54 protein-coding genes (1 of these 54 running past the window's edge) are annotated in these 57,671 nt (G+C 32.7%); 32 read left to right on the top strand and 22 right to left on the bottom strand.

Translation table 11 applies throughout. The features are described 5' to 3' along the window. The 3 genes from NYQ10_RS20020 to NYQ10_RS20030 form a co-directional block, all read right to left on the bottom strand. Positions 1 to 230: the 5' end (the start) of a SulP family inorganic anion transporter gene (locus NYQ10_RS20020; protein ID WP_289877999.1), read on the bottom strand. The gene continues 1,417 nt to the left of window position 1, outside the view; the window shows 230 of its 1,647 coding nt (coding positions 1-230); the start codon lies at positions 228 to 230; its stop codon lies off the left edge, out of view. An 84-nt stretch (positions 231 to 314) separates the two neighbouring features. Continuing rightward, the gene (locus NYQ10_RS20025) at positions 315 to 596 is read right to left on the bottom strand and encodes a hypothetical protein (protein WP_276172795.1); all 282 of its coding nucleotides are present in this window, start codon (positions 594 to 596) and stop codon (positions 315 to 317) included. A 122-nt stretch (positions 597 to 718) separates the two neighbouring features. Next, positions 719 to 1,198 carry a Dps family protein gene (locus tag NYQ10_RS20030; RefSeq protein ID WP_111288607.1) on the bottom strand — a complete coding sequence of 160 codons (480 nt, stop codon included), beginning with the start codon at positions 1,196 to 1,198 and terminating at the stop codon, positions 719 to 721. A gap of 106 nt (positions 1,199 to 1,304) precedes the next feature. On the opposite strand from NYQ10_RS20030, the gene NYQ10_RS20035 reads away from it, so the two are divergent. Beyond that, positions 1,305 to 2,249, top strand: coding sequence for a LysR substrate-binding domain-containing protein (locus NYQ10_RS20035; RefSeq protein WP_289878000.1), 945 nt, complete (start codon positions 1,305 to 1,307; stop codon positions 2,247 to 2,249). Positions 2,250 to 2,278: 29 nt separating this feature from the next. Here the strand turns inward: NYQ10_RS20035 and NYQ10_RS20040 are convergent, their stop codons facing one another. Together NYQ10_RS20040 and mnmD are read right to left on the bottom strand one after the other, a co-directional pair. Continuing rightward, a complete protein-coding gene (locus NYQ10_RS20040; RefSeq protein WP_276172792.1) occupies positions 2,279 to 2,476 on the bottom strand; it encodes a hypothetical protein in 198 nt (65 codons plus the stop codon). A 167-nt stretch (positions 2,477 to 2,643) separates the two neighbouring features. Beyond that, positions 2,644 to 3,306, bottom strand: coding sequence for a tRNA (5-methylaminomethyl-2-thiouridine)(34)-methyltransferase MnmD (gene mnmD, locus NYQ10_RS20045; protein WP_289878001.1), 663 nt, complete (start codon positions 3,304 to 3,306; stop codon positions 2,644 to 2,646). 307 nt (positions 3,307 to 3,613) lie between these two features. Between mnmD and NYQ10_RS20050 the strand changes: the two genes are divergently transcribed. After that, on the top strand, positions 3,614 to 4,684 hold the full coding sequence (locus tag NYQ10_RS20050; protein WP_289878002.1) for a branched-chain amino acid aminotransferase: 1,071 nt from the start codon (positions 3,614 to 3,616) through the stop codon (positions 4,682 to 4,684). A 288-nt stretch (positions 4,685 to 4,972) separates the two neighbouring features. Here NYQ10_RS20050 and NYQ10_RS20055 read toward each other — a convergent pair whose 3' ends face one another. Further along, entirely contained in the window at positions 4,973 to 5,353 is a 381-nt protein-coding gene (locus NYQ10_RS20055) for a nucleoside triphosphate pyrophosphohydrolase family protein (protein ID WP_289878003.1), read from the bottom strand. Positions 5,354 to 5,799: 446 nt separating this feature from the next. On the opposite strand from NYQ10_RS20055, the gene NYQ10_RS20065 reads away from it, so the two are divergent. The 4 genes from NYQ10_RS20065 to NYQ10_RS20080 all read left to right on the top strand — a co-directional run bounded on the left by NYQ10_RS20065 (position 5,800) and on the right by NYQ10_RS20080 (position 8,552). After that, positions 5,800 to 6,990: an SRPBCC family protein gene (locus NYQ10_RS20065; protein WP_289878004.1), complete on the top strand. Its 1,191-nt coding sequence runs from the start codon at positions 5,800 to 5,802 to the stop codon at positions 6,988 to 6,990. 75 nt (positions 6,991 to 7,065) lie between these two features. Continuing rightward, on the top strand, positions 7,066 to 7,608 hold the full coding sequence (locus NYQ10_RS20070; RefSeq protein WP_289878005.1) for an RNA polymerase sigma factor: 543 nt from the start codon (positions 7,066 to 7,068) through the stop codon (positions 7,606 to 7,608). Positions 7,609 to 7,641: 33 nt separating this feature from the next. After that, positions 7,642 to 8,061 (top strand): hypothetical protein, encoded by a 420-nt coding sequence (locus NYQ10_RS20075; RefSeq protein ID WP_289878006.1) that lies wholly within the window; start codon positions 7,642 to 7,644, stop codon positions 8,059 to 8,061. Between the two features lie 32 nt (positions 8,062 to 8,093). Continuing rightward, the gene (locus tag NYQ10_RS20080) at positions 8,094 to 8,552 is read left to right on the top strand and encodes a sensor of ECF-type sigma factor (RefSeq protein ID WP_276172784.1); all 459 of its coding nucleotides are present in this window, start codon (positions 8,094 to 8,096) and stop codon (positions 8,550 to 8,552) included. 75 nt (positions 8,553 to 8,627) lie between these two features. On the opposite strand, the gene NYQ10_RS20085 is transcribed toward NYQ10_RS20080, so the two are convergent. Next, entirely contained in the window at positions 8,628 to 9,689 is a 1,062-nt protein-coding gene (locus NYQ10_RS20085) for an oxidoreductase (RefSeq protein WP_289878007.1), read from the bottom strand. Positions 9,690 to 9,913: 224 nt separating this feature from the next. Here NYQ10_RS20085 and NYQ10_RS20090 point away from each other — a divergent pair, with 224 nt between their 5' ends. The 4 genes from NYQ10_RS20090 to NYQ10_RS20105 all read left to right on the top strand — a co-directional run bounded on the left by NYQ10_RS20090 (position 9,914) and on the right by NYQ10_RS20105 (position 15,178). Next, positions 9,914 to 10,255 (top strand): hypothetical protein, encoded by a 342-nt coding sequence (locus tag NYQ10_RS20090; RefSeq protein ID WP_289878008.1) that lies wholly within the window; start codon positions 9,914 to 9,916, stop codon positions 10,253 to 10,255. Positions 10,256 to 10,367: 112 nt separating this feature from the next. Next, complete coding sequence (locus NYQ10_RS20095) at positions 10,368 to 11,720, top strand: hypothetical protein (RefSeq protein WP_289878009.1); 1,353 nt, start codon at positions 10,368 to 10,370, stop codon at positions 11,718 to 11,720. Positions 11,721 to 11,848: 128 nt separating this feature from the next. Then, the gene (locus NYQ10_RS20100; RefSeq protein WP_289878010.1) at positions 11,849 to 13,828 is read left to right on the top strand and encodes a KUP/HAK/KT family potassium transporter; all 1,980 of its coding nucleotides are present in this window, start codon (positions 11,849 to 11,851) and stop codon (positions 13,826 to 13,828) included. A 135-nt stretch (positions 13,829 to 13,963) separates the two neighbouring features. Continuing rightward, a complete protein-coding gene (locus NYQ10_RS20105; protein ID WP_289878011.1) occupies positions 13,964 to 15,178 on the top strand; it encodes an RsmB/NOP family class I SAM-dependent RNA methyltransferase in 1,215 nt (404 codons plus the stop codon). A gap of 163 nt (positions 15,179 to 15,341) precedes the next feature. On the opposite strand, the gene NYQ10_RS20110 is transcribed toward NYQ10_RS20105, so the two are convergent. Beyond that, positions 15,342 to 16,385 carry an AMP-binding protein gene (locus NYQ10_RS20110; RefSeq protein ID WP_289878012.1) on the bottom strand — a complete coding sequence of 348 codons (1,044 nt, stop codon included), beginning with the start codon at positions 16,383 to 16,385 and terminating at the stop codon, positions 15,342 to 15,344. 4 nt (positions 16,386 to 16,389) lie between these two features. Further along, positions 16,390 to 17,319, bottom strand: a complete 930-nt coding sequence (locus NYQ10_RS20115; protein ID WP_289878013.1) for a CPBP family intramembrane glutamic endopeptidase — start codon at positions 17,317 to 17,319, stop codon at positions 16,390 to 16,392. 115 nt (positions 17,320 to 17,434) lie between these two features. Here NYQ10_RS20115 and arsC point away from each other — a divergent pair, with 115 nt between their 5' ends. Continuing rightward, on the top strand, positions 17,435 to 17,779 hold the full coding sequence (arsC, locus tag NYQ10_RS20120) for an arsenate reductase (glutaredoxin) (protein WP_289878014.1): 345 nt from the start codon (positions 17,435 to 17,437) through the stop codon (positions 17,777 to 17,779). A gap of 91 nt (positions 17,780 to 17,870) precedes the next feature. Continuing rightward, positions 17,871 to 20,372 (top strand): TonB-dependent receptor domain-containing protein, encoded by a 2,502-nt coding sequence (locus tag NYQ10_RS20125; RefSeq protein WP_289878015.1) that lies wholly within the window; start codon positions 17,871 to 17,873, stop codon positions 20,370 to 20,372. Positions 20,373 to 20,541: 169 nt separating this feature from the next. Here NYQ10_RS20125 and NYQ10_RS20130 read toward each other — a convergent pair whose 3' ends face one another. From NYQ10_RS20130 to NYQ10_RS20140, 3 genes are all read right to left on the bottom strand, one after another. Next, positions 20,542 to 22,017, bottom strand: a complete 1,476-nt coding sequence (locus tag NYQ10_RS20130; protein ID WP_289878016.1) for a PepSY-associated TM helix domain-containing protein — start codon at positions 22,015 to 22,017, stop codon at positions 20,542 to 20,544. Positions 22,018 to 22,095: 78 nt separating this feature from the next. Then, positions 22,096 to 23,331, bottom strand: coding sequence for a DUF4374 domain-containing protein (locus tag NYQ10_RS20135; RefSeq protein ID WP_289878017.1), 1,236 nt, complete (start codon positions 23,329 to 23,331; stop codon positions 22,096 to 22,098). Positions 23,332 to 23,353: 22 nt separating this feature from the next. Next, positions 23,354 to 25,744, bottom strand: coding sequence for a TonB-dependent receptor (locus NYQ10_RS20140; protein ID WP_289878018.1), 2,391 nt, complete (start codon positions 25,742 to 25,744; stop codon positions 23,354 to 23,356). Between the two features lie 107 nt (positions 25,745 to 25,851). On the opposite strand from NYQ10_RS20140, the gene NYQ10_RS20145 reads away from it, so the two are divergent. The 6 genes from NYQ10_RS20145 to NYQ10_RS20170 all read left to right on the top strand — a co-directional run bounded on the left by NYQ10_RS20145 (position 25,852) and on the right by NYQ10_RS20170 (position 31,177). Beyond that, complete coding sequence (locus tag NYQ10_RS20145; RefSeq protein WP_289878019.1) at positions 25,852 to 26,883, top strand: helix-turn-helix domain-containing protein; 1,032 nt, start codon at positions 25,852 to 25,854, stop codon at positions 26,881 to 26,883. Positions 26,884 to 27,380: 497 nt separating this feature from the next. Then, positions 27,381 to 27,695 carry a hypothetical protein gene (locus tag NYQ10_RS20150; RefSeq protein ID WP_289878020.1) on the top strand — a complete coding sequence of 105 codons (315 nt, stop codon included), beginning with the start codon at positions 27,381 to 27,383 and terminating at the stop codon, positions 27,693 to 27,695. Between the two features lie 23 nt (positions 27,696 to 27,718). Further along, positions 27,719 to 28,276: a 2'-5' RNA ligase family protein gene (locus NYQ10_RS20155; RefSeq protein WP_289878021.1), complete on the top strand. Its 558-nt coding sequence runs from the start codon at positions 27,719 to 27,721 to the stop codon at positions 28,274 to 28,276. 166 nt (positions 28,277 to 28,442) lie between these two features. Then, on the top strand, positions 28,443 to 29,366 hold the full coding sequence (locus NYQ10_RS20160) for a helix-turn-helix domain-containing protein (protein ID WP_289878022.1): 924 nt from the start codon (positions 28,443 to 28,445) through the stop codon (positions 29,364 to 29,366). Positions 29,367 to 29,561: 195 nt separating this feature from the next. Beyond that, positions 29,562 to 30,287, top strand: coding sequence for an SDR family oxidoreductase (locus NYQ10_RS20165; RefSeq protein WP_289878023.1), 726 nt, complete (start codon positions 29,562 to 29,564; stop codon positions 30,285 to 30,287). A 125-nt stretch (positions 30,288 to 30,412) separates the two neighbouring features. Beyond that, complete coding sequence (locus NYQ10_RS20170) at positions 30,413 to 31,177, top strand: SDR family oxidoreductase (RefSeq protein WP_289878024.1); 765 nt, start codon at positions 30,413 to 30,415, stop codon at positions 31,175 to 31,177. Between the two features lie 267 nt (positions 31,178 to 31,444). On the opposite strand, the gene NYQ10_RS20175 is transcribed toward NYQ10_RS20170, so the two are convergent. The 4 genes from NYQ10_RS20175 to NYQ10_RS20190 form a co-directional block, all read right to left on the bottom strand. Beyond that, complete coding sequence (locus NYQ10_RS20175; protein WP_289878025.1) at positions 31,445 to 31,900, bottom strand: hypothetical protein; 456 nt, start codon at positions 31,898 to 31,900, stop codon at positions 31,445 to 31,447. Between the two features lie 59 nt (positions 31,901 to 31,959). Continuing rightward, a complete protein-coding gene (locus tag NYQ10_RS20180; RefSeq protein ID WP_289878026.1) occupies positions 31,960 to 32,433 on the bottom strand; it encodes a hypothetical protein in 474 nt (157 codons plus the stop codon). A 114-nt stretch (positions 32,434 to 32,547) separates the two neighbouring features. After that, on the bottom strand, positions 32,548 to 33,252 hold the full coding sequence (locus tag NYQ10_RS20185) for a LytR/AlgR family response regulator transcription factor (protein ID WP_289878027.1): 705 nt from the start codon (positions 33,250 to 33,252) through the stop codon (positions 32,548 to 32,550). Continuing rightward, on the bottom strand, positions 33,249 to 34,286 hold the full coding sequence (locus NYQ10_RS20190) for a sensor histidine kinase (protein ID WP_289878028.1): 1,038 nt from the start codon (positions 34,284 to 34,286) through the stop codon (positions 33,249 to 33,251). Before NYQ10_RS20190 ends, NYQ10_RS20185 begins: the two co-directional genes overlap by 4 nt. Positions 34,287 to 34,458: 172 nt before the next feature. Between NYQ10_RS20190 and NYQ10_RS20195 the strand changes: the two genes are divergently transcribed. The 3 genes from NYQ10_RS20195 to NYQ10_RS20205 all read left to right on the top strand — a co-directional run bounded on the left by NYQ10_RS20195 (position 34,459) and on the right by NYQ10_RS20205 (position 40,450). After that, entirely contained in the window at positions 34,459 to 35,844 is a 1,386-nt protein-coding gene (locus tag NYQ10_RS20195; protein ID WP_289878029.1) for a TolC family protein, read from the top strand. A 12-nt stretch (positions 35,845 to 35,856) separates the two neighbouring features. Next, a complete protein-coding gene (locus NYQ10_RS20200) occupies positions 35,857 to 39,144 on the top strand; it encodes an efflux RND transporter permease subunit (protein ID WP_289878030.1) in 3,288 nt (1,095 codons plus the stop codon). Between the two features lie 217 nt (positions 39,145 to 39,361). After that, positions 39,362 to 40,450, top strand: coding sequence for an efflux RND transporter periplasmic adaptor subunit (locus NYQ10_RS20205; protein ID WP_289878031.1), 1,089 nt, complete (start codon positions 39,362 to 39,364; stop codon positions 40,448 to 40,450). A gap of 258 nt (positions 40,451 to 40,708) precedes the next feature. Here NYQ10_RS20205 and NYQ10_RS20210 read toward each other — a convergent pair whose 3' ends face one another. Beyond that, positions 40,709 to 41,857, bottom strand: coding sequence for a hypothetical protein (locus tag NYQ10_RS20210; RefSeq protein ID WP_289878032.1), 1,149 nt, complete (start codon positions 41,855 to 41,857; stop codon positions 40,709 to 40,711). 234 nt (positions 41,858 to 42,091) lie between these two features. Between NYQ10_RS20210 and NYQ10_RS20215 the strand changes: the two genes are divergently transcribed. Next, positions 42,092 to 42,559 carry a hypothetical protein gene (locus NYQ10_RS20215; protein WP_289878033.1) on the top strand — a complete coding sequence of 156 codons (468 nt, stop codon included), beginning with the start codon at positions 42,092 to 42,094 and terminating at the stop codon, positions 42,557 to 42,559. Between the two features lie 48 nt (positions 42,560 to 42,607). Here NYQ10_RS20215 and NYQ10_RS20220 read toward each other — a convergent pair whose 3' ends face one another. The 4 genes from NYQ10_RS20220 to NYQ10_RS20235 all read right to left on the bottom strand — a co-directional run bounded on the left by NYQ10_RS20220 (position 42,608) and on the right by NYQ10_RS20235 (position 45,938). Continuing rightward, positions 42,608 to 42,844, bottom strand: a complete 237-nt coding sequence (locus NYQ10_RS20220) for a hypothetical protein (RefSeq protein WP_111367063.1) — start codon at positions 42,842 to 42,844, stop codon at positions 42,608 to 42,610. Positions 42,845 to 43,736: 892 nt separating this feature from the next. Beyond that, a complete protein-coding gene (locus NYQ10_RS20225) occupies positions 43,737 to 44,285 on the bottom strand; it encodes a type 1 glutamine amidotransferase domain-containing protein (protein ID WP_289878034.1) in 549 nt (182 codons plus the stop codon). Positions 44,286 to 44,586: 301 nt separating this feature from the next. Then, positions 44,587 to 45,399: a mechanosensitive ion channel family protein gene (locus NYQ10_RS20230; protein ID WP_289878035.1), complete on the bottom strand. Its 813-nt coding sequence runs from the start codon at positions 45,397 to 45,399 to the stop codon at positions 44,587 to 44,589. 104 nt (positions 45,400 to 45,503) lie between these two features. Next, positions 45,504 to 45,938 (bottom strand): cupin domain-containing protein, encoded by a 435-nt coding sequence (locus NYQ10_RS20235; protein ID WP_289878036.1) that lies wholly within the window; start codon positions 45,936 to 45,938, stop codon positions 45,504 to 45,506. A gap of 446 nt (positions 45,939 to 46,384) precedes the next feature. Here NYQ10_RS20235 and NYQ10_RS20240 point away from each other — a divergent pair, with 446 nt between their 5' ends. From NYQ10_RS20240 to NYQ10_RS20285, 10 genes are all read left to right on the top strand, one after another. After that, the gene (locus tag NYQ10_RS20240) at positions 46,385 to 46,978 is read left to right on the top strand and encodes a TetR/AcrR family transcriptional regulator (RefSeq protein ID WP_111377152.1); all 594 of its coding nucleotides are present in this window, start codon (positions 46,385 to 46,387) and stop codon (positions 46,976 to 46,978) included. 248 nt (positions 46,979 to 47,226) lie between these two features. Then, positions 47,227 to 48,444, top strand: coding sequence for an efflux RND transporter periplasmic adaptor subunit (locus NYQ10_RS20245; RefSeq protein ID WP_289881055.1), 1,218 nt, complete (start codon positions 47,227 to 47,229; stop codon positions 48,442 to 48,444). 12 nt (positions 48,445 to 48,456) lie between these two features. Further along, entirely contained in the window at positions 48,457 to 51,621 is a 3,165-nt protein-coding gene (locus NYQ10_RS20250; RefSeq protein ID WP_289878037.1) for an efflux RND transporter permease subunit, read from the top strand. 326 nt (positions 51,622 to 51,947) lie between these two features. Continuing rightward, positions 51,948 to 53,366 (top strand): TolC family protein, encoded by a 1,419-nt coding sequence (locus NYQ10_RS20255; protein WP_289878038.1) that lies wholly within the window; start codon positions 51,948 to 51,950, stop codon positions 53,364 to 53,366. Positions 53,367 to 53,747: 381 nt separating this feature from the next. After that, positions 53,748 to 54,353, top strand: a complete 606-nt coding sequence (locus tag NYQ10_RS20260) for a Crp/Fnr family transcriptional regulator (protein ID WP_289878039.1) — start codon at positions 53,748 to 53,750, stop codon at positions 54,351 to 54,353. A gap of 71 nt (positions 54,354 to 54,424) precedes the next feature. Beyond that, on the top strand, positions 54,425 to 55,156 hold the full coding sequence (locus tag NYQ10_RS20265; RefSeq protein ID WP_289878040.1) for a GNAT family N-acetyltransferase: 732 nt from the start codon (positions 54,425 to 54,427) through the stop codon (positions 55,154 to 55,156). 334 nt (positions 55,157 to 55,490) lie between these two features. Continuing rightward, entirely contained in the window at positions 55,491 to 55,871 is a 381-nt protein-coding gene (locus tag NYQ10_RS20270; protein WP_289878041.1) for a DoxX family protein, read from the top strand. A gap of 13 nt (positions 55,872 to 55,884) precedes the next feature. After that, positions 55,885 to 56,094: a hypothetical protein gene (locus NYQ10_RS20275; RefSeq protein WP_289878042.1), complete on the top strand. Its 210-nt coding sequence runs from the start codon at positions 55,885 to 55,887 to the stop codon at positions 56,092 to 56,094. Between the two features lie 177 nt (positions 56,095 to 56,271). Next, the gene (locus NYQ10_RS20280) at positions 56,272 to 56,787 is read left to right on the top strand and encodes a DinB family protein (RefSeq protein ID WP_289878043.1); all 516 of its coding nucleotides are present in this window, start codon (positions 56,272 to 56,274) and stop codon (positions 56,785 to 56,787) included. Between the two features lie 22 nt (positions 56,788 to 56,809). Continuing rightward, positions 56,810 to 57,277 carry a DUF1440 domain-containing protein gene (locus NYQ10_RS20285; protein WP_289878044.1) on the top strand — a complete coding sequence of 156 codons (468 nt, stop codon included), beginning with the start codon at positions 56,810 to 56,812 and terminating at the stop codon, positions 57,275 to 57,277. Between the two features lie 90 nt (positions 57,278 to 57,367). On the opposite strand, the gene NYQ10_RS20290 is transcribed toward NYQ10_RS20285, so the two are convergent. After that, a complete protein-coding gene (locus NYQ10_RS20290; RefSeq protein WP_276172737.1) occupies positions 57,368 to 57,529 on the bottom strand; it encodes a DUF1328 family protein in 162 nt (53 codons plus the stop codon). Positions 57,530 to 57,671 lie beyond the last annotated feature (142 nt).

The following is a 57,671-nucleotide window of genomic DNA, read 5'->3' on the forward strand; positions in this document are numbered from 1 at the left end:
GTTAAAACAATAGCAGTTAACCCTGCAGCTGGACCTGATACACTAATATGTGATTGGCTTAGATATCCTACTACGATACCACCAATAACACCAGCGATAATTCCAGAAAATAATGGCGCTCCAGAAGCCATTGCAATACCTAAACACAACGGAAGAGCCACCAAAAAAACCACTAAACCTGAAGCAAAATCAGATTTAAGGTTGGCAAAAAGATTGATTTTTTTTGTCATAATACAATACTAAAAAAATTATTCATTAAAGATTTCCCTCATCTCAGAATGAAATGCGGTTAAAGATCAAAATAATCGGAAGTATTATACTAAATTGGGAGGTGGAGCAAATATGCTCGGAGAAATATTGTCAAGTTTTACAATATTTTCAGAAATGATTGTTTTCTTCTCGATGCAAACCGGAATTAAAACTTCATGCTCTAAAACTGTTGGATGAACTACATTTTTAAGTTCTTTATGAACTTCTTCTTCAGCAATACTAAAAGACACAACCGCACCATTTCCTTTCTTTAACGCCTGAACAATTGTCGGGGTAGATAAGAAAGCAATGAATATGAATAATAATATGCGGGCTACGAATTTCATCAAAACAAAAATAGCGTTAAACAAATAAAATCAAAGAGATTTTTATAGAAATTTAACATAAACAGAAAAGCAGAATGCAATTTTTACCGCATTCTGCTTTTATTTCATTAAAAAACAATTAGTTAAAGTGTTTCTTCTAACCAAGCATTCATCATCCAGATTGTTTTTTCTTGCTCAGAAATGAAGTCGCTCATCATTGAATTGGTTCCTTCATCGTTAATTTCGTCCGATTTGTTTAATATTTCTCTTTCAATTTTTAATAAATCTGATAAAGAATGAACAATTAACTGAACCGCTTTTTCATCATTAGAAATATTCTTCCCAACAGTTAATTTGTTATTTTTGATGTAGTCTTCAAAAGTGTGCAAAGGCGTTCCACCAATTGTCAAAACTCTTTCGGCTATCATATCTATTTTTAATTGAGCATCTGTATATAATTCTTCAAATTTTACATGTAAATCAAAAAAACGCTTTCCGCGAATGTTCCAATGAATTCCTCTCAAATTTTGATAATATACTTGAAAGTTGGATAAAAGCACATTTAATTCTTTTACTAATAATTCTGATTCTTTTACAGGTAATCCTAAAATATTTGTCTTCATAATCTCTTTTTTACACTAATTTACTACAAAATTAAAGTAACTTTCATAAAATAAATATAAATAAAAATTATATTTTCTTATTTTTGCATCACAAATTACTATCAACATGACTATAACTCAATTACAATATGTGTTAGCAGTTGCCGAACACAAAAACTTCACACTTGCCGCCGAAAAATGCTTTGTAACACAGCCAACGTTAAGCATGCAAATACAAAAGATTGAAGAAGAACTTAATATCTTAATATTTGACAGAAGCAAAAAACCTATTCAACTTACTGATATTGGTCAGAAAATAGTAAATCAAGCTAAGAATATCGTAAACGAAGCTGATCGTATTAAAGATATTGTAGAACAACAGAAAGGTTTTATTGGTGGAGAATTTCGTTTAGGTATAATTCCGACGATTATGCCGACACTTTTGCCTATGTTTTTAAATAATTTCATTAAAAAATATCCAAAAGTTAAGCTCTTAATTGAAGAATTAAATACTGAAGAAATTATTGTTAAGCTTAAAAACGGACATTTAGACGCCGCTATCGCTGCAACTCCATTGGAAGATGAAAAGATTAAAGAAATCGTTTTGTATTTTGAACCGTTTGTAGCATACATTCCAGAACAACATGCCATTTTTGGAAAACAAGAAATAGAGGTTTCTGATTTAAATCTAAACGAAATTCTGCTTCTTCAAGACGGACATTGCTTTAGAGACGGAATTTTAAATCTTTGCAAAAGCGTTTCTGATGCTGATCAAAATAACTTCCAGATCCAAAGCGGTAGTTTTGAAACCTTAATTAAATTGGCAGACGAAGGTTTGGGCACAACGTTACTTCCGTACTTGCACACCTTAGACTTAAAAGAATCCGATAAACTGAAACTTCGAAACTTTAAGGAACCGAAACCTGCTCGAGAGGTAAGTTTGATTTACCCAAAGAGCGAATTAAAAATGCAAATCATTGACGCAATTCGATCTACAATTGCTGGCGTTGTAAAAGGCGCAATTGTTTTTCAGAATGTTCAAATCATTAGTCCGCTGCAAAAGAAAGCGTAATAAAAAAGGAGCCAATTTGGCTCCTTTTTTTATGCTTTAATAAGTAGTAGACTTTGTTTTAATTCTGGCTTTTCGATTACAAAACTTAATAACCATTCTTGTAATTGTTCCATTTCATAAGGTAACAGTGTCTTGATAGCTTTTTCTAGCTCTTTGCAGAAAAGTATCGGATCGAAACTAACTCTCTCAAGTATTGATTTCGTGTAATCAAACATCATTTTTGACATAATAAAATAAGATTTTCGGGGGTTATCTATTTTTTAAACTCGAGCCAAATTTAAACAATTAACAAACATAAAATTCATTTTTAACTAAATATTTTAAAAACTTTAGCAACGAATACGTTTTCTTAAAACATATAAATCAATATAGAATCATTCTAAACAACTCATTTTTAAAGGTTTTTAAAGGCTCTAAACATTTCTCGTTTTCCAGGAGGCCCCGCTAATTTTTCGACAGTAAATCCTACAGAAATCATACTTCTTTTAACAACGCCGCGCGCTGCGTAAGTAACCAAAACTCCATTAGGCTTTAAACTATTGTACATTTTTTTAAAAATTTCTGTACTCCAAAGCTCCGGTTGCACTCTATATCCGAAGGCATCAAAGTAAATCAAATCAAAAGTTTCAAAATCGTCTATTTCATCAAAAAATTGTTTCCTTTTGGTTAACGAGAACTGGTCGCAAATTTCTACTTTTTCGTTCCAATTCGATTTATGCATTTTTTCAAAAATGTTACTAAATTCCAATGCTTCCAATTCTTCTGCATAATTCATTTCTAAAATTTCATCCGCATCAACAGGATAAGCTTCTACTCCAACATAATCTATTTTTTGATTTTTTCGAATGGCTTCCAAAAAAGTAATAAATGCATTTAATCCAGTTCCAAAACCAATTTCTAATATACTTATTGGTTTTTCAAATAATGAAAGTCCATTTTGTATAAATACGTGTTTTGCTTCCTGAATTGCACCGTGTTTAGAATGATAACATTCGTCCCATTCTGGCAAACGAATTGTAGTTGAGCCATCTAACGTTTTAATTATTTCTCTTTTCACTTTTTTAGAAATTTACAATAGCTTTTTATTGATTTTCAAGCCGTTTTAATATTCAAATTTAGTCAAAACTAATGCGTAAAGCCTTAAAAATCGATAGTTTTTTCATAAATTCTTTATAAAAATCAATTAAATATTTGAGTTTATTATAGGATAAATAAATCTCAATTAAAACCATTAAATAATGAATTTTCACTAAGCTTTTTACATATTTTTACTTAATTTTGCATTCAATAAATTCTATTTTCCATGATATCATTACTTTAGATTTTCTATAGTGAAAGATATCTCACAAAAAACTTACAGAACTATGAGTACAACTCAAACAAGCAAAATTGAAATCATAAAAGCTACTTCTACGAAAATAAACGAAGTAGATTTTGAAAACTTAAGTTTTGGCGCTGTATTTACAGACCATTTATTCGAATGCGATTTTAAAGACGGACAATGGCAAAATCCTGTCATTAAGCCTTATGCTCCTATTCTAATGGATCCATCTTCAAAAGTCTTCCACTACGGACAAGCAATTTTTGAAGGAATGAAAGCTTATAAAGATGACAATAATGATGTTTGGTTGTTTAGACCAGATGAAAACTTCATCCGTTTTAATAAATCTGCTGTAAGAATGGCGATGCCAGAAGTTCCTGAGGCTATTTTTATGGATGGTTTGAATGAATTATTAAAATTAGACAAAGACTGGATTCAAAGAGGAAACGGGGCAAGTATGTACATCCGTCCTTTTATGATTGCAACTGGACCTGGAGTAATTGCAAATCCATCTGACGAATATAAATTTATGATTTTACTTTCTCCTGCAAAAGCATATTACGGAGGCGAAGTAAAAGTAATTATCGCTGAGCATTTCAGTAGAGCTGCAAATGGTGGAATTGGTGCTGCAAAAGCTGCCGGAAACTATGCTGCACAATTTTACCCAACTAACCTGGCAAACAAAGATGGTTTCCAACAAGTTATTTGGACTGATGACGCAACGCACACAAAACTAGAAGAAGCGGGAACAATGAACGTTTTCTTCAGAATTAATGATACTTTATTAACAGCTCCAACAAGCGAAAGAATTTTAGATGGTGTTACTAGAAAAAGTTTAATTGCAATGGCTGAAAAAGAAGGATTAAAAGTTGAAGTTCGCCCAGTTATTGTTTCTGAATTGGTTGAAGCAGCTAAAAACGGATCTTTGAAAGAAATCTTCGGCGCGGGAACTGCCGCTGTAATTAGTGTTATTAAAGGATTCTCATATAAAGACGAATATTATGAAATGACTCCAATTGAGAATTCATACGCTTCTTTATTAAAAGAAAAACTAACAAATCTTCAAAATAAACTTTCTGAAGATACTTTTGGATGGACAGTTAAGGTTCAATAATCCAAAATATAAAAAGAGAAACCCGATAAATTTAGTTTTATCGGGTTTTTTATTTGGCTTTATTATAAAATTTTATCGTGAAGATAAGATATTAAACTCAATCTTGTCATTTCGACGAAGGAGAAATCTTCGTAAGTAGCTCGACAAAGATTATCGATTTGCTATGTGGAGTTTCTTGCGAAGATTTCTCCTTCGTCGAAATGACAAAAATAACGTAAAGCTTTGCGGACTTTGTTTTTTTATAAGAACTACAGAAAAAAACTTAGCGTTCTTTGCGTTTAATCTTCTTTACAACAATTTCGAAAAATCAGGTTTAAAATAATTTGGTCCTTTCATTACTTTTCCGTCTTCTCTATAAATTGGCTTTCCGTCTTCACCAAGTTTACTCATATTACTACGCTGAATTTCATCAAAAACAGCTTCAATTTTATCCTGAAGTCCGTGTTCGATAATTGTTCCGCACAAAATATACATCATATCGCCAAGCGCATCAGCAATTTCAACTAAATCATTATTCTGAACCGCTTCGTAATATTCCTCATTTTCTTCCTTCATTAAATTATAACGAAGTAATTTTTTTTCTGCTCCTACATCGGCAACTGGAGTTGTACTATGACCAATTTTAAAAGCGGTGTGAAATTCTGTTACGGCGTCGAGTTGTTTTTTCATATTATAGTTTTCCTTTTTTTTGCTAATATAAGTCACTTTAAAATAAATTCGAAAATTTATTGCACGAAATGAAAAGCCAATTTAGCAGCAAATCGTATACAATTCTCTAAATTTGTCAAAAATAATTTTAAAACTATGTTTAGTCAAGGACAAATACTATTTGGAGTGTGTTTTTTTATTGCATTTGTAATCATAATGATTTTTGCTTATCGAAAAGATTTAGCGTTGCATAAAATCTTTTACAAAGGAAATTACAAAGTACTTCTTGTTTTTTTACTCTTTATTGCTATTTTGTTTTTGATTAAAATATTCTTTAAAAGATAAAATATTTTTCAGAGTCCGTTTTTAAATAAAAATCAAAAGCCATAAAATAAAACCTAATAATTATCGGTTATTAGTAAGACTGAAGATAAAATTTATAACTTTACGAACCAAACAATCTACCAATGAAAATTCTTAAGTATTTATTTCTTTTTGCTTTATTAAGCTTTGTTGCTCTTACTGTTTTCGTTGCTACCCAAAAAGGAAATTTCTCTGTAGAAAGAAGTAAAGTTATCAATTCGCCTCGCGCAACAGTTTATAATTATCTTAATGATTTTAGAAATTACGAAGATTTTGAATCTTGGTCGGTTGAAGATCCTTCTATAAAAATGACTTTTGCTAATAAAACAAGCGGAAATGGCGCTTCTTTTTATTGGGATGGTGCAGATGGAAAAGGAAATGCAATAACACTTAAAACAAAAGAAGGCGAAAGCATTGCTCAAAAAATGCAATATGACGGCACAGAAGCCGACGTAAGCTGGACTTTGAAAGATACTTTAAACGGAAAAACAAAAGTTACTTGGAGAGCAAAAGGTACGATGAGTTTTTTATTTAAAATCTATACTTCTTTGCATGGAGGTTCTGATAAAGTTATCGGAACTATTTATGAAAAAAGCTTGGTAAATATTGACAAAAATCTAGACTACGAAACTAAAACTTATGCGGTTAAAGTGGATGGAATTGTGAAAAAAGAAGACACTCCATACATACGTCAGACTTTTACAAGTGAAATTTCAAAAGTGAATAAGAACGCTAGAATTGTTATTCCAAAACTAATTCATTTTAGTGAAACAAATGGATTATCTGCCAACGGAAAACCATTTATAATCTATCATACTTACGATACAAATACTGGTTTAGCCAAAATTTCGATCTGTTTACCAATTAATAAAGAAATTTCTATCAGTTCTGGAAGCGATATTCTATCTGGGAAATTAAATGGTTTTGATGCTGTAAAAACTACTCTTAACGGAGATTATTCGCATCGAAATGAAGCTATTACAAAAACAACGGCTTACATCAATAATCAAAAAATAATTCCAGATTTAAGCTGGTCACATTTAGAAATTTGGACACTTAGCAAATTAGATGTAAAAGCATCATCTAAATTGGTTACAGAGATTTATTTTCCTATAAAACCAAAAGTAGTTCCTGTTGTAACAGAACCTGTTTACACACCGCAAACATCAAGCGAAACTCAAGGAGAAACTCCAACAAGCGAACCTCGTACAGAACCACGAAAAGAGCCTGTTAAAAAGAAACCAGCTCCTGCACCAACTCCTGCTCCTACGCAAGAAGAAGACTCTGAATTCTAAATTTCAAAAGTTTTTTTAAACCTTTTGTTTCAAATTCAGTCTAATGTATATTAAGAAGGTTTACAACAAAAAAGTTTGATAGACGAGAAGGAATTTATAAAACAATTATTAAACCCTCAAACGCAAAATACAGCGTTTCAAAAACTCTTGTCTGATTATCAGCGTCCGTTGTATTCTCATATTCGAAATATTGTTTTGAATCATGATGATGCAGATGATGTCTTGCAGAATACTTTTATAAAAGTCTTTCAATATCTTAAAAACTTTAAAGGAGAAAGTAAACTCTTTTCCTGGATGTATCGTATTGCCACAAATGAAGCTTTGACTTTTCTGTCTCAAAAAGCAAAACTGAGCGGTATCTCGTCTGAAGATCTTCAAAATAAAACAATTGACAATCTAAAAGCTGATCTTTATTTTGATGGAGATGAAATTCAAATCAAACTTCAAAAAGCAATTGTAACGCTTCCGGAAAAACAACAATTGGTTTTCAAAATGAAATATTTTGAAGAATTAAAATACGAAGAAATAGCCGAAATCTTAGGAACTTCGGTAGGTGCTTTAAAAGCATCTTATCATCATGCAGTAAAAAAAATTGAATTATATGTTACTTCAAATTAAACCTTTGGTAACTAAAACTATCTTATAGATATTATGAAAGCATTTAAATTAGAAAACGAACCAAAAATAAAATCTGGATTTAAAACTCCAGAAAATTATTTTGATGATTTTTCAGAAAAGGTTTTACAGCAATTAGATAAAAAAGAAGTTAAAGTAATTCCTTTTTACAAACGCAAAAAAAATCTTTCGCTGGCGGCAGCGGCATTAATTGGTTTTGCTTTAATGATTCCGATTGTAAACAATTACAGAGCAACATCAAATGAGCTTGATGAAGCCACATTAGAAACGTATTTATCTTATCAATCTAATTTAAGTCAGTATGATTTAATTCAAAAGTTAGATGATAGCGACATTGAAAAACTAAACAATGATATAACTCTGGAAGATGAAACTTTAGAAGACATTTTATCCACAAGTCCGAATATAGAACATCTGATTTCAGAACAAAATTAAAACTCAACTTAACTCAACAACTTAACTTAGCAATGAAAATAAAAAACATTTTACCGCTACTGCTCTTTCTGACAAGTATTTCCTTTTTTGCACAAAATGGAAAAATTGATGAAAAACGTGAAAAGATCAAAGCTTTTAAAGTTTCATTTTTAACGACAGAATTGGAATTAACTTCTACTGAAGCTGAAAAATTTTGGCCAATTTATAATGCTTATGATGACAAACAATTTGAATTAAGGCATTTTAAAATGAAAACTTATCTGAAAAAATTAAACGACGATAATCTTAAAAATCTTTCAGAAAAAGAAGCTGCAACTTTATTATCTCAAATTGAAACCACAGATAAAGAATTGTATCAGCTAAGAGAAAAATTTATGAGTAATGTTAAAAAAGTACTTTCTGCGAAGAAAATATTATTGCTTAAAAAATCTGAAGATGATTTTAGCCGAAAATTATTGCAGCAATATCGTGATAAAGCCAATAAAGACTAAGCGATAAATAAAGAAACAACAGCGATAAGAACCCTATATAATAATACTTACTTTATTATTTAGGGTTCTTATTTTTTATTTAAAATTAAGCTTAACCACTTTATTATGACCAGCTGCGATTGCAGTATTTCTATTTACAAAACGAATCGTAAAAAGTGTTGAATCTGTAGAAAGTTGCATCCAGTTTTCGCCTCCATTTTGAGAATATTGTATTCCTTCAGAACCAACACAAACAATTTCTCTTCCATTTCCTCCAGGAACATATTGCACGCAAGATGCGTAACCAAAGCCCATATTCTGACCGATTAATTCCCAAGTTTTTCCGCCATCTTTTGTAAAGGCTTTATTATCTACTTTTTTATTTGGATAATCATAATCGCCGCCTGCAATAAAGCCTTGTTTAGAATCATAAAAATCGGCTGTAAAAATTCCAGTCATTTGTTTTCCTTGAACAATTGGAGTTTCTACCACCTTCCATGTTTTTGCTTTATCCGGAGAATAAAAAACGCGCGCTTTTTTTCCGCCTGAAACCAACCAAGTATCATTTCCTTTAATTACAATATTGGTATTACTTGCTGCAAAAGCCGCTTCACCAGTTGTATTTGTTGGCAATTTATCTGATAGTAATTTTGTCCAAGTTTCTCCTCCATCTCGTGTAACAATTATAGAGAAAGTATCTTCTGTTGGATCGCCGATCGCAATTCCTTCTTTGTCATTCCAGAATTGCATGCTATCGTAAAAAACTTTTGGATTAATTTCTTTGTAAACCAATTTTACTTTATTGTCTTTTTTAGAAACTGCATAAAGCAACGCAGGATTTGCTACACTAAGTAAAAAAACATCTTTTGATGTCTGAGCGATGCTTCTAAACTCTAAATTTAAAGTATCACGATAAATGTGTTCTTCAAATTTTTCTTTTTTAATTAAGTCATAGTAACCAAAACGAGAATTATCGGCACCATACCAAACTTTATTTTTATCAATCAAAATTGCTCTGATGCTAATTCTATCTTTAAACAAAGTATCTACAGTCATTGATGTAAAACCACTACTATAAAGAAGTTCGGTTTTATGAGTAAATGTTCTAAAAGACATCAATAAAATAAAAATACCACAAAATAAAGCTAGTTTTTTCATAGGAAATCAAAATTTGGTTAACGCTAAAATACGATTATTTATAAAATATCAAAATCATTATCACCAGTCTTTTTTTGGCATAGTAATTGAAACTTATTTAAGTAAATTTTAACAAGTAAAATATGAAAAATCTATTTTTTTCGTTGGTTTTTATACTATTAGTAAACTTAATGAATGCGCAAAGAGTAAATGTATACCCAAAAAATTCATATGTAATAGAAAATTTGGACTTGAATGCCGTTTCAATTATTTATGACGAGTCTTATGATTTATTAGATTTTGAAAGAAGATTAAACGATCCTTATGATCGAATTTCAAATCTCGATTTAAATAACGATGGCAAGGTTGATTATTTACGTGTAATAGAAAAAATTGAAAATAATATCAAATTCATAATTATTCAATCAGAAGTAGACACAAATATTTATGAAGATGTTGCAACAATAAATATCGTGATGAAATCTAGGGAAGCTAATTATAGTACAAATCCTGGAATTCGTCCAAAAGATATTATAATTTCATTTGTAGCTACGATATTAGATGTATTTCTATCTAAGACTCGATAAAAATTAAAATATTAAAAATCAACTAATTACAAAAACAAAAACACTGCATAAATTTTATGGCACAGTAATTGGATATTCACTTATAGAAAAAATAATTTAATATAATTTAGTCATGAAAACGAAATTACTTTTAATAGCGATGATAGCCTTAGTTTTTGGTTCTTGTGCAGCACAAAGTCAAACTACTGTATACGCAAAAAACTCAGATATAAGCGATAATTTAGATTTAAGAGCAGTCGCTTCGATGTTTGGAGAATCTGCCAATCTTCAAGATTTTGAAAGAAGATTAAATGACCCGAAATATCAAATTTCAAACCTTGACCTTAATGGCGATGATGAAGTAGATTATCTTCGTGTAATCGAGAGTGTTGAAGACAGAACTCACGTAGTAATTATACAAGCCGTTTTAGACCGTGATGTTTATCAAGACGTTGCTACTATTGATGTCGAAAGAGATAATTACAACAAAGTTAGTGTTCAAATTGTAGGTAACTCTTATTTATATGGAGCAAATTACATTTACGAGCCTGTTTATAGCGTTGCACCGGTAATTTATACTTCATTTTGGGTAAACAATTACAGACCTTACTATTCAACATGGTATTGGGGTTATTATCCAACATATTATACAGCATGGAGACCTTACCCTGTTTACAGATACAGAAACAATGTAAATGTGTGTATAAATGTTCACAACAGTTACAATTATGTAAATGTGAGAAGAAGTTACAGAGCTCCAGTAATCTACGAAACAAGACGTACTTATGGTTACGAAAGAATGCGTCCAAACTATAGTTTTGCTCAAAGACATTCTAATGCAACAAACAGATACGAGTTGGATCAAAGACGTGTAGCCAGCAGAGAATCTAATAGAAATAGTTATAATACTAATAGAGGAAATACTGTAAGACCAATATCTTCTGACAACAGAACAACGAATAGAAATTATGCTGAAAACAGAAATTCAACTAGTAGAACTTCTGTAGAAAGAAATACGGATAGAAATTACAATTCTAGCAACAGAACTGCAAATAGAAATACAGAAACAAACATAAACAGGGACTATTCAAACAGAGGAAACAATTCAGCAAGAGTTGAAAATGCTCCAAGAACAGAATCTAGAAACAACAATACAGGAGTAACTTCAAGAGGAAACTCAGAAAATAGATCTAGTTCTAATCGTGAAATGTCTACCCAAAGATCAGAGAACAGAAGCTATTCTCAAAATAGAGTGAATACAACACAATCTGCTCCAGTTCAAAGAACTGAAATGCCAAGAGGCAATTCTGAAAACAGATCTAGTTCTAACAGAGAATATTCTGCTAGACCAGCACAAACTCAACAACGTTCTGAAGCTCCAAGAGCAAGTCAGGAAACTTCTAGAGTAAGCCAAGAATCTAGAGGAGGACAACCACAAAGAGAGAGTGGCTCTAACAATAGAGGCGGCGGCGGAAGAAGAGGTTAATTTTATTAAAAACCATAATTAAGAAAAGCACAATTTTACGATTGTGCTTTTTTTTATCTTTTTAATTTTAATTGCTGCTAATTTGTTTTAAAACAGTAAATTTGCAACCGTCTTTTATAAAAATATACATGAGCGCATCGCATAAAAACTTACATAGTAAGTTGTCTATTGGGGGTTTATTGATTACTTTAGGGATTATTTATGGAGATATTGGAACCTCTCCTTTATATGTAATGAAAGCCATTTTGGGCGATCACACCATTAATGCCGATATTGTTTTAGGAGGTATTTCTTGTGTTTTTTGGACTTTAACATTACAAACTACAATTAAATATGTACTTATTACTTTAAGTGCGGACAATCACGGTGAGGGAGGAATTTTTGCTCTTTACGCATTAGTTAAGAAAACAAAAATTCAGTGGCTTATTGTTCCCGCCATTATTGGAGGTAGTGCCTTGCTTGCCGACGGAATTATTACGCCACCTATCTCGATTTCATCTGCTGTAGAAGGAATTAGGGCATTTTATCCAACAATGCAAACACAAACTATTGTTTACATTGTAATCAGCATTCTATTTGTTTTATTTACAATTCAGCAATTCGGAACTAAATTGGTTGGGAAATTCTTTGCTCCAATGATGTTAATCTGGTTTGCCATGCTTGGAACTTTAGGTACTATTCAAGTACTTAATTATCCAGAAGTTATCAAAGCGATTAATCCGTATTACGCTTACCATTTATTGTCTATACACCCTGATGGCTTCTTTGTTTTAGGTTTTGTATTCTTATGTACAACTGGAGCTGAAGCCTTATATTCTGACATGGGACACTGCGGTAGAAAAAATATCCGAATTAGCTGGATGTTTGTAAAGACTACTTTAGTTTTAAATTATTTTGGCCAAGCTGCCTATTTAATTCATCATGAAGGAAGCACTTTACAGCAATTAGGCGGAGAAAATGGAAATCCATTCTACTTAATTATGCCACATTGGTTTTTACCATTCGGAATTGTAGTAGCTACTTTAGCAGCCGTTATCGCTTCTCAAGCGCTTATTAGTGGTTCATTTACTTTGATAAATGAGGCAATGCGCCTTAATTTCTGGCCTAAAGTAAAAATTAAATATCCTACTGAAGTTAAAGGGCAATTATACATTCCATCAATTAACTGGTTGTTGTTTTTTGGTTGTGTTGGAATCGTTTTACATTTCGAGAAATCAGGAAATATGGAACATGCTTATGGTCTTGCAATTATTCTCTGCATGATCATGACAACGATTTTGTTAAACTATTACTTAATTATGAAGCGTGTAAAACTATACTTTATGGTACCGCTTATCACCATTTATTTATTAATTGAGTTTAGTTTCCTTTTCGCTAACATTACAAAATTTGCAGAAGGCGGTTATGTGACATTAATCATTGCAAGTATGTTGATTTCTGTAATGACAATCTGGTATTTAGCTAAGAAAATCAACAAAAACTACACGAAAGTGGTTAAAGTTGATGACTACAAACAAGTTTTAGTAGAATTGAGTCAAGATTTATCTATCCCGAAATATGCAACGCATTTAGTTTATATGACGAATGCCAATCGTGTGGATGAATTGGAGGAAAAAATCATTTATTCTATTCTTCAAAAACGCCCAAAAAGAGCTGATATTTACTGGTTTGTTCACGTTAATATTTTGACTGAACCTTATAAAACACAATACAAAGTAACTGAAATCGCTAAAGACGATATTTATAGAATTGATTTCAATTTAGGATTTAGAGAACCAACCAAAATCAATTTGATGTTTAGAGAAGTTATCAAAGACATGGTAAAACGCGGAGAAGTAGATATTACCAGCCGTTACGAATCTTTAAACAAAAACAATATTATTGGAGACTTTAAATTTGTATTGTCTGAGAAATTCTTATCAAATGACAATGATTTAAGATGGCACGAAAACATTATTATGAATTCTTATTTCTTCATCAAAAAACTGAGTTTGTCTGAAGAAAGAGCTTTCGGTCTAGACAGCAGCTCTGTTAAAGTAGAGAAATTCCCAATGGTGCTTCATGCTCCAGAAAATATTGGATTAACGCGTATTGTTTCTAAAGAATAAAAAGCTTAACAATAAGTTCAAAAAACACTCTAAATTGGAGTGTTTTTTTCATTTAATGAAAGTCTAAATAAGATTCAGTATTAAAAATTTAACTTTCAATCAATTAATAGTACCTTTGCAACTCAAAATATAGAAATGAGATTACACAGAAATTTAGTTTATACTACCATTGACTCTTTGAATGCTATTTTCAACGAAGGAGAATATGCCGATAAAGTGGTAGCTAGAGCATTAAAAAAAGACAAACGTTGGGGAAGTTCTGACAGGAAGTTTGTTGCTGAAACGATATACGAAATTGTTCGTTGGAAACGATTGTACGCTGAAATTGCCGAAGTAAAAGAACCTTACGATAGAGATAACCTTTGGAGAATGTTTGCCGTTTGGGCAGTTCTACGCGGTTACCCAATTCCAGATTGGAGACAATTGGAAGGAACACCAGAAAGAAAAATAAAAGGCCGTTTTGACGAATTATCTAAAAACAGAGCTTTAAAAGAATCTATTCCGGATTGGATGGATGAATTGGGAGTAAAAGAACTAGGAGAAAAAGTTTGGTCGAAAGAAATTGCAGCACAAAATCAGCCCGCAAAAGTTATTCTTAGAACAAATACTTTGAAAGGAACTAAAGAAAGCCTTAGAAATACTTTGATGGATTTAAATATTGAAACAGAATATTTAAAAGATCAACCTGAAGCTTTAGTTTTAAAAGAAAGAGCAAATGTATTTTTGACAGATGCATTTAAACAAGGACTTTTTGAAGTTCAGGATGCTAACTCGCAATTAGTTGCAGGATTTCTTGACGTAAAACCAGGAATGCGCGTAGTTGATACTTGTGCAGGAGCTGGAGGAAAAACATTGCACATGGCTTCTTTAATGGAAAATAAAGGACAGCTAATTGCAATGGATTTGTACGAAAGCAAATTGAAACAATTGAAATTAAGAGCAAAAAGAAATGGCGCTTTTAATATTGAATATAGAATTATTGACAGCACGAAAGTGATCAAAAAATTGCACGAAAAAGCTGATCGTGTTTTAATTGACGCCCCTTGTAGCGGATTAGGGGTTTTAAAAAGAAATCCAGATTCTAAATGGAAATTACAACCTGAATTTATCGATAATATTCGTAAAGTTCAAAGTGAGGTTTTAGAAAGTTATTCTAAAATTGTAAAACCAGGCGGAAAATTAGTTTATGCAACTTGTTCTGTTTTACCATCAGAAAATCAGGAGCAAGTGGAAAAATTCTTAAAAACAGAAATCGGGCAACAATTTACTTTTGTTGAAGATCGTAAAATGCTTGCGTCTGAATCTGGGTTTGACGGATTCTACATGGCACTTTTGGAAAGAAAAAAATAAATTCCAAATTATATTTCGGATTACTTAAATTGAAAAATCCAAATTCCAATCTTAAAACTTGGAATTTGGATTTTTTTATTTTCTATGCTTTTATATTTAGCCAACTTTGTCAAAGTTTTAAACTTTGACAAAGTTCTAAACTCAAAGTCTAGAATCTAGAATTTTACTCTTGTAAAGTTGGTTTTCTTAACAACTTTCCGTTTTCGTTTTCTTTAAATTTAGAAACAAAAACTATTTCTTTTGGTTTTTCATATTTACCGAGAACATCAAAAAAATCTGCTGGAAATTCTTGTTTTTCTCCTTCAATAACCAAAACTAATTTTTCTCCTAAAGTAGTGTCTGGAAGTCCAGTTACAAAAAACCTGCTATTTATTTTCCCTGTTAATTTAGCTTCAATCTGCTCAGGAATCAACTTCACTCCTCCACTATTAATTACATTGTCAATTCTTCCTAAAAAAATAAATTGTTGATCATTTAATAATTCTACCAAATCATTCGTTACAATCGCTTCATCAGAAATTGTTGCAACATTGATAACCAAACATCCGCGGTCGTCTTGCGATATTTTTACATTTGGTAGAATTGAAAAAACAGAATCTCCTAAACGTTTTGCCGCAATATGCGTAATCGTTTCTGTCATTCCGTAGGTTTCATAAATCTCTGTTTTAAGCGGTAAAAGTTTTTCTTCTAAAGAAGAATCCATTTTAGCTCCACCAATAATCAATTTACGAACTTTTGAAAGTCCATTAATTGAATTTTGAACTTGAAGCGGAACCATCGCAACAAAATCGTATGTTGTTGTATTTAGCTCAAGCGGATGAAGACTCGGAGAAACAACATCTAGTTCTAATCCTAAAATTAAACTTCGAACCAACATCATTTTGCCTGCAATAAATTGTGTCGGAAGGCATAATAAAGCTTTATCTCCAGGTTTCAAATCGAAAAAATCGCCCGTTGCAAGTGCCGACTGAATCATCGCCTGCTTTTCTAATTTCACTAATTTAGGAAGACCAGTCGTTCCTGAAGTTGTCATTTCTATATAATCCTTTTTATCAAACCAATCTAAAAAGAATTCACCAATTGATCTTTCGTATGCGTCACCTTCTTTAACATAACTATATGCAACGCGACATAAATCATTGGCATTTAAATGATAGCCATTTAATTTAAAATAATTGTGTACATTTCTATGAGTCAAATTTGGCATAACTTTACTTTATTACTTCAACATTAATATTTCCTGTCAATTTTTCTTTCCAATTTGTCCATCTGTATTTTTTACTAAAAATAAAAAGCAAAATTGGATATATAATTACAACTGGTAAAATGACATCAATTCCAGCTGAAGGATCTGAAAGATCTCTAAATATCGAATATGTTTGAAAAACAGTCCAATCTGAGGTAACCAAAAGCGCTCCAACAAGATTATTTGCGGCATGAAAACCAAGCGCCAGTTCCATTCCTTCATCCATTAAAGTGATAACGCCTAAAAACAATCCTGTTCCTATATAATAAATCATTACGATATTCCCCATTTTACCTACTTCTGGATTAAACCAATGCATCGATCCAAAAATTACCGAAGTCATAACGAGCGGAAACCATCTATTGCGCGCTAAATTGGCAAATCCTTGCATTAAATATCCTCTAAAAACATATTCTTCTGTACTGGTTTGTATCGGAATTAATATAAAACCTAAAACAACTAAAATTAGAAAAGGAACCAATTTAAAACTTAAAACAAACTTTTCTGGAGAACTTAAATAAACAATTGAGAAACTTACAAGTGAAATAAAAGTCCACAAAAAGAAAGAAAACCAAATTCGTTTCCAATCTGTTTTTGGTCGCGATGTTGTTATTGATAATAATGTTTGATGATGAATATATTTAACCACAAAGTAAATTCCTGCAAAAGCAAAAACAAACGAAATCATTACAAGAAAGAGCGTTGTATTAGATTCGAACATTTTCATAACACCATCGTTCGTTGTTGGAAAAGCTTTTCCTTCGCTAAAAGCTTTATAAAACACCGCCGCAGTAAGTGGAATTTGCCCTACAAAAGATGCTGCTATAATAAAAAGAGATCCTACGAGATATTTCCAAAATTTATTTTCAGGCTTAATTCCTTGTTCTAAAAACATAAATTTAAAATTTAAAAAAATGAGAATTCAAATTCCATAAGTAAATCTTACTTTTAGCTTTGCAAAACTACCTCTTTTTTGCCTTACAAATATTTGAACCCTTAAATATAACAAAATGATACAAATTTATCATAATCCGAGATGCGGAAAATCAAGAAACTGTCTTGCTTTCATAGAACAATCTAAACAAGAATTTGAAATTATTCCTTACTTGACAGAAACGCCAAGTGTCGACGAACTAAAAAAACTTTTGAAACAACTTAATTTAGAGCCTATTCAGTTGGTTAGAACGAAAGAAAAAATCTGGATTGAAAACTTTAAAGGAAAAGTTTTAAATGAGGAACAAATTATTAATGCAATGGTCGAAAACCCAATTTTAATAGAAAGACCAATAGTTGTAAAAGACGGAAAAGCTATAATTGGCAGAGATCCAGATCTTGTAGCTTCTTTTTTAGATTGATTCTAAAATACCCTATTAACATTATTTTGTGATTTCTTTCTTTAAACCAAAAACTACATTTGCCGTCTAAAGAGAAAAGAAAAACCAGAAAATGAAAAAAATCAAATTTGCTGTACTGCTAGTATTCTTGTTTACAAGCATGTACAATTACTCACAACAAGGTCCTGGCGGCAACAAAGTAAAAGTCAGCGGAAAAGTATTAGAAAAAGTAAGTAAACAACCTTTAGAATATGCTACTATTTCTATTACTGCTCCAAATGATACTAAAGTTATCGCTGGCGGGATTACAAATCCAAAAGGAGAATTTGAGGTTGCTGTTGCACCAGGAACTTATGACATAAAAGTTGAATTTATCTCTTTTAAATCAACTGAAATTAAACAAAGAAGCATTCAAGGCGACACTAATTTAGGTGTTGTTAATTTATCTGAAGATGCTGCACAGCTTAATGAAGTTGTGGTTCGAGCTGAAAAATCTACTGTCGAAATAAAATTAGACAAAAAAGTTTACAACGTTGGTCAAGATATGATTGTAAAAGGAGGAAGCGTTAGCGACGTTTTAGACAATGTACCTTCTGTTTCTGTTGATACTGAAGGAAATGTTAGTTTAAGAGGAAGCGATAACATTCGCATTTTAATTGACGGAAGACCTTCGCAAGCTATTAATATGGCTGAAGCTTTGAGACAACTTCCTGCTGATGCTATTGATAAAGTAGAAGTTATTACTAATCCATCTGCGCGTTATGATGCTGAAGGAGGTTCTGGAATTATCAACATTATTCTTAAAAAAGGTAAAAATCAAGGTTTTAACGGAACTTTGATTGCCTCAACAGGTTTGCCTGAAACTTATGGTTTAAGTGCCAATGTGAATTATAAAACCGAAAAATTAAACTACTTCACAACTGCTGGATACAATTATAGAACAAATGAAGGAGCTGGTAAAACAAACTCTGAGTATTTAAATGCAGATGGAACTACAAAAAATTTCTTAGATGAAACACGTGATACAAAACGTGTTAGAAATGGATTTAATGGAAGAGCTGGAGTTGAATGGACACTTACACCAACAACTTTCTGGACAAATGCAATTAATTACCAAAATAATACTGGTGACGATCGTGATTTGATCAATTATTACAATTACGATGCAAATCGAGCTTTTACAGGTACATCTTACCGTTTAAATAACGCTGATACAGGAAGTGAAAATGTTGAATTTACTTCTAATTTAATTAAAAATTTCAACGACAAAGGACACAAACTTACTGCTGATTTTTCTATCTCAAGAAATACAGATGACAGCAATAGTACAATTACTGCTTCTCCAAATTTTAATACAACTTTAAACGACCAAGTACAGAAGCAAGTTTTAGCTCAAGTTGATTATGTGTTGCCTCTTGGTAAAGGCGGGCAGTTTGAAGCAGGTTACAAAGGAAGTTTTGGAGATCTGAATAACATCTATAATGTTAGCACTCTTGATTCGAATGGTCAGAATGTGACCGATCCTAATTTATCTAATACTTTAGAATATAAAGAAAACATCAATGCGCTTTATACGCAATATGGTTTCAAAGTAAATAAATTTTCTTATTTGTTTGGTTTAAGATGGGAAGATACCAACATCCAAGTTAACTTATTAGATAATAGTGATTTCAACACTAAAAAATACAACAATTTATTCCCAAGTGCTTTTGTTAGTTACGAAATTTCAGATCAAAGTAATTTCTCTGCAAGTTATAGCAAGCGTTTATCTAGACCAAGAGGACGTTTTATGAATCCTGCGGTAAACTATGCAAGTAACATCAATATCTTTCAAGGTAACCCTGATTTAGATCCTTCTTTAACAGATAAATATGATATTGGTTATATCAAAAGATGGAGTAAAGTAACTTTTAATACATCAGCTTATTTTGAGAACACAAAAGACGTTTTCAGCTTTGTAAGATCTCCTACTGGTGATGTTGTAACTCCTGACGGTGAAGTGGTAACTCCTGCACCAGGTGAAGTAGTTGATGGTACGCCAGTAATTAAAAGTTCTCCTATCAACTTAGGAAGAGAACAAAAATTTGGTTTCGAGTTTACATTCAATTACACGCCTTACAAATGGTGGAAATTGAACAGTAACTTTAACTTCTTTAACGTAAAAACTACTGGAGAAAACAGTTATACAGACACGCAAGGAAATGTGGTTGTTCAGAATTTAGATAATCAGGCTAATTCTTGGTTTGCGAGGATAAACTCTAAAGTTACATTGCCATACAAAATTGACTGGCAATTAACTGGGATGTACAATGGAGAACAAAAAACAGCTCAAGGTAAAAACTTAGGTCAATTCGGAATGAACACTGCTTTCAGTAAAGATGTAATGAAAGACAAAGCAACTATTGCATTTAATATTAGTGATGTTTTCAATTCTAGAAAAATGAGATCTTACACATACTTAGATAATGTAAATTCTTATAGTGAATTCCAATTCCGTAAACGTCAATTCAATTTATCGTTCACTTACCGTTTCAATAAACCAAAAGGTGAAAGAGATAAAAATATGCCTAAAAACAATGACGGCGGCGGAGAAGGCGGAGAATTTCCTGGATAATCTCATTTAAACTTCAATATTAAAATTCCAAATTCCAATTTTTAAGATTGGGATTTGGAATTTTTTTTTAATTCATATTCTTAAAACAAAAAGGCAAAGCTTGCTCAGCTTTGCCTTTGATCAAAAAAAAAAAAAAACAAAAAAGAATTAAAAACCAGTTTTACTATTTTTAAGCAGTAACTTCTTGTTCTGCTGTATTTTTCAATTTAGGAACAGGAATTGCTTTTGCTGCCACTTTTGGTTTTGCGGCGGGCTTCTTTTTACCCCATTTCTGTTTACCCCACCAAATTATAAATCCAGTAATAGGAAGAGTTGCAGAAATTAAGCTGGCAAAAAATGCAATAATTTTTCCTGTTAGTCCAAGAACACTTCCAACGTGAATATCATAATTCATACGACGGATTTTGTCTGGAATATTTGCTTCAACATATTTTCCTGAGAAAGGAGTTTTAATCGAAATCTCTTTCAAAGACTGCTGATCATAACTGTAACGATCCATATTATAATAGGTGTTTTTCTGCTTGTAAACAAAAGCACCAATTGGATCCGAAGGTTTTCCTGGAATGTTAACTAAAATTCCAGAAGCTTGCGGATTTTCTTTTCTTAATTTTAATAATACCTTGTCGGCAGTTGTAATATTAAATGCTACAACATTTGTAGTATCTGATTTTGGAGATTCACGGTTTTCTGTTAATGGTTTTCCGCCAGAAGTTACCCAATACAATGATTTACTCCACCATCCAAAACTCCAAACTAAACCAGTTACGGCAATAAAAAACAGGAAAATACAGCTGTAAAAACCGAACACATTATGCATATCATAATTGACACGTTTAAAGCTTGCATCCCATTTAATTTTAAAACTTTTATCAATAATTGATTTTATCCACTTTGTTGGCCACCATAAAACGATACCAGAAATTAATAAAACCACAAAAATTAGAACAGCAACACCTACAATTGGTCTTCCAATATCATACGGAAGCCACAAAGCACGATGTCCGTTTAATATCCATCTGAAAAAATCTGGCGAATCTCCTCTAGAAAAAGTTTTTACGTTTAATATTTCTCCCGTGTACGGATTCATATAAACGCTAATAAAAGTACCAGATCTTCTGCCGCCTTTACGTTTTTCATCTTTTCCCTTTCCTTTGCCTTTTTCTCCAGTTTTCCCTTGAGTTTTTAAATCAGATTTTGCTTTTTCGCCTTCATTTTTAGCGAAATCTTTTTTTCTTTCTCCTCTTTTATGTTCCGCTTTTTTGTTTTCGCCCTTTTCTACTCGACCGCCTCTTTCGCCATCTTCTTTTTTCTCTACAAAATAGCCTACAATTGCCGCTTCGTCTTTTTCTCCGAAAGTAACACTTGTAGCTTTTTTATCTTTCATTTTTTTATCTGCAATTGAAACCAATTGAGAAGGCAACAAAAATGCTTTTTCCTGAGGTTTTACAAAACGCCAGTCTTCGATAAAATCTTTTATTTCGTGCTCAAAAACATAAATACAGCCCGTAAGGCTGACAATAACTACAATGATTCCAGACGCTAAACCAAGCCACAAATGCAGCCAAGCCATAACGCGCTTAAAAAGTGATTTTTTACTTTTTTTCTTATTGTTTGGGGTTGGTTTTGATTTTAAAAAAGAAAACATATTTTGTGATAGATAAATAGGATAAATAAAAAAAACCGCAAGTCCTAATTCAAAATAAGGACTCGCGGCAAAAAAATATTAGTATTTTAATTTCTGAATTGCAGTAATTTGTCCGCCTTCAACTTTCATACCTTGTGTAGCAACAGCTGTTGTACCGTTGATAGCGTAAATCCAGTTTCCGTCTGGTGTATTTACACCAAGAATAGCTGAATTTCCATCTTCTGTTGTAATATTGTAACGAGTAGTCGCATTTGACAATGTAGAAGGCATACCAGTAACCCATTTAAAAGTTTGGTTGTATACGTCAGCAACAGCTAACTTAACAGCTCCAGAATTAGTTCCAGCGTTTCCGTACATTAACAATAAAAACTTACCATTTGAGATATAACTTGTCGAAGAAATTTTGTATCCTCCTGATTTTTCTTGAACATTAAAGAAGTAAGATTTGTCAAATTCTGTTGTACCTTTATTAATTTTAACAACAGCCGAAGGTTTTGTAGAGGTAACTACACCATTAGCTGTACCAATAGCTCCAGAAAATCCGTAAGCATCTCCTTTTTCATCTTGAAACAATCCATTAGTAAAGTAAGCTCCTAAGTAACTTGTACGGTTATCTTTAATTACTTTTTCTAATTTTAGATCTGGATAAGTATAAACAGCTACCCAAGTACTATCAGCATGTCTTGTTCCAAAAGTATCCCCAGCACCGTTAATTTTCATATAAGGCATAAATACTTTATCTCCTACTTGAGTTGCCCAAGTAAAATGCGCTCTTTCTGCTAAATCTGGATTTTTATTTCCAATTAAAAGTCTTGTATCTTGTGATACTGTTCCTGTAAGTACAGATTGTTCTGCATCAACTTTATACATATAAGAAATTGATGCGCCACTTCTAGGTACTTTTACCATTAAAATATCTTTGTTAACTGGCGCAAAAACTTGGACTGTCTCAGCCTGGAAATTTGAAGTCTTAGTTAAAACTCCATTCGTAGTCAAACCATATGTAGTAACAGCTCCTGGGTTTCCTTGACCGTAAAGGAAACTAAAAAATTTATTTTGCGTTGACAAATAATAACGATAAGTACCGTCTTGTTCTAATCCGTTTCCTGCTGTGGTAATTGATCCTTTTGAAACGTCGTCGGCAGTTAATAAATAATCCGCGACTCCTGTTGCTCCTGTAGAAACGGTAACTATATATTTTGATTTTCCTGTTTCTCCACTAGCTCCTTCATTTTGCTCATCGTTACTCTCACATGAAGCAAAAGTGAAAGCAAATGCTGCTAACAATAAAGGCAATTTGGTAATTGTTTTCATAAGTATTAAAGTTTATATTAAATTATTTATTCGATTTGTTAAAGAAGTATCTAAATTTTAGATAAAAAGCACGACTAGGTTTTTGAAGTGAAAAATTATCCACAAGTTCATTATCCAATAAGTTTTGACACTCTAAAGCAATGTTATACTTTCCATTAGCCATCGTGTAAACCAAGTTTAAATCATGCTTAAATTGCGTTGGAATATCGTGTTTACCACTTGAACCTCCCCTACTTGGCCAATACAAATAATATGCATGTACATAAAGAAGATTATAGCCCGCAGATAAATTATTTCCTTTTTTAAACACGTCGTTAAAAAAAACTGTTGCATCTAGATTACCAAACAAATAAGGAATGTTGGGCACTCTGTCTTTATAATAATAGGAAACATAATTTTGTTCTGGTTCATATTTGGTCATGTTGCGTATATCCTGATACGTCATATTAATACCAGAAGTAAATCGCTTTTTGTAAGAGTATCGAATCTCCCCGTCAATACCTTTTGTTTTTACACTACCTTGATTAACGGTTACCGTTTTGTTCTGATTATTATTAAATTCCGTACGGATAAAATCGGTACTATTACGATATATACCATTTACATCAAATGTCAAGGCATTAAAGTCATTAAAGCTTGTTTGATAACTTAAACCTAAATTGACATTGTTACTCGATTCTGGTTTTAAATTATTGTTACCCTGTAAATTATCATTAGGATCACCAAAAATTTCATTCGATGTCGGCAATCTATAGGTTTTTTCGTAAGAAGCTTTTAGTTGTACATTTCGCATTAAATAATAACTACTTGCTCCTCCATAACCTAAATTAGATGATTTATCATTTAACTCCATATAGGCAACGTCTCCCCAGTTTCCAGAAGGATTATAACTTCTGGTAAGAGTAGTACTCAAATCATAATTTTTCACAAATAATGACGTGCTCCATTTTTCATTGTAGTCAAATTTATAACCAGCTGCCAAAATATTCTTTTGTAGCTTTTCAGGCTGCTGATACGTTATAGACTCAGGATAAAGCTCATCACTTCCTTTACGATTAAAAGTGTTAAATGTATTGTTTATCAATAAAGAATGATGTTCTCCGATAGCATAACTTGCATTGAAAGTAGCTATACCATTGTTGTTTTTAAATTTATAAAGCGATCTACCAGCTTCACCGCCTGGGCCATCGTTTTGTCTATATTGCCCAAACCAATTGTATCTTCTATTTACAGTATCTACAGTTTGTTCATAACCAAAATTAAAATTCCCCGTTATATTCACATTCAACCCTTTTGTAAACAAATCTTTTACTTGGTATTTCAAAGTAGGCATCAAAGTATTTCCACGTCTATACCTTTCTCCAAATACCGCTACCATTCTAGCTCCAGTTTGAATATCGGCCTTATTTTGTCCGGCCGTAAAACCAATCATTAATTTATCGGCATATTTTTTACCCGTAATTCCAACATTAAAGATTACAGTTTCATTATGGTAATTATCATGAAATCTTCTTACTCTTGTTTCAGGATAATATTTTCCAGTTTCCAAATCATTAGTTTCAACATTTACCCAATAATTATTATCCGAATAATTTTGAAATGCATTAATCTCTGTCGTAAAACCACTTTTTGAAGTATATCCAGCATTTATGGCAGTTTTAAATGTGTTGAATGATCCAAAGGAATAAGAAGCATCCACATATGTTCGTGGTTTGCTATTCGTTACAATATTAACAGCTCCACCTAAAGCATCTCCGCCCAGCCAAATAGGCACAACACCTTTGTAAACTTCTACACGATCAGCTAGATTAATTGGAATATTATTGATTTGAAAAGACGATCCGAAATTATCCATTGGCACACCATCAATAAAAATTTTAATTTGGTTACCAGAAAATCCATTAATTGATAATTCTGATCGAGATCCTACACCTCCAGCTTCACGAAAACGTACACCTGACACCCTATCTAAGGCATGTGCCAAATCTAAAGTCGAATTATGAAGTTTTTTTGCATCAACGGCTGTTACGTTATAAGCTTGTTTATTTACTTTATCAACTGATGAACGCCCTAAAACAGTAACACTTTCTAATTCTTGTGATTCCGTTTCCATTTTGACAGAAACATTCAAATTGCCTGAAACTTCTATTTGTTTTTTATAAACTGCAAAACCGATCGCAGAAATTTTTAAAGTGTGTTTTCCGGTTGGTACATTTTTAAAAATATAGTTTCCGTTTTCATCTGTAATTACACTTAAACCCGTTTTTTCGATAATAATTGTTGCGTAAGGAATTGTTTGACCAGAATTTTCAACAACTTTTCCAGACACTGTAAAACCTTGATTTTGCTGGGAAAACGAGAAGAACGTGATAAGAAGAAATAAACTGGAAAATAATTTTTTTTGAGTTGACATATCTTTAATTAGACTAATTATAAATAACTTTGCTGCAAAAGTACCATCAACGTCTTGAAAAAAGATAGGGAAAAACGGATTATTATTTTGTAAAAACGGATTAAATTTTGAAAATCGAAGCCACACTTTTAACACCAGAAACCCCAATAATAAAAATTAAAATTGGAGATAAATATTATCCCAAAAGCATATTAACCGAAGAAAATATTGTTATAAATAACAACGAAGAAGAGAAAATCACAAGCCGTCATTTAATAACTGAAGGTCTTGTTTTATTGGATACACAGATGTATTTTTCTACTTCTAAAACCTTTATTTTCGAAATTGACGAAGAATCTGTAGTCATGAATTTTACCTACCATGACAATGCAGAAACTAAGATCCAAGATTTGGAAGGAGAGAAATATTCTAAAGAAAATACGCATAATATTTTTTATACGAACAACTATAAAGCTTCTTTTTATTTTCCAGCTTTTACAAAAATCAATTATTTATCAATAATTCTTTCTAAAGAGTTTTATTATAATATAATCAATGAAGATTGGCAACTGCATGAAAAGTTCTCAAAAAACATTTTAAACAAAAAATCCAGTTATCTAACTTCAAAATATCTTCCTTTTACACCTGCAATACAATGGGTTACACACGAAATAAAAAGCTGTACAAGGCAAGGCGCTCTCAAACGAATTTATATAGAAAGCAAGATTAAGGAGCTTCTAATTTATCAGCTTGAAACTCTAAATACAAAACCTTCTATACAAGAAAATATTGACGAGGAAGATTACACCAAATTATTAGAAGCAAAAAAAATACTAGACAACGATTATCGAAACACACCTACTCTACCAGAACTTTCGAGACTTATCTCGTTAAATGAATTCAAATTAAAAAAAGGTTTTAAAGCCTGTTTTGGCACAACTGTCAAAAGATATATCATAAAACTTAGAATGGAACACGCAAAAGAATTGTTTCAAAGCAAAACGGCAACTGTAAGCGAAGCTGCGTATAAGTGCGGTTACAAAGATGTTTCTCATTTTTCGGCTGCTTTTAAAAGCTACTATGGATTTTCCCCTCAAAAATTCAAACTTAATACCGACTTTCTGCAATTCTGGTTAATCGGACTTTCATTTTTATTCTAAAAAAAAAGGGTTTTAAAATTTTGTCCGTCGACTTAATCTTAAAACCCTTAAAAATTCGACATTAATGTATATTGCAAACTTATACAATTACCCACGATCAAATGAATATGTCAGAATCAATTCTAAAAAAATGTTTCTCCAAAAACAGTATAAAAATTTAAAGTGCCATTCAAAAAGGCAAAGAATGCCACCGCTTTTAAATTTTTACAGGACAAAATTATAAGCCGAAAAAGATATAACCTTACGGTTTTCCTCATCTTTATGTTAAAAAACAGTATCACAAAAGTTAATTAATTGCTATACAAAACATTAACTCAATAACTTTAACAAAACTTTAAAAAAAGTGTAATCGGTGAATTCTGATAAAACACAACAGCATCAAAAAATTAAACGCTTTTCTTGTCCTAGATTAAGTTCGATTTGATTGATCCTTTCTATTTTTGTTCTGATGATTTCAACTTAGAAATGTTGTATCTTTTTCACTTAAACTAGATATCATGAAAACTCTCGAATTTTTATTGCTCGGAAAAAACGAAGCTATTTTGACCATTTTACTGCGTCTTGTAAATGCAGATGAAAACTGGAATGCAGTTGCTTTTAATAATGAAAGAGAAGCTCAAGAATACTTTCAAAACAATAAAATAGATATTGTTCTTTTGAGTTCTGGAATCGAAGATCATGTTGAAAAAGAGTTTACTTCTTTTTGCATAAAAAATCAGCCAAATGTTGAAGTAATTGAGCATTTTGGAGGCGGAAGTGGTTTGCTGAAATCTGAAATTCTGCATCGATTGCATTTAAAAGGAAAGCTTTAAATTTGTCTTTTAAAGCCCTAAAAATGGAAAAAACGTATTCAGTTGTATTTTATTCTAAAACAGTTGTTGAACCAGTCAAAAAACTAAAAGACTTTTTAAAAAGTAAAATAGAATGGTACAATAGCTGTAATTCTGAAGCGCATATTACGATTTGCGAATTTACGATTGATGAAACTCAAATTGATCCAGTTAAACAAAAGCTTTCTAAAATTTCGAATACTTTTACGCCTTTCGAAGTTTCTTTAGATCATTTTAATTCTTTCCCAAATGCTGGCGCTTTTTTTATTGGAGTAAACGAAGATTCTAAAAATAATCTTGTTCCGATTATGAAAAAGATTCATAAAACTTTAAAATCTCTAAAACTTAAAAAGAGCGATAATCCGCATATGTCAATTGGACGACGATTAACTCCAGAAAATCTCAAAATTGCTTCTGAACTTTTTACAACAATCGATCTTAAATTTGAATGTAATGAAATTGTTTTAAGAGAATTAGAACCTCATAAACAGTTTTTTGTAATTGATACTTTTCCTTTTGGAAGCAATCCAGAACAAGAATTTGTTCAAGGAAGTTTGTTTTAACCGCAAAGAGCGCAAAGATATACGCAAAGTTCGCAAAGATTTTACACAAAGCTTTGCGAACTTTGCGTTTTTCTACAAATTATCTAAATCAAAAAACTTGCGTTCTTTGCGTTTAACCTGACAAAGCTAATTTTTTCGTATATTTGAATTTTACAATTCGAAACATATGAAATCTCTAGATTCATTTTACAAAGACATAACCGAAGGCTCAACAGTTGAACCAAATTCTTTACTTCCGAACGATATTCAGAAAGAAATCGGACATTTTAATGTTTTCGATATCAAAGAACTTCTAGAACGCATGAAAGGAAAACCTGGAATGCCTTATGATAGAAGAGCTTATTACAAAATAAGTTTAATTCGAGGTCACAACAAAGCCGAATATGCCGATAAAATAATTGAAATTGAAAAGCAAGGTTTATTATTTGCAACACCAAAAATTCCGTACAATTATTTGCCGCAAGACACCAATCAATCTGGGCAATTTTGTGTTTTTACAAGTGAGTTTTTATCTAAAAACAAAAGCGGAATTGATTTGGATGATCTTCCGATTTTTGCTTCAGATGGTTATCCTATTTTTCAATTATCGGATCAAGAAGTTGAAGAAGTCGCATTGATTTTCAATAAAATACAAAGAGAAATTAATTCTGATTATATTTACAAGTATGATTTAATTCGAAATTATGTTGCCGAATTAATTCACTTCGGGCAAAAATTGCAACCAATTACAGCATTATATTCTAAACACAATTCAGCAGCAAGAGTTTCTTCTTTATTTGCTGAATTATTAGAAAGACAATTTCCTATAGAATCTCCGAATCAGCGATTAGAATTGCGAACTGCCAAAGATTTTGCAGAAAGATTATCCGTTCACGTGAATCATTTAAATAAGGTTTTAAAGGAAAATACTGGAAAAACCACAACCGAATTAATTAGTTCAAGATTAACCAACGAAGCTAAAATCCTTTTAAAACAAACCGATTGGAATATTTCTGAAATCGCCTATTCTCTTGGTTTTGAAGAATTAGCGCATTTTTCTAATTTCTTTAAAAAGCAAACTTCTTTTACGCCAATTGCTTTTAGGAGTTAGATTTTGTTTCAGGTTTCAGGTTTCAGGTTTCAGGTTCGAGAACTTTGTCAAAGTTTGAAACTTTGACAAAGTTGTATTGTATCGTATTTGAATTTTGCAATTGATTTGAATTTCGCAAACATCGATTTGATATTTACAACTTCCCATTTCTACTTCCATCCTACCTTTGTCTTATCAATTTAAAAGATCGAAAAGATGAATTTATCAAACAATAAAATTTTAATAACCGGAGGTGCAAGTGGTATCGGACTTGGACTTACCGAACGATTTATTCAGGACAACAATACCGTAATTATCTGCGGAAGAAGAGAAAGTGTTTTGAATGAAGTAAAAATTAAATTTCCTTCCGTTATTACAAAAGTATGCGATTTATCAATCGAAAAAGAACGTATTGCACTTTACGGATGGATCGCAGAAAATCATCCTGATTTAAATGTTTTAGTTAACAATGCTGGAATTCAAAATTGGGTTTCAATAACCGATGACACTTTTTACGAAAGTATGAAAGCTGAATTGAGCACAAACATTGAAGCTCCATTACATTTAACTTCATTATTTATTCAATTAAAATCGCTTAAAACAGTAATGAATGTTACATCTGGACTGGCATTTTCTCCTTTTGCAAAAGTTCCTGTTTATTCGGCTACAAAAGCATTTTTCCGTTCGTTTACACTTTCGCTTCGTCATTTATTAAAAGCAAAAAATATTGAAGTTGTGGAAATTATTCCGCCAGCATTAAACACCGATTTAGGCGGAATCGGTTTGCATGATGCACATCCAAGTGTAAGCAGTTTTATCGAATCAATTTTTGAACAATTAAAAGAAGGCAGACAAGAATTAACTTTCGGCACCAGCGAAACAAGATTAAATGCAAGCGCTGAAGAATTAAGAAATCATTTTAACATAATGCATTCTAATTAAGTAAAATGTGAGATGTGAAATGCAAAAAGACATTTATCTTTTTAAAAACACGAAAACATGACAAATATTTCACATCCACATTTTTGCAATTATCAATTAACAATTAATAATTATCAATTATAAAAATGGCAGTAAATACAAAAATAGCTCTAGTTACAGGCGGTAGCAGAGGTTTAGGAAAAAATATGGCAATCGCAATTGCAAAAAAAGGAATCGACGTAATTATTACTTACAACAGCAAAAAAGAAGAAGCTGATTTGGTTGTAAAAGAAATCGAAAATTTAGGTCAAAAAGCCGCTTCATTGCAATTAAACGTTGCAGAATCTGGAACATTTGGTGCTTTTTTTGAAGAAGTAAAGTCAGTTCTAAAAAGCGTTTTTAATACCGATAAATTCGACTTCTTAGTAAATAATGCAGGAATCGGAATTCACAATTCTTTCATCGGAACAACTGAAGCTGAATTTGATCAATTAACTAATATTCAATTTAAAGGTCCGTTTTTCTTAACTCAAAAAGCATTAAATGTAATGAATGACGGCGGCGGAATTGTAAATATTTCTACTGGTTTGGCAAGATTCTCTTTCCCAGGTTATGCAGCATACGCTTCTATGAAAGGTGCAATTGAAACTTTAACTAAATATCAGGCAAAAGAATTAGGAGCTAGAAAAATCCGAGTAAATGTTGTTGCTCCAGGTGCGATCGAAACAGATTTTGGCGGAGGTTTTGTTCGTGATAATGAACAAATGAATCAACAAATTGCTTCTGTTACAGCTTTAGGAAGAGTTGGTCTTCCTGATGATATTGGCGGCGTAGTAGCCTTTTTATGTACAGAAGATGCGCGCTGGATAAACGCTCAAAGAATAGAAGCTTCTGGCGGAATGATGTTGTAAGAATTTCAGGTTTCAAGTTTTAAGTTTAACCGCAAAGTGCGCTAAGGTTTACGCAAGGTTCGCAAAGTTTTTAGACAAAGCTTTGCGAACTTTGCGTTTTTATGCATAAAGCTTAGAAAAAAAACCTTGCGCCCTTTGCGGTTAAAACACAAAAAGAGAATCAACCTGAAATCTGAAACAAAAAAAATAAAAAAAAACAAAACCCGATAAGCTTTAAAAACTTATCGGGTTTGTCGTTTCAAATAATATCTGAATTAGTAAGCTGTTTTACCTTATTTGGGTTCGTTTATAAAACTCTCCTTCTTGGTCGAAAATTACATTATAATATTTCCCATCTTTTGTAACTCCTGCTTCAAAGGTTTTCTCTTTTAAATCATCTACAACAGAAAAAAACTGCTTAAAAGACTTAACAGAATAATTTGCTTTTAAATAGTTTTGTGCTTTTTTGGGCAATTTTGCTAATAGAATCTGAACTTTATAAGATTTAAAATTTGCATTTTGATCATATCTTGCAAGTCCAATTGTTTTGGGCGCTGCGCTAAATTTTGCTTCAAAAATAACATCATCACCTTTTCCTGTATATTCTATATCCCAAGTTGCTTTTTTCTTAGGATATTGATTTTCAAAAGCTTTTACAACATTTTCTGGAGGTATAATACTTGCACCTTGACCAATTAGAAAATTACTGTAAATAAAAACCGTAAATAGAATAATTTTTTTCATGTTTAGATTTAAATTAAAATGTAAATCTAAATAAAAAAGTATTTTCCTACAATTTTGATTTAATTTTTTTCAATACTAACATTAAAATCTCCATCTTTATCAAAAACAACATCGTAAAATTTGGTGTCTTTCGTCACTCCAACTTCATAAGTCGTTTTATTTTTATCGTCGACAACCATTGCAATTTCTCGAATTGATTTCGGCGCATAATTCTTTTTCAAATAAGTTTGAGATTTCGGCGGTAACTGATTAAAAGGAATCTGTAATTCATAGGCTTTCATGTTTCCTAAATTGTCATAAATTGCAACCGCTTTAGTTGTGTTAGTGACATTATATTTCGCTTCAAAACGAATTTCGTCTTCATCATCTCCCACATATTCTTCAGACCAAACGGGCACTTTTCCAGGATATTGTTTTTCAAAAGCAAATTTTACCTTTTCTGGCGGTGTAACTACTTTTTTCATATTTGTTCCTTCTTGCGCAATTATAAAACTACTGCATAAAAAAGTAAGAATCAAAAACGCGTTTCTCATGGTTTTATTTTTTTTAAATTAAACTCTAAACAACGTATTAAATTTACTACTTTTTAATGAAGAACAAATGAAGCCTTCAATATTTTTAAGAACTTTTTTTAATCAATTTAGAGTTTACAATTCGAGTTTTTTTAATCGATCTGTAAGTTCTCTTTTATATGTAATTCCAATTGGAATTCTTTCGCTTTTTATAACAACAAAATCTTTTTCTGTCGTATCAATTTTGTCCAACGCTACGATGTACGATTTATGAATTCGCATAAAATTCTTTTCTGGAAGACATTTCTCTAATTCTGTGGTCGTTATCGAAGCCAAATACGTTCTTTTAATCGTATGCAGTTTTACGTAATTTCCGTAACTCTGTGCAAACAATAATTGATCTAATTCAATTTCCATCAAATAACCGTCGACTTTTACACTCACAGAATTGACTGTTTCTTCTGCTTTTTGTTTCACACTTTCTGTAGCAAAAAAACGATCGATTGCTTTTAGAAATCTTGGAAAATAAATTGGTTTTAAAAGATAATCTATAACACCGTAATCGTAACTTTCTAAAGCAAATTCTGAATAAGCCGTTGTCAAAATCGTTTTTGGATGAGTTGGAAGAATTTTAAGCAATTCCATTCCAGAAATTTCCGGCATATTAATATCCAAAAACATCAAATCGACTGTGTTTTCACGGAGATAATTCATCGCTTCAATTCCATTATAACCTTGAAAAACCAATTCCAATTGCGGATTTTGCTTGATATAATTCGCTAAAACATAATGCGCTGCGGGTTCATCGTCTACGATTATACATTTCTTTGTTTCTTTCATCCTACAAACTTTTTAAGTTGTATTTCTAAATCAACAACATAGGTTTGTTTATCGTCTTGAATATCTAATTTATAGTCTTTTCCGTAAATTAATTTCAAACGTTCAATTGTGTTTTTCAAACCAATTTTGGTAGAAATAACATCTGTTTTCTTCGGAATTGAATTGACAACATGAAGCTTAAGCAATCCGTTTTCTACCGTAATATTAATTTTTACAAAACATTTTTCGATGGCACAAGTTCCGTGTTTAAAGGCATTCTCAATAAATGCGATTAATAACATCGGAGAAATTTTATAGGTGTATTCTTTGTCTACTTTATGATCAATCGTAATATCACAACGGTAACCAACACGTTCTTTTTCGAGCTGAACATAACTATTTATAAACTCCAATTCTTCTTCTACAGAAACAAATTGTTTACCGTTACTTTCTAATTGATAACGCATTAACTGCGAAACTTTCATAATCAAATCTGGCGTTCTGTCTGGAAATTCAAGACTAATTCCGTACAAAGTATTAAATGTATTAAACAAAAAATGCGGATTCAATTGTCCTTTCAAAGAATTTAATTGCATTTGATTGAACAATAAAGCCGCATCGGTTTGTTTTCTATGAATTCGATAAAACTTAAATACAATAATTGGACTCAAAATGCAGACCAGAGTTCCTAAAACACTTGCCAATTGATACGCGTAACTTCTCTGATGTGAGTTTTGATACAAATGACATTTTGCAAACATATCTAACATTGTAATTTCATATAAAACAACAGAAAATACAAAAACCCCAAAGAGCGTTAAAATAATATAAGTGAAAGGTTTATTGGCTTTGAATAATATCGGAAGCAGAAAAAAGCGGTTAAACTGCGCATGCATGTACAAAATGCAATAGAAAAATATACCCATTAAAATAGAAATGAACGAACTAAATAACATCCAATCATTTTTTAAGGTATAAATTGTAAATGAAAAAAGGACAACGGCAACCTCCTGCCACCATTTGTTATCCAATATGTTATCAATCTTTTTGTTCATTCTTAATTTTGAAATAGTTTACAAAGTACGAACAAATATTTAATTATTTTTTTCAAAAAATGACCAATTCAATTCGTCATTTACTAGTGCAGTACATCACTAAACATGACTTTTATCAAGGTAAGAGAAATAAATTTGTTTCATCAAAAACATTATTTCACACCTTGAGTTTATGTATTTCAAAAAAATTACCATTTTATTTTTATTGATTTTTGCCTCAATCGGTTACGCTCAAACCCTGTCTTTAAAAGAAGCCATAAAAACAGGTCTTGAAAACTACGGTTCTATCCGAGCAAAAAACAATTACACCAATGCATCAAAAGAGACGCTGAAACAATCTCGTCGTGATTATCTGCCAAACCTGAATTTATCGGCACAGCAGGATTACGGAACGGTAAACGGGCAAAACGGACCTCTTTACGGTTTTGGAGGTTTAGGAGTTGCTTCATCAGGTTTACCTCTTCCTGAACAAAACTGGAATTCGGCGTTTGGTGCGCTTTATCTAGTCAACATGAACTGGGATTTTTTCACCTTCGGAAAAACACAGGAAAAAATCAATTTATCTAAAATTGATGTTCAGGCTAAAGAAAAAGATTTACAGCAGGAAAAATTTCAACAGGAAATTAAAATTTCTGCTGCATACTTAAATCTTTTAGCGAGCCAGAGATTATTGATTTCTCAGCAAAAAAACTTAAACCGCGCAGAAGTTTTTAAGAAAACTGCCGCTGCGAGAGTCAAAAACGGATTATTAGCCGGAGTCGATTCTACATTGGCGACAGCTGAAGTTTCGAAAGCTAAAATTGCTTTAAACTTAGCAAGGAATTTCGTTAAAGAACAAAACAACAAATTAGTAGATTTAATGGGTGTTGCGCCACAAGATTTTGTTGCCGATACGCTTTTTGTAACTCAGATTCCGAAAGAGTTAATTCAAGGAAATGCTGCAAACGACAGCCTTCATCCGTTATTGCAACTTTATAAAACGAAAATCGATTATAGCAATCAGCAGGTTAAATTATACAAACGTTTTTATTACCCAACCATGAGTGCTTTTGGAGTTTTACAAACCAGAGCTTCGGGATTTGACAATACTTATGCGTCAGATCAAACCGCTTTTAGCAGAAATTATTGGGATGGCGTAAATCCAGATCGCACCAATTATTTAATTGGAGTTGGAATTACGTGGAATTTAACCACGCCTTTTAGATCAAGCAAACAAGTCAGCGCTCAGAAATTTGTTTCTCAAGCTTTGCAAGAAGAATACAATCAGGCGGATAGAGAATTGAAATCACAGTTGAATTTTGCAGAAGATAAAATCAAAATCACGCTCGAAAATTATGCTGAAGCACCAATTCAGGTTGACGCGGCAAAAAGAGCTTACATTCAGAAATCGACTTTATACAAAAACGGTTTAACCGATTTGACCGATTTGACACAAACGATGTATGTTTTAAATCGCGCTGAAATCGATCGAGATATTGTCAATAATAATGTGTGGCAATCGTACTTATTGAAAGTCGCTGCAACAGGAAATTTTGACTTATTTATAAATGAATTTTAATTATAAATCCTAATGAATTTAATACGTTTTGCACTCCGCAAACCCATTTCCATTTTAGTATTGGTTGCGGGTCTATTTTTCTTCGGAATAGGTGCCATCAAAGACATTAAGGTAGACATTCTACCAAAAATGAATTTGCCGGTTATCTATATTGCGCACCCGTTTGGAGGTTATACGCCAGACCAAATGGAGGCTTATTTTGCCAAAAACTACGTAAACGTTTTACCTTTTTCGAACGGTATCAAATCGGTAGAAACCAAAAATATTCAAGGGTTAATGATTATGAAATTAACCTATTATGAAGGAACGAACATGGCTCAGGCGGCTGCCGAGTTAAGTGCGCTTTCCAACAGAATTCAGGCGGCTTTTCCTCCGGGAACACAGCCTCCGTTCATCATTCGTTTTGATGCTTCTTCACTTCCAATTGGGCAATTGGTTTTAAGCAGTAAAATTAGATCAAATAACGAATTACAGGATTTAGCCAATGTTTACGTTCGTGCTTCGTTTACTGCAATTCCAGGTTTATTATCTCCAGCTCCTTTCGGCGGAAGCCCAAGAACTATTGAGGTAAATGTTGATCCAGATTTATTGCGTTCTCATAATATGACGCCAGACCAAATCGTAGATGCGATTCGTTTGAACAACCAAACGGCTCCGTCTGGAAACGTGCGTATGGGCGACAAAAACTACATTACACCAACCAATAATACGATTAAAGAAGTTAAAGATTTTGAACAGATTCCGTTATTCAAAGGCGGCGTTCAGAACTTGAAATTAGGCGATGTTGCTTCTGTAAAAGACGGTGCCGATATTACGGCAGGTTATGCTTTGGTAAACGGAAAACGTTCGGTTTACATTAGTATTGCAAAAGCGGGAGACGCTTCAACTTGGGATGTGGTTCAGAAATTGAAAAAAGAACTTCCTAAAATTCAAAGTACGCTTCCTGAAGATGTAAACATTACGTACGAATTTGACCAGTCGGTTTATGTAATCAACTCGGTTAAAAGTTTGATTACGGAAGGAATTATTGGTGCGGTTCTAACGGGATTAATGGTTTTATTATTCTTGGGCGACCGTCGTGCGGCTTTAATCGTAATTATGACAATTCCGATTTCGATTATTTCTGGGGTTTTATTCCTGAAATTATTCGGACAGACAATCAACTTAATGTCCTTATCAGGATTGGCTTTGGCAATTGGTATTTTGGTGGATGAAAGTACCGTAACCATCGAAAATATTCACCAGCATCTCGACATGGGAAAACCAAAAGCGCTCGCCATTTGGGATGCGTGTCAGGAAATTGCTTTGCCAAAATTATTGATCTTACTTTGTATTCTGGCCGTATTTGCACCAGCATTTACCATGGTCGGAATTCCGGGAGCGTTGTTCTTGCCTTTGGCTTTAGCGATTGGATTCTCGATGGTAATTTCATTTTTGCTTTCGCAGACTTTTGTTCCTGTAATGGCCAACTGGATGATGAAAGCTCACGCGAAACACGAACACGAACCGAATATTACAGATGATGAAGCTGAATTTAATGATAGCGGTATCACTCCAGAATCGGAACAAAATCTGATTACTCAGAAAAAAGGTTATGTAGAAAAAGACGATACCAACAACAACGGAAAAATTAGTGGATTCGAACGTTTCAAAATTCGTTTCATGCGAACTTTAGATCGTTTGTTTGTCCATAAAAAAGCGACGACTATTATTTATTTAAGTGGTTCGATTCTTCTGGCTGTTCTGTTTATTGGTTTTATCGGAAAAGATGTTTTCCCAAGAACAAATTCAAGTCAGTTTCAATTAAGAATGCGCGCTGTTGACGGAACGCGTTTGGAAAGAACAGAAGAACAAGCTCGAGTTGTTTTAAAAGAACTGGAAAAAATGGTGGGTAAAGATCATATCGGAATCACATCTGTATATGTGGGTCAGCACCCTTCTCTATTCTCGATCAACCCAATTTATCTTTTTATGGCAGGTTCTCACGAAGCGGTTTTCCAAGTGAGTTTAAAAGACTATCATGAAGACATGGACGATTTTAAAGATGAGTTTAGAGCGAGACTTAAAAAAGTATTGCCAGATACGAAACTTTCTTTTGAACCAATCGAATTGACAGACAAAGTTTTAAGCCAAGGTTCTCCTACTCCAATTGAGATTCGAGTAGCTGGAAAAGACAAAAAACGAAATGAATTATACGCGACTCAAATTGTAGATAAACTAAAAGCGATTTCGTATTTCAGAGACGTGCAAATCGGACAGCCAATTCATTATCCAGCAATGAATATTGATATTGACAGAACCCGCGCAGCCGAATTAGGAGTGGATATGAATGATATTTCACGTTCGCTTGTGGCTTCAACCTCATCTTCTCGTTATACCGAAAAAAACAACTGGGTCGATGAAAAAGCCGGATTATCGTATTCTGTTCAGGTTCAAGTGCCTTTAAATAAAATGAAAAGTAAAACCGATATTGGAGAAATTCCGGTATTAAAAAATTCGCTTCGTCCTGTTTTAAGTGACGTTGCCAAAATTACACCCGGATTTGTAAGCGGTGAAAATGACAATTTAGGAGCCATGCCATACATTACCGTTACTGCAAACATCTATCAAACCGATTTAGGTACGGCTACAAAAGATGTGGGCAAAACAATTAGTTCTTTGGGCGAATTACCTCGTGGTTTGTTTATTACGCCAATTGGACTAAGTACTGTATTGACCGAAACATTAAGCAGTTTACAAACAGGATTATTGGTTGCCATTTTTGTAATCTTCTTAATGTTGGCTGCTAATTTCCAATCGTTTAAAGTTTCACTGGTTATTTTAACGACAGTTCCTGCGGTAGTTTTGGGATCTTTATTAATGCTGACAATTACAGGTTCAACGCTGAATTTACAATCGTATATGGGAATCATCATGTCGGTTGGAGTTTCGATTGCGAACGCCGTTTTATTGGTTACGAATGCCGAACAGCTTCGAAAAATAAACGGAAATGCCTTAGAATCTGCGCGTGAAGCTGCTGCGTTGCGTCTTCGTCCGATTATCATGACTTCGGTTGCGATGATTGCGGGAATGTTACCAATGGCGATTGGACACGGCGAAGGAGGCGATCAGGTTTCTCCGTTAGGAAGAGCGGTTATAGGCGGATTATTATTTTCTACTTTTGCCGTATTATTAATCCTTCCGCAGATATTTGCGTGGGCGCAAGAAAAAACATCGACACAATCTGTTTCTTTAGATCCTGAAGACGAAGAAAGTATCCATTATATCTCATCAATAAGTAAGTCGAAAGTTGGAAAGTAACTTGTTGAGTGTAAATATTTTTAACACATAGAAACATAGATTTTAATTTTAAATAAAAAAGGTAAAAGAAAAAACTAGTTTTCACACATAGCTATGTGCATTGAAACAAGTGAAACGCCTTTACCCGTAAAGAATAGCTATGATTCTATGTGTTAAATTAAATTTTAAACACTTTCACCCAAAAGCTTAAAACATATTCATTATATAAAACCAAAAAATGAAAAGTAACATTATAAAATCATCTGCATTATTATTTACAGCATTAGTTGTATTAAGCGGTTGCGAAAAGAAAAAAGAAGAAACTGCGAAAGCGGAAATCGAACCTAAAGTAGAAACTTTCGCTTTAGCGAAAGAAAAACTAACAACAGAATTGCGTTTACCAGCCGAATTAACCGGTTTCCAACAAGTTGATTTGTATGCAAAAGTGAGCAGTTTCGTAAAATTATTGAAAGTTGATATTGGTACGAAAGTAAAAAAAGGACAGCTTTTGATTGTTTTAGAAGCACCAGAAATCAGTTCGCAATTGGCTGCAGCCGAATCAAGATTGAAATCGATGGAAGCGATTTACGCAACCAGCAAAAGCACTTACAACCGTTTGTATGAAACTAGCAAAGTCGAAGGAACAATTTCTAAAAACGATTTAGAAATGGCAAGCGGAAAAAAGAACTCTGATTATGCTCAGCTTCAAGCGGCAATTGCGGCTCATAAAGAAATTGCGATTATGAGAGGCTACTTAGAAATTCGTGCTCCTTTTGATGGCGTTGTAGCGGCTAGAAATGTCAATTTAGGAACATTTGTTGGTCCAGCAGGAAAAGGTTCAGATTTGCCTTTATTGACGATTCAAGAACAAAGTAAATTACGTTTGGCGGTTTCTGTACCAGAATTGTACACAGGATATTTACACCCAGGCGACGAAATGAGTTTTAATGTAAAATCGTTGCCTGATACTTTTACAGCAAAAATTACCAGAATGTCTGGCGCTTTAGATTTAAAATTACGTTCTGAACGTGTAGAAATGGACGTTCACAACACCAAAGGAAATTTATTACCTGGAATGGTTGCCGAAGTTTTGTTACCACTTAACGCGAAAGACAGCACATTTGTAGTACCAAAATCAGCAGTAGTAAGTTCTGCAGAAGGAATTTATGTGGTGAAAGTTGTAAACCACAAAGCCACAAGAGTTGACATCAAAAAAGGAAGAGAAATCGAAGATAAAATCGAAATTTTCGGCGATTTGACTCCAAACGATAAACTGGTAAAAATTGCCAGCGAAGAAACTAAGGAAGGCGATGTCATAAACGAATAACCTGCGTTTAGTCTTCAATTTAGTGATTACCAAAAACTGTACGCATTCTTAGGAATGCAAATCTAAAAATTTGCCTAAAAGGGCGGTTCTTCTTTAATTGGAGGGACTGTCCTTTTTTATTTATTATTAAATATTACTCAATAACTCCTAGCACAAAAGTCTAACTCTTAAACACAAATAGCTATATAAAAAATAACGCCTATTTTGGAAAGTACTTTTTTTAAATATACAATAAAACCTAGATAGATATCATAAATTTTATTTGAATGTTAATTTTGAATTAAAAAGTTCTATTTCAGTATATTCATTATCCATTAAAAGGCCTTTTATTTTATCTGGATAAACAAAAATTTTAATTTTATCAGGTTTTATGGCTATTGGATTTTCTAAAGTTGCTTTAGTCCTAATTTTTTTTCCTTTTGCAGCATTATAATGTTCTTCTATGCCAAAACATAAATCTATTTGTTTAGCATTGGTTATTTCAAAAGTTATTTCGAAAAAATGTTCATATTGGTTTTTAAGAAAAATAACTCTATCAAAATATAACGCACTACTTAAACTATTTTTAATTTTATCATTAATGTTAGATTTAATCCAATTTTCAGGAAACACAATTAGTTCAGGCTTTTCTAATTTGATAATCAAAAAATCATTAATGTAATCATCTAAATATTTCTTAATATTATCTGTGTTCAAATTGTAAAACTCTTGAACATTCTGCCATGTCTTTTCTTCTCCTTTTTTATCATAAATATAGACCTCATAAAGAAGTTTTGGAATGTCTTGTGTAAAATCACTTAACTTACTTCGAGCACCTTCAATATTTTGAAATTTTTCTTTTAGCAAGGGAATTTTTAAATTTTTCTTTTTGTTGATATCATTTATGAGCATATCAAACTTTGACACCTTACTTTTGTAATCACGATCAATAAATCTATTCAGTATATTGGCTATAAGTTCTTGATTATTAATTTTAAATATTTTTAATCCCAAGATAAAATAATCGTAGGCTTTATACTGAAATGTTGTCGCTTCAAATGCACTCCAAGACTTAGAATAAAAAGGAATATTATATTCCGTTATAATAGTTTGGGAAAATTTTCCACGATAATTCTGTTTTTCGGTTTTAAACGAAAGTTTTAAAGGTGTTTTAGGTATTCTAAATAATAAAGTGTCTTTTGCTAATAGATTGAATGAATTGAAGGATGATTCCTGATGATAACTTGTTGAGAAATTATGTCCACTATATCTCATCTTGGATGTTAAACTATCTAACCAAATCATTAAATTTTCATCATTTTTAATTAAATGAGTATTTACTTCATATTTATATAACTCAGCTATTTTTGATTGAGAATAACTAGTTAAACAGATTAGAAAAAAGAGAAATAATAATTTTACTTTCATTACTTATTTTATAAGATTTTTTTGATTCAAATATAAAAACATATTTTATAAATAAACACGTTTTATCTTATTAAACAAATAAAAAACAAAAAAAACAGATTCCTGCTAGCACGAGCATCTTACTCGTTAATACTTAGAATTTCTAAACTTAAAAATAATTATAAGAGGACTAAACTTTTTACTTTAAATTTGACTTTGAATAAAAAATTATTTCAATAAAAAATTAGATATAAAATGCCTTCTGAAAGTAAATTAGAATACAAATATGGAACGCTTTGGGTCAGTGATGGCTTTTTGTTGATATTTTATATTTTCCTCTTTGACGAACTTAAAAATGATAATAAAGATTTTATTGAATTTAAAATAGAACTCGTTCAAAATATCGATAATATATTAGTAGGTATATTTGGCTTTCTTAATTTTAATGAGTTTATAATTTCAGATGAAATAAAAAATATTTTAATAAATCATATCGAAAACATAATTTTAAAAATGAACGAAGAGAGTGAATATTTTTCACTACAAAATTTTGACAAAATATTATCTCACATTAAAATTTTTCATTTAGAAAATTTGGATTATGAGCCTTCGAAGGAAACGATAAGAGGTCATTATACAAAGGATATTAAAGAAGTAAAGAATAATTACATAAGAGAATTTACTGACATAAAATCATTACTTGAAAAAGACTATCGTGTTTAAATAAAAACCTCGACCTTAAAAAATCGAGGTTTTTATTTTTCTAAACTTTTACTCCTCACTCAAATAAGGATTCAAAATCTCCGCCAATTCATTGAGCCAATAATAATTGTCTTCAAAATTGGTTAGTCCAATTTGGAGGGTTTCGTGTTGTCGCATTACGCCGAGAGCTAAAATGCAATTTACTTGTCTTAAGATTTTAGCCATATCTTCAGGATCTATAATATGATTAAAAAAATCAATCAGCCTTGTTTCGGCTTCTTTAGAAAGGGTGTTTTTTGTACTCATAATGTCGTAATATTAGGAATATAAAAACCTGATCGCGCAGATATTTCCTCGCAACGATAGCGCGGATTTGTAATCCGTGCCCGCAAAGATTGGCTTGTTTTATGTTTTTATGACCTACATTGTGTCAAACTGTTGCGGGCACAGATTACAAATCTGCGCTAACAATCGTATAGATAAATATGCTACATTCAATAAACTAAAAATTATATATTTAAAAAAAAAAAAACCGATCGCGCAGATATTTCCTCGCAACGATAGCGCGGATTTGTAATCCGTGCCCGCAAAGATTGGCTTGTTTTATGTTTTTATGACCTACATTGTGTCAAACTGTTGCGGGCACGGATTACAAATCCGCGCTAACGATCATGTAAATATATTCTTTCCATCTTTTTTTTCATTTTATAAACCCTCCCCCCCAGCTGGCGCGAGCGTCCCGCTCGTGCAAATATTCCTTGAATTAAAATGGTAATACGTTCACGAGCGGGACGCTCGCGCCAGCATGAGGGGACGAAATATTTATAAAAATAATTTTTCTCATTACAAAAGAGCCCCAGCGGGCTGAAATCATTTTTACGATATGCCGCTCCGCCGGAGCTTTTGGTACGACGCGTTTTATGAATCTATAAATATTTCATTCCTCCGGAATTTTCTTTTACAGATTTAAAAACTACATTATAAATTAAAAATCAATTGCCTCCAGCTTTAGCTGGAGGTATAAATAAGAATCATAGTAAGGCTTTAGCCCAAATGCGTGTTTTGGCTAAAGCTTTATTACTATTGAATTCTTTTAGTCTCCTAGTTAAAACTAGGGGCTATTCAATAAAAAAATGCAAGACCAAAATTGATCTTGCATTTTTATATAATTTGATAAATCTAAATAGAAATTTCTTTTTTAGACTCTCTGACGCTCATGTATTCCTTCTTTAATTTCTTCCACCATTTTTTTATTAAAAGCTGGCAAATCATTCGGATTTCGGCTGGTCACTAATCCATTGTCTACGACAACTTCTGAGTCTTCCCATTGTGCTCCAGCATTTTTCAAATCGTTTTTAATAGAGAAGAACGAAGTTACTTTTCGACCTTCTAAAACGTCAGCATCTACCAGAATTTGAGGTCCATGGCAAATAGCGGCTACTGGTTTTTTACTTTCAAAAAAGGAACGCACAAAATTTACTGCAGCTTCTTCTCTTCTCAATAAATCAGGATTTATAACTCCACCTGGAATAACCAAAGCATCGTAATCTGTTTCATTTGCCTGATCTAATACGACATCAACATTGTATTCGTTGCTCCAATTTCCGTCTTTCCAAGATTTGATCGTTCCAGATTTCAAACTAACGATATCTGCATTCCAACCTTGCTCTTCTAGATAGGCTTTTGGTGATGCTAATTCTGATTCTTCAAACCCGTTTGTTGCTAATATGGCGATATTCTTTTTCATAATTTTAATATTTAAATATTTGTAATTTTGATTTACTTAAAATTAGTTATTTCAAATAGCCAGCGAAAACCGACCGTGTTAAAGCTTTCTTTAATAAAAGTTAATTAACTATACATCAATTTTTTATAAAAAATAAAACTGAAATTATATAAAACTCTTATGAATTTAGGTTATTATTTTATATGATGAAAGCTAAAGAAGTGATGGTATAATTATTACGTATAAAAACGAATTTCAGAAATGCAACTAATTAATAAAAAAGACAAAACTTTCTCTCTTTGCAACTTCTGACGTTTGCAATTTATTTCAAAACAAATCCATTTTCTTTTAAAGTATTCAAGACTTCACCAATAATTTTAGAACGGCATTCAGAGTTTTTAGCACGAGGACCTGTTTTTACCCAATAACGAATGTTAAGCTGAATGACTCCCGCAGCCGCAACATCTGTAATTACAGCAGAATCTGCGTAATCTTTATCGGTTACATCTTCGTTTTTATGAAGCACTTCTTTTACTAGTTCTATGGCACGGTTATAATCTGAACCATACTCTAATCCGACAGTAAAAGTCTGAAGCAAAAAACCTTCGCTATTATAGTTGATGAGTGTGTTTTTAATTAAAAGAGCATTTGGAATATAGATGATTTTAGAATCGCTTTTGACTTCGGTATCACGGAGATTCAGGTTTATCACTTCTCCTTTTACTCCGTTGCTTTCTATAATGTCACCAATATTAAAAGGACGTTTAAAAGCCAGCAGAATTCCGGCAAGAAAATTTTCTCCAATATCTTTAAGTGCAAAACCAATTACAAAAGCTGAGATTCCAGCGCCTGCAAGCATGCTTTGCGCAACTCCTTCAAGTCCAATAATTTTGAACATAAACAAAACCCCAATAATAATCAAAACCGATTTGATTAAACGGGCAATAAAAGTTGCCAAAAGACGATCGTGCATTCTAGCTTTAAGACGATTTCCTGCAAAAATGCCAACTCGAGCCGCAATAAACCACGAAACGAGAATTACGATAATAGCCAGAATAAATTTAGGCGTAAGATCGACTATACTATAATAATAATTTTCTAAATGCTTAAAAACGTCCTGAACGAAATCTTCCATAATTATGCGTTGTAAAAAGTAAAACTTTAAAATTAGAACTTTTTAAAAACGGAAGACTTACAGGATTTAATTAGAATTTTATAAAATCTATTGAAATGTGATTATTACCACAAATCTTTCTTAATCACCAAATATTTCAAATCTGTTTTTCCCGCATTACTAATTCCGTGTTCGGCATTTGGCGGACAATACAAGCTTGTATTTGGTCCAACGACAACTGTTTTTCCGTCTAAGAAAAAAGAAGCCGAACCTTCTAGAATATAAAAGAATTCTTCTTCTGGATGATGATGTGGTGCGTGTGTTGATTTTCCAGGTTCGACAATACTCATTTTTAAAGTGTTTTCTTGTGTGAAATCTTTATTGGCAAACCAATATTGATAGCCGACTTTGGTTTTAGTAGCTTTGTTTATATCAAAATGATTGACACAGTTTTCGATTGTGTATTGTGGTGGTGCAGTTTCTTTTTTTGTTTCTTGTGAGAAAGTCTGTTGGAAAAATAAAACAGTAATTGTGGTTTTTAGGATGGTTAGAGTTTTCATTTTTTTTGTTGTAATGTTACGAAAAAAATCTATTAGATGATTTTTAAACTGGACTTCAGTCCAGTTTAAAATGCAATTCAATGATTTAGATATATTTTATTTCTCTGGAATTTTTCTGAGAGGAAATTGTTTGAAATAAACTTTGACAAAGTTCTAATGAAAAAATACATTTTCTCTCCTAGCCCTGATCGAAACGGCATCCTTTTGTGGTGGGGTTCACCACAAAAGATATAGTGGAGAGCGGGACAAATGGTCTTAAAATAGAAAAAATTCCTGCTTCGAATAAAAATCATTCAAATAAAAATCTGAATAAAACAAAGCCTTTACAAAGATTTTTAAAAATACTTATGGTGCGATAAGAAAATATTATGATAAAAATATTTTGTAATTCGAAAATCCGCCATACATTTGCCTAACAGTGTTAAACGATTTAATACTTGAATACAATGGCTAGCAAAGATCGAATTTTAAGACAAAAAGAAGAGACAAGAAATAATATTCTTGGCGCTGCTTATGATATCGTGAAAGATGAAGGCTGGAATGGTTTGAGTATGCGTAAAATTGCCGACAGAATCGAATATACTGCTCCTATTATTTATGAATATTTTTCGAATAAAGAAGCAATTTTAGAAGAACTTACAGGCAAAGGCTTTTTAAAACTGGCTAAGGAGTTACAGACTGCAAAAGACAAGTTTGAAAAACCCGAAGATCAGTTAGAAGCCATGTGGATGACTTATTGGGATTTCGCTTTTACTAATACTGAAATGTATCAACTTATGTTTGGTGTTCAAATGACTTGCTGTGCACAGCGATGTTCGGCTCAGGAAGCACCTTACAAATTGTTTACTGGTGTTATTGCTGAAATTATGAAAGACAGCAATCCTAGTGAAGATATCATTAAACAAAAATATTTTACTTTCTTTTCTGTTATTCATGGTTTAATCGCCATCAACATCATTAACAAGAGTGATATTTTAGAAACAATAAATGCTCAGATTTTGAAAGATGCTATTACTGGTATCATCAAATCTATACAGTAAAAAAAATTTTCAATTTTACTTAACAGTGTAAAATGATTTAAACGGGATAATATAAAATCCTTTTTTTTATAACTTTCGCTTAACACTGTTAGAAAATTTAATAAAGGTAATAAAAGCTCTTTTTTTAGACTTTTACTTAACATCGTTAGATAATTTAATACTGATTCAAAATAGAATTGGAACGGCTTACTGTATGGAAATTTGCGCACTTTTACTTAACAATGTTAGATAATTTAATTCAATTAAATATGAATCCCGAGAATGCCAGAATACCAAAGAATTTTATCCGAGAAAATGTTCAACCAATTAAAACCACTATGAAAATGAAAAATGTAATTATAACCAGTTTTATTCTGGCCTTAGTATTAAGCAGCTGTGGCGACAAAAATCAAGCGCCTACTGCTCCACCTCCACCGGTTTTACCAGTTTTGGCCATCACAAGTGCCAATACAATAACTGACTCTGAATATCCTGCTTCTATACAAGGAACTGTTGATGTTGAAATTCGTCCACAAGTGAGCGGAAACCTTGACAGAATCTATGTAGACGAAGGAGCTTATGTAAGTAAAGGACAAACGTTATTCAAAATCAATGAGCGTCCATTTCGCGAGCAGTTAAACAATGCTTTAGCAAGTTTACACGCTGCAGAAGCGGCTTTGATTAACGCCAATTTAGAAGTAGATAAATTAACTCCTTTGGTACAAAACAAAGTAGTTTCTGATTATCAGTTAAAAACAGCTAAAGCTTCTCAAAAAATTGCTGCTGCCAATATCGAACAGGCAAAAGCAATGGTTGGTTCTGCTAAAATTAATTTAGGATACACTAACGTAACAGCTCCAGTAAGCGGTTACATCGGAAGATTGCCTAAAAAACAAGGAAGTTTAGTTTCTGCTTCTGATGTTGAGGCTCTTACTACTTTATCAGACGTTCACGAAGTATACGCTTACTTCTCTTTGGGTGAAACCGATTTCATCAACTTTAAGGAGCAATATGCTGGAAGTTCATTAGGCGATAAAATCAAAAAACTGCCTCCCGTTACTTTGATTTTGGCTGATAACAATGCTTATCCTCAAACCGGAAAAATCGATATGGTTGATGGTCAGTTTGATAAAACTACTGGAGCAATCACTATTAGAGCAACTTTCCCAAATAAAGGCGGTGTTTTGCGTTCTGGAAACACAGGAAGAATCCGTTTAGGATTAAACCACGACGATGCAATCTTAGTTCCTCAAGCTGCTACAGTTGAAATGCAGGACAAAGTATTTGTCTTCAGTGTAGGTAAAGACAACAAAGTAACTAAAACGCCTATCATTATTGTCGGTAAAAGCGGTACTAATTATTTAATTAAAGAAGGTGTAAAAACTGGCGATCAAATCGTGTTAAGCGGTATTGACAAACTTCAGGACGGGCAAGCGATCCAGCCTGAAAAATCAACTAAAGTTGCCGAAGTAACTAATCAAAAATAATTCTAAAACACAATGTTCAAAATATTTATACAAAGACCAGTACTTGCTACTGTAATCTCCATTCTTTTGGTGATTTTAGGGGTACTTGGTTTAACTAAACTGCCTTTACAACAGTTTCCTGATATTGCGCCTCCATCGGTTTTGGTAACGGCGGTATATCCTGGAGCTAACGCAGAAACGGTTTTACGTTCTGTGGCACCTTCTATCGAAGAATCTATAAATGGTGTAGAAAACATGACTTATATGAGTTCTACAGCCAGTAACGACGGTACTTTGGCTATAACAGTTTTCTTTAAACTAGGAACTGATGCCGACCAAGCTGCGGTAAACGTACAAAATCGTGTTGCACAAGCAACGAGCCAGCTTCCTGCGGAAGTTGTACAACAAGGTATTGTTACGGCGAAACAACAAAACAGTTTCATCATGGCAATTGGTATGTACACCGAAGATGAAGCAAAATACGATCAGACTTTTGTTGCCAATTATGCACAAATCAATATTATTCCGGAATTAAAACGTATTCCGGGTGTGGGTTCTGCCAGTATTTTTGGTGGTGTAAAAGATTACTCTATGCGTGTTTGGTTAAACCCGACACAAATGTCAACTTATAAAGTGACGCCAAGCGAAGTTATGGGAGCGATTCAGGACAAAAGTTTGGAAGCGGCTCCAGGGAAATTTGGAGAGCGAAGCAAAGAAGTTTTTGAATACGTTATTAAATATAAAGGGAAATTAACCAAACCAGAAGATTATGAAAATATTGCTATACGTTCTAATGCAGATGGTTCAGTACTTCGCTTAAAAGATGTAGCGAGAGTTGAACTTGGAGCCTATTCTTATAACAGTTTAACTCGTTTAAATGGTAAAAAAGGAATTGTAATTGGGGTTATTCAGTTAGCTGGATCTAACTCAAATGATATTCAGATTGCCATTAACAAAATGATGGAAAAGGCTTCTAAAGATTTTCCAAAAGGTATTAAACACAATATTTTCTATAGTACAAAAGTATCTCTTGACCAATCTATCGAGCAAGTTGAGCATACCTTATTAGAAGCTTTTATTCTAGTATTTATTGTGGTATTTATCTTCTTGCAAGATTTTAGATCAACATTAATCCCGGCTATTGCTGTACCTGTAGCAATTTTAGGAACGTTCTTCTTCATGCAGTTATTCGGATTTTCGATCAACCTTTTAACACTTTTCGCATTAATTCTGGCGATTGGTATTGTGGTCGATGATGCCATTGTGGTAGTCGAAGCGGTGCATGCGAAAATGGAGCATAAACGTTTGTCTCCAAAAATCGCAACCCATGAAGCAATGCACGAAATAACGGGTGCTATTATCTCGATTACGCTGGTAATGGCTGCTGTATTCCTGCCGGTTGGTTTTATGGAAGGCTCAACAGGAGTTTTCTATCGTCAGTTTGCCTTTACGATGGCAATTGCAATTGTAATTTCGGCTGTTAATGCCTTGACTTTAAGTCCAGCACTTGCTGCTTTGTTCTTAAAAGACAATCATTCAGCACACGATCACGATGCGCCTTATGAGAAAAAAGGTTTTAAAGACAAATTCTTTACCGCTTTCAACAGCAGTTTTGAATCTTTGACTAATCGTTACGTTGGCGGAATTAAATTCTTAATCAGAAAAAAATGGTTGAGTTTAGGCGGATTAGCTGCTATTACGCTTGCAACAGTTTTATTAGTAAAAACAACTCCTGCCGGATTTATTCCAACTGAAGATCAAGGGTTTATTGCAATCGCTGTAAATACGCCATCTGGAACTTCGCTTGACGGAACTCAAAAAGTAATGACTGAAGCTGAAAATACTTTAAGAGGTTTAGACGCTTCTAGATTTGTAACCGCGATTTCAGGTTTCAATTTATTGACAAACTCTACAAGTCCATCTTCTGCTGTTGTTTTCGTATTGCTTAAACCAAACGAAGAACGAGGCGAAGTAAAAAACATTGACGAAATTATGAATCAGGTTCGTGGTAAACTGGGAAGTATTTCTGGCGGAAGTTTCTTCGTATTCAGCTTCCCAACTGTTCCCGGATTTAGTAACGTTGAGGCTTTAGACTTAGTTCTTCAAGATAAAACGGGAGGAAAACTGGATAAATTCAGCGGAATTTCTCAAAACTTTATCGGCGAATTGATGAAACGCCCTGAAATTGCCGTTGCCTTTACTTCTTTCAAAGCAGATTATCCACAATTGCAATTAGAAGTTAACGACGAAAAAGCAAATCAATTGGGTGTTAACGTAAAAGACATTTTACAAACCATGCAAGCTTACTTTGGTAGCGCACAGGCATCTGACTTTAACCGATTTGGTAAATATTACCGTGTGGTTGTTCAGGCCGATATCGAAGACAGAGCAGATCCAACAGCAATTGATCGTGTTTTTGTAAAAAACAAAACAGGCGAAATGGTGCCAATTAATACATTAGTAAAACTAACTCGTATTTATGGTTCAGAAACCGCTTCTAGATATAATTTGTTTAACTCAATTTCTATTAATGCCATTCCGAAACCTGGATTTAGTTCCGGTGATGCCATTAAAGCCATTGAAGAAGTAGCAGCACAACAATTACCTGCAGGTTACGGGTTTGAATTCTCGGGCCAAACACGTGAGGAGATTTCGTCTGGAGGACAATCTGCAACAATATTTTTACTGTGTTTGATATTCGTTTATTTCTTACTTGCTGCACAGTACGAAAGTTACATTTTGCCTTTGGCAGTAATCTTATCAATCCCTGCAGGTATTTTTGGAGTATTCGTTGCTATTGGTTTAACTGGAATTGAAAACAATATTTACGTACAAGTTGCTCTTGTCATGCTGATCGGACTTCTCGCCAAAAACGCCATTTTGATTGTGGAATTTGCGGTACAGAAAAGAAAATCAGGAATGGCGCTAGTACGAGCTTCAATTGATGCTGCAAAATTACGTCTAAGACCAATTATCATGACCTCTCTAGCTTTTATTGTTGGTTTAGTGCCAATGATGAGTGCCAAAGGACCATCTGCTCAAGGAAATCACTCTATCAGTATTGGAGCTGCGGGCGGAATGATTTCGGGAGTAATTTTAGGATTATTCATTATTCCGGTTTTATTCATCGTCTTCCAATATTTACAAGAAAAGGTATCTGGAAAACCAGTTGCCGTAATTCATAACGAAGAAAAATAAAAATGGAAAACTATATCACAACCATTCTTGTTGCCATCATATTTGGCATCGGATATATATCGTACAGAATCTCAAAAGATCTTGAAACTAGAAAAGATACTTGTACAGAAATTTAATCTGTTGGTGAGATTTAAAAAAAAATATTTTAACACATAGAGACATAGAATTGTATGTCTAAAAGAGAGATTAAAAGAAATTAGTTTCCACACATAGCAACTATGTGCATTTAAACTAGTGAAACGCCTTTTTAAATTATCAAAAATTATGTCTCTCTATGTGTTCAAAAAAAATATACCCAAAGGGTACAGAAATCTAATAAAAAGACAATGAAAAATTATATAACCAAAATCGTGACCTTCGCCATTCTGATCACGACCTTAATATCCTGTAAAGTATCTAAGGATGTTGAAACTCCAAAAGATGCATTTCCTGAAAATTTCAGGAATGCATCGGTTTCGAGTGATACAACAAGTATCGCCGATTTGGAATGGAAAAACTTCTATACAGAAAAAGATATTATTAAACTAATAGACAGTGCTGTAGCTAGAAACAATGATTTGCTTATTGCAGAAAAAAACATTGAAATCGCACAATACAGATTTACGCAGTCAAAATGGGGAAATGTTCCTCAGGTTAATTTATTTGTAAATGCCAGCACAAGTAATCCGTCTGACAATAGTTTTACAGGATTAAACTTAAATCAAGCCATTGGCGCTAAACATATTGACGACTATTCTGCTGGAGCTTCACTTTCTTGGGAGGCTGATATTTGGGGAAAGATCAGAAACCAAAAGAAAGGAGCTTACGCAGGATATCTTCAATCAGCTGAAGTAAAAAAAGCATTGCAGACTACAATTGTTGCCAATGTTTCTAAAGGGTATTACAATCTTTTAATGCTTGATGCTCAATTGGATATTGCTAGACAAAATCTTCGTTTAAATGATAGTACAACCAATATTATCAAATTAAAATACGATGCTGGTCAGGTAACTAATTTAGCGATTCAACAATCTGAAGCACAAAAATTAACAGCATCACAATTGATTCCGTTATTAGAACAAAATATTGCGATTCAGGAAAATGCTTTGAGTGTTTTAACTGGTTCTTTTCCAAACGCTAAAGAAAGATCTATTCGTTTAAGTGCTTTACAGGTTAAAAACAACAATGCAATCGGAATTCCTTCTTCATTAGTAAGCAGAAGACCAGATGTTAAAAGTGCTGAATTAGCGCTTAAAGCAGCCAATGCAAACGTGGGAATCACAAAAGCAGATTTATATCCTGCTTTAAGAATCACAGCACAAGGCGGTTTGAACTCTTTCGAAACAAGTAACTGGTTTAATATTCCTGCTTCTTTATTTGGAACTGTTGCTGGAGGTTTAACACAACCTATTCTAAACAACAAAAGAGTTAGAACGCAATATAATATCGCTGTCGCGGAAAGAGAAAAAGCAGTTTTAGCTTTCAGACAATCGGTTTTGGTTGCTGTAAGCGAAGTTTCTGATGCTTTGGTTAAAGTAGAGAAATTACAACAGCAAGAAACTTTCCTTAAAGAAAAAGTAAAAACGTTGCAACAAGCGATTAAAAATGCCAACCTTTTATTCAAAAATGGTATGGCAGAATATCTTGAAGTTTTAACTGCACAAGCTAATTTATTGCAAAGTGAGTTAGAATTAGCAGATTTAAAAAGACAACAACTAACAGCCAATACCGATTTGTATCGCGCTCTTGGTGGCGGCTGGAAATAATACCTGTTACATTACCCGTTAATTATTTATTTTTTGAGATGAAAACGCTGTGAGACCTTTGGGTTTCATGGCGTTTTTTAGTTTGATTTAACCGCAAAGAACGCTAGGTTTTACGCGAAGAACGCAAAAGCTTTTTTGAATTTCTCGCAAAGACGCGAAGTCGCAAATATTTATTTTTACGCAGATTTTACAGATCTATTCTCATTTTTTGTCATTTCGACGAAGGAGAAATCTCCGCGAGAAACTCTACAAAGATTGGATTCTCGTTGAGGAGCTACTTGTGGAGATTTCTCCTTCGTCGAAATGACAAACTTAGACTTATTTCTTTATTTTTGATAAAGAAAACTTCGGAGCTCGCACCTTTGCAAAAAACGTTTAACTATGGCTTTCAATAAAGAAATATATTTCAATCAATTAAAACAAACCATTGAAAACTACTATACAATTTCTGAAAATTCATGGAAATTGATTGAGAACATAGCCCAATTTCAAACTCTTAAAAAAGGAGAAATTCTGTTGCAAAATGGAGAAATCGCTAAAAATCTTCATTTTGTTGCAAAAGGTGTTTTAAGGGCTTTTATTACAGATCAGCAGGGAAATTTCTATAACAAAAACCTTTTTCTTGAAAATTATTTTGCGGGTTCTAAAGTTTCATTGATGCAGCAATCGCCTTCTAATTTTACACTCGAAGTATTGGAAGACAGCATTATTATCAATCTTAATTATAAAAAGTATATTTCTTTAATCAATGAAAATGATGACCTTAAGAATTTTTATATCGCTCATTTAGAGAAAAACTGGATTATTGACAAAGAAGAAAGAGAGGTTGCTTTAGTCATGCAAGATGCTACCGAAAGGTATATCAGTCTTTTACAAAAACATCCAAATATTGCCGATCGCGTTCCGTTATTGCATATTGCTTCGCACTTGGGTATTACGCCAACGCAGTTAAGCAGAATTAGGAAAAATCTAGAAAAAAAATTGTAAATCAACATATGTAAAGGTTTTTCAGAAAAGCTAATTTTATCTTTGCTTTACAATTAAATTCGATATCCGAAATGAAAAATATAAACCTCATCAAAGACAATATTGAAAACCTTACCACTCTTTGGAAAACCGTTGCAACTCCTCTCCTTTCTTATCATGCAACTGATTTTTTAGAATTTTCTCAAATCAAAAATTCAGGCTGGCCAAATCGTTTATGGTTTCGAAATGATATTAAAGAAGGAAACATTTTTGAGATTCTAGAAACTATTGAAAAAAATCCAGGTTTGGTTGTTCCGTATTGGGATATTTTCGGAAGCAATTCTAAAGATCTTTTTGAGAAAAATGGCTTTAATATTCGAATTCAGCTTGTAGCAATGGCTTTAAAACTGGAAGAAAAATTTCCGCTTGAAAACAATCTTACTTTCAAAAGAGTTTTAAATGAAGAAGATGCCAAAACTTGGTCCGATATTTATCCGCTTTCATTTAGTTATGTAATCAGTAAAGAAACTTTGGTCAATAATTATGAGAATGCAAAGTTTTATTTAGTTCATTTTGAAGGAAAAGCAATCGGAACGTTGACGCTTTTTCAAACCGAAAAAACAATGGGGATTCACGGTGTCGGAGTTATTCCAGAAATGCGCAAAAGAGGTTTCGCAGAAGAAATCATGAAATTCGCTATTAACGAAGCAATCGATGCTGATTGTGATTATGCACAGTTGCAAGCTTCGGCTTTAGGAAAAGGCATTTATAAGAGATTGGGTTTTGAGGATTTGTTTACGATTACGAATTACCAACTGGCGTAAATTTTAATTTTTCGCATTTTATGTCATTGCGAGGAACGAAGCAACCTCATTCGCTAAATCAAATTTTGTGGTTCATGTTAGTGTGGTTGCTTCGTTCCTCGCAATGACATCTTTGTGTTTTTTTTGTAGACAATCTTTGTAGAGCTTCTTGTGAAGATCCCTCGTTCCTCGGGATGACAAACAGTAAGGTAAGTTCATCACAACCAACCAACCAACCAACCAACCAACAATGTCCAAAATGCCCCTAAAATAGTCTTAAAAGTATATTTCATTAAAAGGAAAACATTATTAGATTTGTAATACATTAACTAATAACCTTTTAAACAAATACCCAATGAAAACAACCAAAATCATTTTCTGGACAACTACAATCCTTATTTTTTTATTCGAAGGCGTTATGCCTGCTTTAACTTCTCAATCAGAAATGGCTAAAGAAGGAATTAGACATCTTGGTTATCCAGAATATTTCGGAAATGCATTAGTCGTATTTAAAATTCTTGGCGTTTTGGCTTTGATTATTCCGCAAGTGCCTGGACGAATTAAAGAATGGGCTTATGCTGGATTTGCATTCGATTTTATTTTTGCATCGATAAGTCATTTTGCTGTAGACGGAATGAATTTTCAATCTTTTTTTCCGCTGATTGTTCTAGCAATTTTAATTGTTTCGTATGTAACATATCATAAAATACAGCGTTATAAAAATATAGCGCTCTAAAAACCAAAACTTTATGATTGAAGTTTTTAAAACAAATGTTCAAGAAGAATGGCAATGCAAAATAATCATTGACAAACTTCTTGAGCATTTTCCAAACAGTTCGATCACTTTTGATTTAGAAGATTGTGATAAAGTCCTTCGCATTCATGCTTCCTCTATTTCGAATACCAAAATCATTGACGTTTTAAATTTTCATGGCTACACTTGCGAAGTGCTTCCATAAAAATTAACAACTTTCAAATTATTGATATTTAGCATTTTATTGTTTTTTATCGTATATTTGATATACCATCATTTCCCTAATTCTATACAATTTACTTAAACAGAAAATGCCCTGTAGGTTCTTAAAACCATGCGGCAAGCATTGGATGTTAAGCAATTAATTTTTAAAATTTAAAAGATGGAAAGCGCTATTCAAAATACAATATTAGAAACGTATGCTAAACTAAACGATGTTTTTTCTTCTTTTACTAAAGAAGAAATCAATATTGTACCTTTTGCAGAAAGTTGGACTGGAGCTCAAACTGTTCAGCATATTATTCTGGCTTGCTCTGGTTTGCCGCAATTATTTGCAGGAAAAACAGAAAAAACAACTCGTGAACCAGATGAAAACTGTAAAAAATTAGATGGAATATTTCTAGATTTCAACACCAAATACCAATCTCCCGAAAATATAAAACCTGCTGCTGTAGAATATGATAAAAACACTTTATTAGCTTCAATAAAAAAAATACAAACAGATTTATTTGAAGCGGCAGAAACTTACGATTTAACTTTGACTTGTCTTGATGCTAAAATTCCAGGTTTTGAGAATTTTACCATTTATGAATGGCTTCATTTTGCAATTATTCATACACAGAGGCATACGCATCAGTTACAAACGATTTATGAAACCCTCCAAAAAAAATTAAACTAGCATTTAACCAAAACCATTTTTTATGAGATCAAAAGTACGAACCATTGTTTCATCTGGTTTAGTTGCAGGCACTTTAGATATTACTGCAGCTATATTAATCTACTCGGTGATTCTTCATAAAACAACAGCCGAAAAAATACTGCAATCTATTGCAAGTGGTATCTTTAAAAAAGAAGCATACACAGCAGGTACAGAAATGACTTTTGCTGGTTTGGGACTTCATTTCTTAATTGCTTTTATATTTGCATGGTTTTACTTTAAAATTTTCCCGTACATTCCGTTTTTCAGAATCAATACTTTTCTTTCGGGATTTTGTTATGGATTCTTTATTTGGATAGTGATGAATCTGATTGTGCTTCCGATAGTATTTCCAGTTCTTCCAGAAAAGAATTTAGACTTCGCATTGTTACTTTCTATATTAATTATAATTTTTTGTGTCGGAATGCCGATAGCTTTTATTACTAGGAAATATTATGCGAAATGGTACTGAAATAAGGTACAAAGTGGCAAAGGTTCAGAGCCACAAAGGCTAAAACTTTGAACCTTTGCAACTCTGAACCTTTGAACCTTAAAAAAAAAACTATACTTTTCTTCTTCCCGTAATTAGTGAGATAATAAACAACACTAAAAATATAAAGAATAAGACTTTTGCAATACTTGCAGCTCCAGCGGCAATACCTCCAAAACCAAAGATTCCGGCTATAATAGCAAGAATTATAAAAATGACTGTGTAACGTAACATAATATTTAGATTTTAAGTTTTTAAATACGACTAATTCAAGTCTGTTTTGTTTGTTACTCAAATTTCTTTTATTCCTACAAATCTTGTTAACTCAATACCATATTTAAATTAACTCAATTAATTAAAAAACAGTGAAATACCT

It is taken from the genome of Flavobacterium johnsoniae (genome assembly GCF_030388325.1).
GTDB classification, from domain to species: domain Bacteria; phylum Bacteroidota; class Bacteroidia; order Flavobacteriales; family Flavobacteriaceae; genus Flavobacterium; species Flavobacterium johnsoniae_C.

Bases quoted from the DNA above. Each gene is read 5' to 3' on its own strand.
- NYQ10_RS20150 (WP_289878020.1), top strand. From the start codon at position 27,381: ATGAAAACTCTCGAATTTTTATTGCTCGGAAAAAACGAAGCTATTTTG.
- NYQ10_RS20195 (WP_289878029.1), top strand. From the start codon at position 34,459: ATGTATTTCAAAAAAATTACCATTTTATTTTTATTGATTTTTGCCTCA.
- NYQ10_RS20200 (WP_289878030.1), top strand. From the start codon at position 35,857: ATGAATTTAATACGTTTTGCACTCCGCAAACCCATTTCCATTTTAGTA.
- NYQ10_RS20130 (WP_289878016.1), bottom strand. From the start codon at position 22,017: ATGTTTTCTTTTTTAAAATCAAAACCAACCCCAAACAATAAGAAAAAA.
- NYQ10_RS20210 (WP_289878032.1), bottom strand. From the start codon at position 41,857: ATGAAAGTAAAATTATTATTTCTCTTTTTTCTAATCTGTTTAACTAGT.
- NYQ10_RS20165 (WP_289878023.1), top strand. From the start codon at position 29,562: ATGAATTTATCAAACAATAAAATTTTAATAACCGGAGGTGCAAGTGGT.
- NYQ10_RS20225 (WP_289878034.1), bottom strand. From the start codon at position 44,285: ATGAAAAAGAATATCGCCATATTAGCAACAAACGGGTTTGAAGAATCA.
- NYQ10_RS20035 (WP_289878000.1), top strand. From the start codon at position 1,305: ATGACTATAACTCAATTACAATATGTGTTAGCAGTTGCCGAACACAAA.
- NYQ10_RS20235 (WP_289878036.1), bottom strand. From the start codon at position 45,938: ATGAAAACTCTAACCATCCTAAAAACCACAATTACTGTTTTATTTTTC.
- NYQ10_RS20065 (WP_289878004.1), top strand. From the start codon at position 5,800: ATGAAAATTCTTAAGTATTTATTTCTTTTTGCTTTATTAAGCTTTGTT.
- NYQ10_RS20160 (WP_289878022.1), top strand. From the start codon at position 28,443: ATGAAATCTCTAGATTCATTTTACAAAGACATAACCGAAGGCTCAACA.
- NYQ10_RS20080 (WP_276172784.1), top strand. From the start codon at position 8,094: ATGAAAATAAAAAACATTTTACCGCTACTGCTCTTTCTGACAAGTATT.
- NYQ10_RS20135 (WP_289878017.1), bottom strand. From the start codon at position 23,331: ATGAAAACAATTACCAAATTGCCTTTATTGTTAGCAGCATTTGCTTTC.
- NYQ10_RS20205 (WP_289878031.1), top strand. From the start codon at position 39,362: ATGAAAAGTAACATTATAAAATCATCTGCATTATTATTTACAGCATTA.
- arsC (WP_289878014.1), top strand. From the start codon at position 17,435: ATGATACAAATTTATCATAATCCGAGATGCGGAAAATCAAGAAACTGT.
- NYQ10_RS20025 (WP_276172795.1), bottom strand. From the start codon at position 596: ATGAAATTCGTAGCCCGCATATTATTATTCATATTCATTGCTTTCTTA.
- NYQ10_RS20220 (WP_111367063.1), bottom strand. From the start codon at position 42,844: ATGAGTACAAAAAACACCCTTTCTAAAGAAGCCGAAACAAGGCTGATT.
- NYQ10_RS20040 (WP_276172792.1), bottom strand. From the start codon at position 2,476: ATGTCAAAAATGATGTTTGATTACACGAAATCAATACTTGAGAGAGTT.
- NYQ10_RS20170 (WP_289878024.1), top strand. From the start codon at position 30,413: ATGGCAGTAAATACAAAAATAGCTCTAGTTACAGGCGGTAGCAGAGGT.
- NYQ10_RS20190 (WP_289878028.1), bottom strand. From the start codon at position 34,286: ATGAACAAAAAGATTGATAACATATTGGATAACAAATGGTGGCAGGAG.
- NYQ10_RS20185 (WP_289878027.1), bottom strand. From the start codon at position 33,252: ATGAAAGAAACAAAGAAATGTATAATCGTAGACGATGAACCCGCAGCG.
- NYQ10_RS20075 (WP_289878006.1), top strand. From the start codon at position 7,642: ATGAAAGCATTTAAATTAGAAAACGAACCAAAAATAAAATCTGGATTT.
- NYQ10_RS20085 (WP_289878007.1), bottom strand. From the start codon at position 9,689: ATGAAAAAACTAGCTTTATTTTGTGGTATTTTTATTTTATTGATGTCT.
- NYQ10_RS20030 (WP_111288607.1), bottom strand. From the start codon at position 1,198: ATGAAGACAAATATTTTAGGATTACCTGTAAAAGAATCAGAATTATTA.
- NYQ10_RS20100 (WP_289878010.1), top strand. From the start codon at position 11,849: ATGAGCGCATCGCATAAAAACTTACATAGTAAGTTGTCTATTGGGGGT.
- NYQ10_RS20280 (WP_289878043.1), top strand. From the start codon at position 56,272: ATGGAAAGCGCTATTCAAAATACAATATTAGAAACGTATGCTAAACTA.
- NYQ10_RS20105 (WP_289878011.1), top strand. From the start codon at position 13,964: ATGAGATTACACAGAAATTTAGTTTATACTACCATTGACTCTTTGAAT.
- NYQ10_RS20285 (WP_289878044.1), top strand. From the start codon at position 56,810: ATGAGATCAAAAGTACGAACCATTGTTTCATCTGGTTTAGTTGCAGGC.
- NYQ10_RS20265 (WP_289878040.1), top strand. From the start codon at position 54,425: ATGAAAAATATAAACCTCATCAAAGACAATATTGAAAACCTTACCACT.
- NYQ10_RS20270 (WP_289878041.1), top strand. From the start codon at position 55,491: ATGAAAACAACCAAAATCATTTTCTGGACAACTACAATCCTTATTTTT.
- NYQ10_RS20055 (WP_289878003.1), bottom strand. From the start codon at position 5,353: ATGAAAAAACAACTCGACGCCGTAACAGAATTTCACACCGCTTTTAAA.
- NYQ10_RS20275 (WP_289878042.1), top strand. From the start codon at position 55,885: ATGATTGAAGTTTTTAAAACAAATGTTCAAGAAGAATGGCAATGCAAA.
- NYQ10_RS20175 (WP_289878025.1), bottom strand. From the start codon at position 31,900: ATGAAAAAAATTATTCTATTTACGGTTTTTATTTACAGTAATTTTCTA.
- NYQ10_RS20155 (WP_289878021.1), top strand. From the start codon at position 27,719: ATGGAAAAAACGTATTCAGTTGTATTTTATTCTAAAACAGTTGTTGAA.
- NYQ10_RS20230 (WP_289878035.1), bottom strand. From the start codon at position 45,399: ATGGAAGATTTCGTTCAGGACGTTTTTAAGCATTTAGAAAATTATTAT.
- NYQ10_RS20250 (WP_289878037.1), top strand. From the start codon at position 48,457: ATGTTCAAAATATTTATACAAAGACCAGTACTTGCTACTGTAATCTCC.
- NYQ10_RS20255 (WP_289878038.1), top strand. From the start codon at position 51,948: ATGAAAAATTATATAACCAAAATCGTGACCTTCGCCATTCTGATCACG.
- NYQ10_RS20290 (WP_276172737.1), bottom strand. From the start codon at position 57,529: ATGTTACGTTACACAGTCATTTTTATAATTCTTGCTATTATAGCCGGA.
- NYQ10_RS20260 (WP_289878039.1), top strand. From the start codon at position 53,748: ATGGCTTTCAATAAAGAAATATATTTCAATCAATTAAAACAAACCATT.
- NYQ10_RS20215 (WP_289878033.1), top strand. From the start codon at position 42,092: ATGCCTTCTGAAAGTAAATTAGAATACAAATATGGAACGCTTTGGGTC.
- NYQ10_RS20115 (WP_289878013.1), bottom strand. From the start codon at position 17,319: ATGTTTTTAGAACAAGGAATTAAGCCTGAAAATAAATTTTGGAAATAT.
- NYQ10_RS20180 (WP_289878026.1), bottom strand. From the start codon at position 32,433: ATGAGAAACGCGTTTTTGATTCTTACTTTTTTATGCAGTAGTTTTATA.
- NYQ10_RS20140 (WP_289878018.1), bottom strand. From the start codon at position 25,744: ATGTCAACTCAAAAAAAATTATTTTCCAGTTTATTTCTTCTTATCACG.
- NYQ10_RS20050 (WP_289878002.1), top strand. From the start codon at position 3,614: ATGAGTACAACTCAAACAAGCAAAATTGAAATCATAAAAGCTACTTCT.
- NYQ10_RS20245 (WP_289881055.1), top strand. From the start codon at position 47,227: ATGAATCCCGAGAATGCCAGAATACCAAAGAATTTTATCCGAGAAAAT.
- NYQ10_RS20125 (WP_289878015.1), top strand. From the start codon at position 17,871: ATGAAAAAAATCAAATTTGCTGTACTGCTAGTATTCTTGTTTACAAGC.
- NYQ10_RS20110 (WP_289878012.1), bottom strand. From the start codon at position 16,385: ATGCCAAATTTGACTCATAGAAATGTACACAATTATTTTAAATTAAAT.
- NYQ10_RS20095 (WP_289878009.1), top strand. From the start codon at position 10,368: ATGAAAACGAAATTACTTTTAATAGCGATGATAGCCTTAGTTTTTGGT.
- NYQ10_RS20240 (WP_111377152.1), top strand. From the start codon at position 46,385: ATGGCTAGCAAAGATCGAATTTTAAGACAAAAAGAAGAGACAAGAAAT.